At 44.0% G+C, this 48,971-nt stretch carries 45 protein-coding genes, 1 tRNA gene and 3 pseudogenes; 5 read left to right on the top strand and 44 right to left on the bottom strand.

All coding sequences use genetic code 11. The annotated features are described in order from the left end of the window. Window positions 1–197 (top strand): IS3 family transposase (locus tag C6P11_RS05820; RefSeq protein ID WP_167849493.1); only part of this gene is annotated, 197 nt, incomplete at its 5' end. 63 nt (window positions 198–260) lie between these two features. Here the strand turns inward: C6P11_RS05820 and C6P11_RS05815 are convergent. From C6P11_RS05815 to C6P11_RS05795, 5 genes are all read right to left on the bottom strand, one after another. Continuing rightward, window positions 261–833, bottom strand: coding sequence for a TetR/AcrR family transcriptional regulator (locus C6P11_RS05815; RefSeq protein ID WP_135519462.1), 573 nt, complete (start codon window positions 831–833; stop codon window positions 261–263). A gap of 139 nt (window positions 834–972) precedes the next feature. Further along, window positions 973–1,296 carry a DMT family transporter gene (locus C6P11_RS05810; protein WP_135519460.1) on the bottom strand — a complete coding sequence of 108 codons (324 nt, stop codon included), beginning with the start codon at window positions 1,294–1,296 and terminating at the stop codon, window positions 973–975. Continuing rightward, window positions 1,296–1,622, bottom strand: coding sequence for a DMT family transporter (locus C6P11_RS05805; protein WP_135519458.1), 327 nt, complete (start codon window positions 1,620–1,622; stop codon window positions 1,296–1,298). Before C6P11_RS05805 ends, C6P11_RS05810 begins: the two co-directional genes overlap by 1 nt. A 72-nt stretch (window positions 1,623–1,694) precedes the next feature. Then, window positions 1,695–2,375, bottom strand: a complete 681-nt coding sequence (locus C6P11_RS05800) for an ABC transporter ATP-binding protein (RefSeq protein ID WP_135519456.1) — start codon at window positions 2,373–2,375, stop codon at window positions 1,695–1,697. A gap of 4 nt (window positions 2,376–2,379) precedes the next feature. Then, on the bottom strand, window positions 2,380–3,432 hold the full coding sequence (locus tag C6P11_RS05795; protein WP_135519453.1) for an ABC transporter permease: 1,053 nt from the start codon (window positions 3,430–3,432) through the stop codon (window positions 2,380–2,382). Window positions 3,433–3,762: 330 nt separating this feature from the next. On the opposite strand from C6P11_RS05795, the gene C6P11_RS05790 reads away from it, so the two are divergent. Next, window positions 3,763–3,942 (top strand): hypothetical protein, encoded by a 180-nt coding sequence (locus tag C6P11_RS05790; RefSeq protein WP_135519451.1) that lies wholly within the window; start codon window positions 3,763–3,765, stop codon window positions 3,940–3,942. Between the two features lie 16 nt (window positions 3,943–3,958). Here C6P11_RS05790 and C6P11_RS05785 read toward each other — a convergent pair whose 3' ends face one another. From C6P11_RS05785 to yjeM, 11 genes and pseudogenes are all read right to left on the bottom strand, one after another. Further along, on the bottom strand, window positions 3,959–4,402 hold the full coding sequence (locus C6P11_RS05785; protein WP_135519449.1) for a matrixin family metalloprotease: 444 nt from the start codon (window positions 4,400–4,402) through the stop codon (window positions 3,959–3,961). Window positions 4,403–4,564: 162 nt separating this feature from the next. Beyond that, complete coding sequence (locus tag C6P11_RS05780) at window positions 4,565–5,419, bottom strand: matrixin family metalloprotease (RefSeq protein ID WP_135519447.1); 855 nt, start codon at window positions 5,417–5,419, stop codon at window positions 4,565–4,567. 180 nt (window positions 5,420–5,599) lie between these two features. Then, window positions 5,600–6,790: an SAM-dependent methyltransferase gene (locus C6P11_RS05775; protein ID WP_135519445.1), complete on the bottom strand. Its 1,191-nt coding sequence runs from the start codon at window positions 6,788–6,790 to the stop codon at window positions 5,600–5,602. 101 nt (window positions 6,791–6,891) lie between these two features. Further along, window positions 6,892–8,994 carry an AAA family ATPase gene (locus C6P11_RS05770; protein ID WP_135519443.1) on the bottom strand — a complete coding sequence of 701 codons (2,103 nt, stop codon included), beginning with the start codon at window positions 8,992–8,994 and terminating at the stop codon, window positions 6,892–6,894. A gap of 258 nt (window positions 8,995–9,252) precedes the next feature. Continuing rightward, window positions 9,253–10,137, bottom strand: coding sequence for a YitT family protein (locus C6P11_RS05765; RefSeq protein ID WP_135519466.1), 885 nt, complete (start codon window positions 10,135–10,137; stop codon window positions 9,253–9,255). 128 nt (window positions 10,138–10,265) lie between these two features. Then, window positions 10,266–11,084, bottom strand: a pseudogene (locus C6P11_RS05760) (glucose 1-dehydrogenase). A gap of 118 nt (window positions 11,085–11,202) precedes the next feature. Further along, window positions 11,203–12,144: a membrane protein insertase YidC gene (gene yidC / locus C6P11_RS05755; protein ID WP_135519441.1), complete on the bottom strand. Its 942-nt coding sequence runs from the start codon at window positions 12,142–12,144 to the stop codon at window positions 11,203–11,205. A gap of 117 nt (window positions 12,145–12,261) precedes the next feature. Beyond that, window positions 12,262–12,333: transfer RNA gene (locus C6P11_RS05750), tRNA-Gly, on the bottom strand. Window positions 12,334–12,399: 66 nt separating this feature from the next. Further along, a complete protein-coding gene (locus C6P11_RS05745; RefSeq protein ID WP_135519439.1) occupies window positions 12,400–12,780 on the bottom strand; it encodes a hypothetical protein in 381 nt (126 codons plus the stop codon). Window positions 12,781–12,799: 19 nt separating this feature from the next. Beyond that, window positions 12,800–13,188 (bottom strand): annotated as a pseudogene (locus tag C6P11_RS05740) (tautomerase family protein). 95 nt (window positions 13,189–13,283) lie between these two features. Beyond that, the gene (yjeM, locus tag C6P11_RS05735) at window positions 13,284–14,768 is read right to left on the bottom strand and encodes a glutamate/gamma-aminobutyrate family transporter YjeM (protein WP_135519438.1); all 1,485 of its coding nucleotides are present in this window, start codon (window positions 14,766–14,768) and stop codon (window positions 13,284–13,286) included. A gap of 405 nt (window positions 14,769–15,173) precedes the next feature. On the opposite strand from yjeM, the gene C6P11_RS05730 reads away from it, so the two are divergent. Next, entirely contained in the window at window positions 15,174–15,455 is a 282-nt protein-coding gene (locus tag C6P11_RS05730; RefSeq protein WP_245299797.1) for a hypothetical protein, read from the top strand. A gap of 56 nt (window positions 15,456–15,511) precedes the next feature. Here C6P11_RS05730 and C6P11_RS05725 read toward each other — a convergent pair whose 3' ends face one another. The 28 genes and pseudogenes from C6P11_RS05725 to C6P11_RS05590 all read right to left on the bottom strand — a co-directional run bounded on the left by C6P11_RS05725 (window position 15,512) and on the right by C6P11_RS05590 (window position 46,562). Further along, window positions 15,512–16,513: a nucleoid-associated protein gene (locus C6P11_RS05725; RefSeq protein ID WP_135519436.1), complete on the bottom strand. Its 1,002-nt coding sequence runs from the start codon at window positions 16,511–16,513 to the stop codon at window positions 15,512–15,514. Between the two features lie 69 nt (window positions 16,514–16,582). After that, complete coding sequence (locus C6P11_RS05720) at window positions 16,583–18,052, bottom strand: sensor histidine kinase (RefSeq protein ID WP_135519434.1); 1,470 nt, start codon at window positions 18,050–18,052, stop codon at window positions 16,583–16,585. Between the two features lie 15 nt (window positions 18,053–18,067). Further along, window positions 18,068–18,757, bottom strand: coding sequence for a response regulator transcription factor (locus C6P11_RS05715; protein WP_135519432.1), 690 nt, complete (start codon window positions 18,755–18,757; stop codon window positions 18,068–18,070). A gap of 116 nt (window positions 18,758–18,873) precedes the next feature. Continuing rightward, the gene (locus C6P11_RS05710; protein ID WP_135519430.1) at window positions 18,874–19,647 is read right to left on the bottom strand and encodes a YibE/F family protein; all 774 of its coding nucleotides are present in this window, start codon (window positions 19,645–19,647) and stop codon (window positions 18,874–18,876) included. Then, window positions 19,644–20,762 (bottom strand): YibE/F family protein, encoded by a 1,119-nt coding sequence (locus C6P11_RS05705; protein WP_135519428.1) that lies wholly within the window; start codon window positions 20,760–20,762, stop codon window positions 19,644–19,646. The genes C6P11_RS05710 and C6P11_RS05705 overlap by 4 nt, the downstream gene beginning before the upstream one ends. Then, entirely contained in the window at window positions 20,762–21,742 is a 981-nt protein-coding gene (gene dnaI / locus C6P11_RS05700; RefSeq protein WP_135519426.1) for a primosomal protein DnaI, read from the bottom strand. Before dnaI ends, C6P11_RS05705 begins: the two co-directional genes overlap by 1 nt. 2 nt (window positions 21,743–21,744) lie before the next feature. Beyond that, entirely contained in the window at window positions 21,745–23,091 is a 1,347-nt protein-coding gene (locus tag C6P11_RS05695) for a DnaD domain protein (RefSeq protein WP_135519424.1), read from the bottom strand. Between the two features lie 18 nt (window positions 23,092–23,109). Beyond that, window positions 23,110–23,703, bottom strand: coding sequence for a dephospho-CoA kinase (gene coaE, locus C6P11_RS05690; protein WP_135519422.1), 594 nt, complete (start codon window positions 23,701–23,703; stop codon window positions 23,110–23,112). 4 nt (window positions 23,704–23,707) lie between these two features. Further along, window positions 23,708–24,541: a bifunctional DNA-formamidopyrimidine glycosylase/DNA-(apurinic or apyrimidinic site) lyase gene (gene mutM, locus C6P11_RS05685; protein ID WP_135519420.1), complete on the bottom strand. Its 834-nt coding sequence runs from the start codon at window positions 24,539–24,541 to the stop codon at window positions 23,708–23,710. Between the two features lie 156 nt (window positions 24,542–24,697). Continuing rightward, window positions 24,698–27,412, bottom strand: coding sequence for a DNA polymerase I (gene polA, locus C6P11_RS05680; RefSeq protein ID WP_135519418.1), 2,715 nt, complete (start codon window positions 27,410–27,412; stop codon window positions 24,698–24,700). Window positions 27,413–27,515: 103 nt separating this feature from the next. After that, on the bottom strand, window positions 27,516–28,241 hold the full coding sequence (locus C6P11_RS05675; protein WP_135519416.1) for a Bax inhibitor-1/YccA family protein: 726 nt from the start codon (window positions 28,239–28,241) through the stop codon (window positions 27,516–27,518). Between the two features lie 119 nt (window positions 28,242–28,360). Further along, window positions 28,361–29,701: a UDP-N-acetylmuramate--L-alanine ligase gene (gene murC, locus C6P11_RS05670; RefSeq protein WP_135519414.1), complete on the bottom strand. Its 1,341-nt coding sequence runs from the start codon at window positions 29,699–29,701 to the stop codon at window positions 28,361–28,363. Window positions 29,702–29,828: 127 nt separating this feature from the next. Further along, complete coding sequence (locus C6P11_RS05665) at window positions 29,829–30,239, bottom strand: hypothetical protein (RefSeq protein WP_135519412.1); 411 nt, start codon at window positions 30,237–30,239, stop codon at window positions 29,829–29,831. A gap of 15 nt (window positions 30,240–30,254) precedes the next feature. Then, on the bottom strand, window positions 30,255–30,893 hold the full coding sequence (gene ytpR, locus C6P11_RS05660; RefSeq protein WP_135519410.1) for a YtpR family tRNA-binding protein: 639 nt from the start codon (window positions 30,891–30,893) through the stop codon (window positions 30,255–30,257). 30 nt (window positions 30,894–30,923) lie between these two features. Next, window positions 30,924–31,997 (bottom strand): glutamyl aminopeptidase, encoded by a 1,074-nt coding sequence (gene pepA, locus C6P11_RS05655; protein ID WP_135519408.1) that lies wholly within the window; start codon window positions 31,995–31,997, stop codon window positions 30,924–30,926. A 20-nt stretch (window positions 31,998–32,017) separates the two neighbouring features. Next, a complete protein-coding gene (udk, locus tag C6P11_RS05650; RefSeq protein WP_135519406.1) occupies window positions 32,018–32,650 on the bottom strand; it encodes a uridine kinase in 633 nt (210 codons plus the stop codon). Between the two features lie 51 nt (window positions 32,651–32,701). Then, complete coding sequence (locus C6P11_RS05645; RefSeq protein WP_135519404.1) at window positions 32,702–34,072, bottom strand: sensor histidine kinase; 1,371 nt, start codon at window positions 34,070–34,072, stop codon at window positions 32,702–32,704. 11 nt (window positions 34,073–34,083) lie between these two features. Continuing rightward, window positions 34,084–34,794, bottom strand: coding sequence for a response regulator transcription factor (locus C6P11_RS05640; protein WP_135519402.1), 711 nt, complete (start codon window positions 34,792–34,794; stop codon window positions 34,084–34,086). A gap of 230 nt (window positions 34,795–35,024) precedes the next feature. Next, window positions 35,025–36,167, bottom strand: a pseudogene (locus C6P11_RS05635) (MFS transporter). A gap of 121 nt (window positions 36,168–36,288) precedes the next feature. Next, entirely contained in the window at window positions 36,289–37,242 is a 954-nt protein-coding gene (locus C6P11_RS05630; protein ID WP_135519400.1) for a DMT family transporter, read from the bottom strand. A gap of 230 nt (window positions 37,243–37,472) precedes the next feature. Next, window positions 37,473–38,369 (bottom strand): WxL protein host-binding domain-containing protein, encoded by an 897-nt coding sequence (locus C6P11_RS05625; RefSeq protein ID WP_135519398.1) that lies wholly within the window; start codon window positions 38,367–38,369, stop codon window positions 37,473–37,475. 113 nt (window positions 38,370–38,482) lie between these two features. Then, the gene (locus C6P11_RS05620) at window positions 38,483–39,451 is read right to left on the bottom strand and encodes a WxL protein peptidoglycan domain-containing protein (RefSeq protein WP_167849538.1); all 969 of its coding nucleotides are present in this window, start codon (window positions 39,449–39,451) and stop codon (window positions 38,483–38,485) included. A gap of 71 nt (window positions 39,452–39,522) precedes the next feature. Next, a complete protein-coding gene (rpoD, locus tag C6P11_RS05615; protein ID WP_003609359.1) occupies window positions 39,523–40,656 on the bottom strand; it encodes an RNA polymerase sigma factor RpoD in 1,134 nt (377 codons plus the stop codon). A 14-nt stretch (window positions 40,657–40,670) separates the two neighbouring features. Next, window positions 40,671–42,578 carry a DNA primase gene (gene dnaG, locus C6P11_RS05610; protein WP_135519394.1) on the bottom strand — a complete coding sequence of 636 codons (1,908 nt, stop codon included), beginning with the start codon at window positions 42,576–42,578 and terminating at the stop codon, window positions 40,671–40,673. Between the two features lie 620 nt (window positions 42,579–43,198). Next, window positions 43,199–43,999 (bottom strand): hypothetical protein, encoded by an 801-nt coding sequence (locus C6P11_RS05605; protein ID WP_135519392.1) that lies wholly within the window; start codon window positions 43,997–43,999, stop codon window positions 43,199–43,201. 274 nt (window positions 44,000–44,273) lie between these two features. Further along, window positions 44,274–44,672, bottom strand: coding sequence for a hypothetical protein (locus C6P11_RS05600; protein ID WP_135519390.1), 399 nt, complete (start codon window positions 44,670–44,672; stop codon window positions 44,274–44,276). Window positions 44,673–44,680: 8 nt separating this feature from the next. Then, on the bottom strand, window positions 44,681–45,052 hold the full coding sequence (locus C6P11_RS05595) for a 6-carboxytetrahydropterin synthase (RefSeq protein WP_245299795.1): 372 nt from the start codon (window positions 45,050–45,052) through the stop codon (window positions 44,681–44,683). Then, entirely contained in the window at window positions 45,045–46,562 is a 1,518-nt protein-coding gene (locus tag C6P11_RS05590; RefSeq protein ID WP_135519387.1) for a TIGR03766 family XrtG-associated glycosyltransferase, read from the bottom strand. Before C6P11_RS05590 ends, C6P11_RS05595 begins: the two co-directional genes overlap by 8 nt. 776 nt (window positions 46,563–47,338) lie before the next feature. On the opposite strand from C6P11_RS05590, the gene C6P11_RS05580 reads away from it, so the two are divergent. Both C6P11_RS05580 and C6P11_RS05575 read left to right on the top strand, forming a co-directional pair. Next, window positions 47,339–48,538, top strand: coding sequence for an IS110 family transposase (locus tag C6P11_RS05580; RefSeq protein ID WP_135519384.1), 1,200 nt, complete (start codon window positions 47,339–47,341; stop codon window positions 48,536–48,538). 290 nt (window positions 48,539–48,828) lie between these two features. Beyond that, window positions 48,829–48,971: helix-turn-helix domain-containing protein (locus tag C6P11_RS05575; protein WP_135518151.1), on the top strand; the 143-nt coding region annotated here is incomplete at its 3' end.

Raw genomic sequence — 48,971 nt, 5'->3', positions numbered from 1 at the left:
CGACCGCTCTAGACAATGCGGTTATGGAAAGTTTCTTTAATAAGTTGAAAGTCGAAATCGGCCCATTGAACAATTATTCATCAGCAAAAGAGTTGATTGATGCAATTAACAATTGGATACTGTATTACAACAACACACGAATTCAAGCAAAATTAAACGGCCACTCACCGGTAGAATACCGACAAATGGCCGCTTAATCAGCTAAAATATTTTACTTTAACTTTTTGGGTACACCGCATAATCTATCTGAGGTGTCTCATTTACTTAAACAACGCACGGGTTGCGAGTTGAATAAGTATATTAAGTTCATCTTCACTAACGCTAAGATTATTGCGTAGGCGTGACTGCATGAGCCATTGCATCGGCTGTAAAGCTTGTGCCACGATGATATCAACATTGGCTGTCGTTAACAGTTGTTGTTGGTACGCTTGCTTAATAACAGTCAACATGGCTGGACTGAGCAATGAACCTTCACCCTGCATCTCATCTGGCAAAAATTCTGGATTAGCAACCATTGTTGCCATGAAAGCAACTTGCTTCGGGTGTTTCTCGAAATTAGCTGCATAATCACGCATCAAAGTTGCAAACTGATCCTGTGGTGTCAGCGTCTGATCTGGCATTGGTAATTGTGTGATTAAATTGTCTTGGACCTTGCCAAATAGTTGGCCCAATAAATCGGCCTTGTTTTCATAATAAATATAGGTCGTCGCAACCGATACACCGGCGCGTTTCGCTAGTTTATTAATGCTTAAATTTGCAATTCCTGATTCTTCCACTAAATCAAACGTTGCGTTTTCTAAAGCTTGAATCTTATTCTCATCTCGTGTTCGCATACATTATTCCCTATTAATTGCTAAAGTCGTTACTCCCCAGTAAATCGATACTCAGCAAAATCTTTTCTATTCTCTAATCGTAACGGTTATGACGTAAATGAGCAACTACAAAAAAAGAGGGTTGCCCCTCTTCCTGTCGCTATCCTTTACCTGTGGTCAGCTTTAGACCAACCGCACCGACGATAATCATCGTGATAAATAAGATGCGCTTCCAATCTTTTGATTCTTTATATAAATACATGCCGACGATTGTACCACCGGCAGACCCGATACCTGTCCAGATTGCGTAACCAGTTCCCATCGGAATCTGGCGTAAAGCGAGACCAAGCAGACCAATACTTAATGCACCACCAATGGCCATACCAGCGGCAGCCCACCAAGCTTTGCGTCGTTGCCATTCATTAATCATGATAACGCCAGAAACTTCCATTAAGCCGGCGAGAACAAGAAATACCCATGCCATTATGTGCGTTCCTCCGTTATCAACTTAAGACCAATCACACCACCTAATAAGATAGCTAAGAACAGTAGTTCCGGTAAGTCTAACTTGTCACCAAATACCAACCATCCCGTCAAAACAGTTGCAGCGGAACCAAGCCCAACGAATACGGCATATACGGTACCAACTGGCAATTTGTCGACGGCTGTCATGAATAAAAGGAATGATAACCCTAAGGCAATGAGGGTTAGTCCCCATTCCCACCATTGATTAGCGTGTTTTAGACCGACGACCCAGCCATCTTCAAACCCAATGGCTAGCACAATTTTTAACCAAGGATTCCTCAACATACGAGGTCCTCCCTTACTTTAATTCTGTTTAACTATTCCAGTATACCCAAAAGGTGTTAGAAAGTGTGCTAATCAGTCCGTATTAGATAGTTTTCCGTCGACAATTTTGTAGACATTATCGGCAAATTCACGTAGTCGATCATCGTGCGTGACGATGACGACTGCTTTTTGCTCATCATGCGCAATATTAGCGAAAAGTTGCCCAACTTCTTTGACACGAGCCGTATCTAATGCGGCAGTTGGCTCGTCGGCTAAAACGATTGCCGGGTTTGTATACAACGCACGAGCAATGGCTACTCGTTGCTGTTGGCCACCGGATAGTTCACCGGGGTATTTGTTTAAGAGTTTTTTGATGCCCAGCGTATCGATGATTTTGTCAAAATCAGCTGCGCTAAGGTTGTTGTCGGGTTTTACTTGCTTAACCAGCTTAAATTGGTCCGCGACTGTTAAATATGGTACGAGATTATATGCCTGTAAGACAAAGCCAATTTGTTCCAACCGTGTTCTTTCGGCTTCTTTGGTACTTAAATCACTAATATCGCGCCCATTCAATCGAACTGAACCTTCTGTCGGCGTCTGTAAGCCACCTAAAATCGTCAGCAAGGTACTTTTACCAGACCCTGAAGGTCCAATAATGAGTGACACCTGGCCGGCTTTAAATGATAAACTGACGTCTTCTAATGCTGTGACTAAATTGGTTTTCTGACCAAATTGTTTGGTGACATGTTCAAGAGATAGTTTTTCTTCACGCATTGTCCTAACCTCCAATCACTGATACGGGATCAATCTTGCTAATCACACGAATTGGAATAATCGCACCTAGTAGGCCGGTTACCATCAATCCGGCTGCAATAAGTCCCATTAATCCCCAATCAAATGCCATTGGGACACTATCCGGAATGCCAAATTCTGTTAATGCTGACAATACAGCACCGACGATGATGCCAGTCGCCATAATAAAGAACGTTTCAAACAATGTATTTTGAGCCAAGAAACGATTTGGAATTCCTTGGGCACGTAGAACGGCCAAGTTAGGCAATTTTTGAACCGTTAGAATATAGAGGAAGATGGTAATCACAATCAAGGAAATGACAATCAGGAAACCGATCATTAGGCCAAACGTCGCTTTTTGTGGCGTATAACCTGGCAGTTTATTGATAAAGGCCTGATATGAATACGTCTTCAGGGTGTTATCGTCGACCGATTGAGACGTTTTTGAGGCAACCACGCTACCTGGGAATTGATCTGAAACACCCTTAATGGCACGCCACTCCGCTAACTCACCATAAATAACAGGTGCAGTGTTATACGTGGCATTTTTGACATAACCCACAATTTTATATTTCGTGTCAGATAGGCCGATTGAAACCTTGTCCCCGATACCAAAATTATCCTTATTAACTGAGTCAGCGACTACCACTTCATTGGCTGCCTTTGGTAAATGCCCCTTAGTTAGTTGCAACTCTTTAGCAATGTACTCATCATTGTTCATCCCCACGAATTGGGCGGATTCCCGCTTGCCGTCAATTTTCATATTCACCGGTGTAATGCCCAGCGTCGCGGTGTTACGGTTGCTTAATTGACTCACCTGTTTCGCCGTGAGCAATGACTGTCCTGCATTACCGTTAGCATCCTTGGTCATCACAAATGACTTAGACTGCCAACTGTCCACGGCAGCGGTGTTGGCTGTTGCTAGTCCAAGTGCCAGGGCACTTAAAATAAAAATCAGATAACTGATCAAGACGACGACCGTCAGAATCAACCCGTACCGTAGTTTTTCTTTTTTAATCTCTCTAATCGCTAAAAACATGCGTCCCTCCTGTACTTGTTGTCGCTTACTATACTTACACTACACAAGTATACAAATGTGGATTGACTAATATATCAGCAAAAGAAAAAGACTTCCCACTTGTACAAATGGAAAGTCTGATATCTAGCTTAATCGATATGTGCGCGTGAATAACGGGCCATTGCTGTAAAGAGACCGGCCACGGCACCAACAACAATCATGGCACCCTCGACAATGTGCTTGGTTGTGTTATGCGCCACCGTTGACATCTTGGCATCAAATGTCTTTGGTTGATCTGGCGTCGTCTCGATTGTTGCAAGTTGTTGCGATTGCGTACTTGCATCGTCACGAGTGGCACGAGCTGTTCGACTTGTCGTTGTTTGTGATGACTCAGCTGCTGATGACGCGACACTTGATTCGGGTTGGCTGACTGATGATGCGCTTGCAGCATTACTTGCAGCTGCCGTTGAACTGGCGGCTTGGCTTGTTTGTGGCGCATCGAATGCCGGATTATCAATTTCACGGCCATGACTAGCTAAATCAGCCTTTAATGCCTCAACATTGACGGCGCCATCAATGTTGAGGCTGGATCATGATCCAACCCCAATGAGTGGCCTAACTCGTGCGTAATCACCGTCTGCAAATCAGATCCCTGCTCAGTGATACGTTGCTGATAAATGTCCGTTTCACCAGTTGGTGCAAAGGTCAACGCCAAATTAGGCGTGTTGTCACCGTCTGGCACAGGGACGTCCTTGATTGTAACTGAAGCGGCACTGGGGTCACTTGTGACACCGACCACGGTAGTCCCAGCTAGATTATTCCAGTACGCCGCTGCGTTGGCTACCTGATTTGGGTAGTCTGGCGAATAAGCCACAACCATGTTGCTACTGTTTAAATTACTGGTTGCCCATGTAACCGCATGAGCTGATGGTGTGTCTGCTAGCAGTGTAGCAGCAACTGCCACACCAAGCAGTCCCTTTGAAAAATTCATGATTCATATCCCTACTGTTTTATAACTTACAATCTAAATTACGCCTTACGTTTTGTAAGTTAAAGCCAATAGTTTTATGTAAGCGTTTTTGTTAACAAACTGAAAAGTCAATGAAAAAAACTCCCCGATTTTGTTATCAGGGAGTCTTATAAGAAAATGTCACTAATTGGTTGCTAAGGCGCTTGAAACTTTGTGAAGAACCACCTTCACTTCTTGCTTCAAACGACCGCCTTGATTACTTGTTTTCGTTGGTTTGGGCAATGATTCGACACTGACGGTAGCTGCGGATGGCTTGACAAAAGTCGCATCACGCGTGACAGTTGCTGATCCTGCGATTTGACTGGCAGCCGTTTCAGCGACTTCTGTGGCCGTTGTCTCAGGTTGCTTTTGTTCAGAAGCGGACGTCGTTTCAGTTGACGAACTCTTTTCACTAACTGATGTCTCAGACGAAGTAGGGCTTGTTTGGCTAGATGACACCGATGCTGTCTTAGTTGCCTCGTAGGCGGGATTATCCAATTGACGGCCATGGCTCGCCAAGTCAGCCTTCAAAGCTTGATAATCATGTGCTTGACCACCTAATTGACCACCAGCCGGAGCCATCAACGTTGATCCGGCATCGTGATCCAAGCCCAACGAGTGGCCTAGTTCGTGGGTAATGACTGTTTGCAAATCAACCCCTTGCGTCGCCACGCGTGATGGATAAATATCAGTAATCCCATTTGGCGCGTACGTTAGCGCCACGTTTGGATCAGCGTAGCCAGCGGGGGTGTCCTTCTTTTCAATCGTGACGGTTGCGTCAGCTTGATTATTCGTTACGGCAATAACTGTTGTTCCCGCAAGGCTGTTCCAATACGCTGCTGCTGCTGCAGTTTGCGCGGGATAATCGGCTGAATACGCGACAACCGTGTCTGACGCGTTTAGATTGCTGTATGCCCATGTGGCTGCGTTAGCAATGGTTGCATTGGCTAAAACTAGCGTTGCCAATACAACACTGGCTAATCCTTTAATAAACTTCATAATTTTTCACTCACCTTGTGTCTCTAATTTGGCGTCTGCGGTCGCCTTTTCGATCTCTCGCTTGACTAGCATAAAGGTTACGAAAGGTAAGCGAAACGAAATGGTTTTAAGAAAGCGTTTTCGTTACACAACTGTAAAAAAAGCGCCTGCCACAAAATTATGGCAAGCGCTGATAATGATTTAATTTTCACGAGCTGTCATGTAGGCGCGACTCATTGGCAAGCCTTGACCGGCTGCCCCCTTTGTCATCAGGAATTGAATCACATCAATGTTACCTGATTCAAATGAAGCTGCACTACCTTGGAGATACAAATCCCAAGCGCGCGCAAAGGCTTCACCACGATTTGCAACCGTTTCATCGTAAACCGCGTGGTAATTCTCAGTCCAAGTTTCCAACGTCTTTTGGTAGTGACGACGTAATGGTTCGATATCGTCCAATTGCATACCAGCTTCCATAATGTGCGTCACATTCTCAGCGATGTTTGGAATGTAACCGCCTGGGAAGATGTACTTTTGAATAAATGGATCGACACCGGCGCCGTAGTGCTGGCCAGTAATGCCGTGAATCAACGCACGACCATTTGGTACGAGATAGTTAGCGACATCCTTAAAGTACTCACCGAGGTTTTCCTTACCGACGTGCTCGAACATCCCAACTGAGGTGATGTAATCAAAAGTCATATCCGCATCACGGTAATCGCGTAACATGACATGGACCTTATCTTGTAGGCCTAGTTCTTGAATACGTTGGTTCGTAAAGGCGTATTGTTCTTCTGACAACGTTACTCCGTATGTTTCAAGGCCGTATTCTTGGGCGGCTGTGATAATCAAAGTTCCCCAGCCAGAACCGATATCCAATAGCTTCTTGCCTGGTTCACTGTGCAACTTGTCTAAGATATGGTGAACCTTGGCCATCTGAGCCTCTTCCAATGTCATATCATCCTTTGGCCAGTATGCCGCAGAATAAGTCATTGATGGGTCCAACCACTCCTTATAGAAGTCGTTACCGATATCATAGTGACTGTGAATGTCTTCTTTAGATTCGTTCTTATCGTGGCCGTGGAGCATCTTCGTCAATGTGCCCTTGAACCCACTTTGATCGGTCAAAAAACTACCAGATTGGCGGTAAGCGGAAGCAATCAATTCTTGGATGCTACCTTCGATTTCAATGCCACGATTCATGTACGCCTCAGCGAGTGTCAATGTTGGCATCTTAGCTAAGGACTTCATGTTTGGTTTCTCGTTTAACTTGATGTGAATCTCTGGCAAACCGGCACCGTAGTTTTCAGACTTGCCATCCCAATACGTCACCATAACGGGTACATCAAAAGCTTTAGATAAAAGCTTGCTAAATACTTGTTTCTCTAACATGTTATCCACCCTATCTCAATATTCTTACATAATAAAGTTTACACCCATTTTAAACGCCGGTAAAAATAGCTGTCTACAGGCCCTTTTAGCGACTTAAATTTTTACAATTCTGAAATAACAATCTTGTTGTCAACGAGGTCAGCTTGCAAGTTCTTAGCGTCCAAGTGATCCAAGTAGAAGTCGGTCACATTGTCACGAATTTGTTGTTCGATGACACGACGCAATGGACGTGCTCCCATGGCCTCATCGTAACCTTCGTCAATCAACCAAGCCTTGGCTTCAGGCGTAACCGTCAAGACAATATCCTTCTTGGCCAATGTATCGTTAACATCATTCAACATCAAGTCGACAATTTGGTTCAAGTCTTCCTTCGTCAAGTGTGAGAACTCTACAATAGCGTTGAAACGGTTCAAGAATTCTGGACGGAAGTATGGTGCCAATTTCTCCATCAATTCCTTATCCTTGGCATCGTCACCCATCAAAGCTTCGTTTCCAAAGCCGGCGTTTGATGTGGCAATCACAACGGTGTTCTTGAAGTTAACCGTGTTTCCTTGTCCATCAGTCAAACGACCGTCGTCCATCACTTGCAACAACAACGTCAAAACTTGTGGGTTAGCCTTTTCAATCTCATCTAGCAAGACGATAGCATATGGTTGACGACGAACACGCTCAGTCAACGTGTTGCTGTTGTCATCGTATCCAACGTATCCAGCAGTTGCACCAATCAACTTAGAAACGGCCGTCAAATCTGAGTACTCTGACATGTCCAAACGGATAACGTGGTCCTTTGAACCAAACATATCCAAAGCTAATTGCTTTGCCAACTCAGTCTTACCTGTTCCAGTAGGTCCAACGAACAAGAAGCTACCAATTGGACGGTTTCCTTCATCGAAGCCGGCACGGTTACGACGGATAGCACGTGATACGGCTTCAACGGCATCGTCTTGACCGATAACCTTACCGCGCAAACGCTCGTTAATACCCTTCAAACGTTCAATGTCTGAAGCACCCATTTGTGCAACCGGCACACCAGTCAAACGCTCAACTGACTCAGCCACGTCGTTAACCGTAGCCGTTACCTTCTTAGCTTCACCAGCGTCGTCGATTTGCTTTTGCAATTCGTCAATCTTAACCTTGTGTTGTGCAGCTGACTCGTAATCTTCCTTATCAGCAGCTAGTTGTTGTGCCTCACGTTCACGCTTGATTTGCTCTTCCAATGACACCACGTCAGTGACGGGGTTCTTAGCAGCCAAGTGAGCAGCCGTCATATCCAACAAGTCGATGGCCTTATCAGGCAAAGAACGTTGTGGAATGTATTGAATTGAGTAATCAACCGCTGCCTTCAAAACATTGTCAGGCAATTCAACGTTGTGGTGTTGGGCATACAAGTCACGCAAACCAAGCAAGATGTTGAAAGCATCCTCTGGTGAAGGTGCGTTAACTGTGACTTCGTTGAAACGACGTGCCAAAGCAGCGTTCTTCAAAATCGTGTTACGGTACTCATCTTGTGTCGTTGCACCGATAACGGTGAACTCCCCACGACTCAAAGCCGGCTTCAAAATATCAGCCAAGCCCTTTGAACCTGAATCACCACCCATCGCACCTGTACCTAGGATTTGGTGAATCTCATCGAAGAAGATAACCACGTTACCGGCTTCCTTGACTTCCTTAATCAAGTTTTGCACGTTCTCTTCGAATGAACCACGGTATTGTGTACCAGCCTCGATGCTTGAAAGATCAATTGAGACAACTTCCTTGTTGCGAATTGAAGCAGGCACATCACCAGCAACAATTGCTTGTGCCAACCCTTCAACAACCGCAGTCTTACCAACTCCAGCGTCTCCAACAAGGACTGGGTTGTTCTTGGTACGACGGCTCAAGATTTCAGCCGTTTCTTGAATTTCCTTGTTACGACCGATAACTGGATCCAACAAACCTTCACGGGCCTCTTGCGTCAAGTTACGGCCAAGCTTTGCTAGAATGCCATCCTTCTTTGGTGCTTGCCCGTTTGGCTCGACTTCTGGTAAGTCTTGGTTAGCACTGTTAGGTAGTTGACCAGTACGACGGTATTCTGCGAATTCTTCAGGCGTTACCTCACGCCCGTTGATCAAATAACGAGAATTCTCTGAGTTGAAACCACCCATGCGTCCCATCATTTGGTTAAAGATATCATCCATGTTGTTAAAATCATTAAAGTTTGCCATTTTATTTACAATCCCCCCAATATTCAATTGTTAAACTCGGCTGTAATGAGGAGGCCCCCACGGCCATCCCTCAACTTTGTAAACTAATTGTACAACTATTACAAAACCATTGCAAGCATTTTCTAGCACTCTCTTTGTTAGAGCGCTAATTATTTTGGGTGTGCGCTGTAAAACCGCGTCATATAGGCATTTTAGCCACAAAAGTAAATTAAAAAAGCTGGTATTAACGTCGTTAAATCGTTAATACCAGCTTTTATTTTAAAACTTAAAGAATGATTTCTTCGGACGAGCAAACGAGAATCCTTCACCTAATGTTTCTTGTGTATCCATGACTGTCACGAATGCACGTGGGTCAATATCATCAATAATCTTTCGCACGACGTTCATTTCTGACGGATCAACCACTGCGTAGACAACGCGTTGTTCATTGTGCGTAAAGCCACCTTCAGCGTGAAGCAACGACGTTCCACGTTCCAAATCTTGCATAATCGCATGCGAAATCTCTTCCGGCTTTGATGTGAAGATTAAGAATGCACGAGCTGCATAAGATCCCTTTTGGGTGAAGTTAACCATTTGTGCGAACACGAAGGCTGCGATAACGGTGTACATCATTTGAACGACGTCAATGTAAACCAATGAAGCTGTCAAAACCACGACATCAAGTGCGAATAACGTGCGTCCCATGGGGATGTTTAGCTTCTGTTCTAAGATTCGCGCAATGACGTCCGTTCCACCAGTTGTCCCACCATAGCGATAAATTAACCCCGAACCTAATCCACCAAACAATCCTGCTAGCAAAGCCGAAATCAGCAAATCATGCTGCAAGTCTAAATCGAATGGTATTAGTTGCCATAGCCACAACCAAAATGACAGACTGAAAATCCCATATAATGTGTAAATCAATGCGCGCTTTCCGAGCATCCGCAATCCAATTAAGAGCAATGGAATGTTCAAAAATAGCGTTGATAACGCAGGATTAATATTTAGCAACGCTTTAAAGATCAACGTAATACCTGTTACACCACCTTCGGCCAGGTGATTGGGAATATTCACGTTAACCAGCCCCCACGCATACATAGCCGTTCCAACTGTAAAAATTGCGAAGTCACGTAGTCGCACTTTTTCAATTAGACGCTCTGGCATAATGTTTTCTGCCATACGAATTGCCCCCAGTCCTAAAAGCTTAATATGTAAATCATATCACAAATTACAGTATGCCAGTCATTAAAAAAAGACATGTCCAAATTGAACATGTCTGATAGTACCAATATTTAACCGCGACCGCCTTGGAACTCGTTGTAAAGCGTGATTCCACCGTCGATATACAATGTCGTACCTGTAATGTATGAGGCTTCGTTAGAAATCAGCCACACAGCTGCGTTAGCGACATCAACTGGGTCACCGACCTTCTTCATTGGGATCATGCCCTCTGTGTCGGCACGAACCGCTGGATCAGCAAAACGTTGTGCGTTAATTGGCGTTTCCAAAGCCCCTGGTGAAATGGCGTTGATACGAATGCCACGTTCAGCATACTCAAGCGCCGTTGTCTTCGTAAACATCAAGACACCAGCCTTTGCCGTTGCGTATGAAGCATATATAGGCCAAGGAATAATGTCGTGGATTGATGAGGTGTTTAGAATGTTTCCCTTTTTGTTGTGCTTCAAGAAGTGCTGCACCGCAATCTTGGTTCCCAAAAAGACACCATCCAAGTCAACGTGAAGGACACGTTGCCAATCTTCATAAGATGTTTCGTGTGTCTCTGATTGAATTTCAAAGCCAGCGTTGTTAACCCAAACATCGATATCGCCAAAAGCTTCAATCGCTTTGTCGTAAATCGCCTGCACACCAGCTTCTGTTCCAACGTCAGCACGAATCCCCACTGCGCGTCCGCCTGATTATTCAATCAGATAAATCAAACCATCAATCACCTTTTCGTCAGCGTTGATATAGTTAATCACCACGTTCATCGCTTCAGATCCCATGTGACGTGCAATCGCTTCACCAATACCAGAAGAACTACCAGTTACAACCGCTGTTTTCCCACGCAAATCAGGATAACGGGTTGAGTCTTTTGTATGATTAATTGTCATGCGTTCCACCCTCCGTACATATATTGTACATTAATGCACATGATAAAACATGAAAATTCTATTTTCGAGACATGAAAAAACCAGTGACCCAAAAATGGTCACTGGTTTTTAAACCTAATTAACGCTTTTGCTTACCCGCGTTACGACCACCCTTTGATTTAGGGCGTGTGTTTTCGCTGGCGTCATCTGTAATATCCTTACGTGCTTGTGCATCTTGTTGTGCTTGCGCAGCCTTCATCGCTTGTGCAAATGGACCAGTTGGTTCTGATTGCAACTTACCAGACAAGGCATCGTCAACAACATCCTTAACTTCGAATGTGTCCGCAACGTGTTGACGCAAACGTGGACGCCATACGATGATGATCAACGTTTGAATGATCATAACCAAGGCACCAACGAAGAAGTACAATGCGATACCACCGTTGGTTACCCAAGTCATGAACAACATCATAATTGGCATAATCATCATCATTGATTGCATTTGCTTCTTTTGCTCAGCCGGTACACCTACCATTGACAAGTAAGCTTGCAAACCATAAACAACCGCTGTTGCAATGGCCAATACAGGTGATTGGTGTGCCAACTTGATACCGAAGAAGCTGGCGTTGACCAAATCTGGTGAGTTCTTAATAGCTGCGTACAACCCCATGAACACAGGCCATTGTATGATCAAAACCGTAAAGTTCATGCCACCTAGCAATGATACACCGTTCTCACGGTAGACAGCCATCATCGCTTGAGAAGCAAGCATCTTTTCTTCTTGCGTTTGGGCGTTCTTTTGCGCTTCTTGAATCTTTGTCATTTGTGGTTGCAACAAACGCATCTTTTCTTGTTGAATCGTTGCAGCACGTTGTTGGTGCACCATAAATGGCAACAAAACCAAACGCACAACGAACGTCAAGATGATGATTGACCAACCAACTGCATTGGCACCACCAATCCAGTTTTCAGACATGTGCATGAAATTAGTCAATGGGCCTTCAAGGAAGTAACCGTGCCCCGTCACAAACAAAATGACCAACAGAATCAACAAAATTGGCGTTAAGCCTTTAATCTTCATGGAAATAACATCCTTATCTATCTCTTTTTTTAACGTTTCTATTATAGCACACGGTTTTTCTTTGCGAACTTACTTTACAAAAAAACAACCATCAAAAACTTGATGGTTGTTTTAGTAAGCGGACGACGGGAATCGAACCCGCATTCCCAGCTTGGAAGGCTGGAGCACTAGCCATTGTACTACATCCGCATATTTAACTACGTTGCCTAAACAGCATAGTTAATAATACAGGTAAAACGTTGTAACGTCAACCCCTTATTTCATCATTAAACTGACAAAACGATACTTTTCTGCGCGGTTATCGCTTAAAAATGTATTCAAATCCTTGAAATCAACGAATATCTGCGTAATGTAGTTGTCTTTACGACTTGCCGGCATGACGCCGTACCATTGGAGATCAGTCATCTTGTCATAACGAGTATTGTCCATAAAAATACCGGTCACTGGGACAACGGAAAATGAAAAATCAGGGTATTGCGTTGCTGTTCGATGAGCAATGCCTTCCGCGTCAGATTCGGTTGTCGCAGCCGTTAATAACGTATCGACATCTTCGCCGACCATGCGAACGGCATACCAACTATGCTCGTCACTCGTTAACTCATCAATAGGTTGATAGTCTTCTTCATCTGGCAACATCAGGTTTACTCCTTTCTGATTACAACTTACCAGTCAAGAACTGTGCTTCACCGTAACCAAAGCTCCAATCCTCATCGGTATTAACAACTAGGTTAATCATCACATCTTCTTTACGAAGACCAGTCTTATCGTGCAACTCCGAAACCAGGTTGTTATAGAAGTTAACCTTTTGTTCCGTTGTGCGCGGACGAGTCACCAAACTGAAAACAAGTACCTTATCCGTGCGTTCGATTCCTAGACCAGTGTCCAAAATTTGCATCTCGTAAGGTTCGTGTTGCGTCACGATTTGGTAACGATCACCATCTGGTGCGCCAAATGCGGCGAGCATCACTTCATATGAAATGTCCAAATTTGCTTGATTTCTTCAGGCGTACGCCCCTTAATCATATCGATATTCATCTTTGGCATATTACTTGCCTCCTTAGTTGTAATATAGGTTACTCCCGCGTTTGAATTTGAGCAAGAAAAAACGTGCCTTTGCAGACACGTTTTTTAAATCATTATTATAACTTACCGTGCTTCTTCTCACCCAACGTGAACAATACCCACGCTAGCACACCGAAGAAGATTGGACCGACAACCGTCCAAATACCGCTGAACCAATCTCCCGTTTGGAATGGAGAGATAATCGTCAACAAGATTGAAACAATCGTCAAAGCTTCAACAAGGATTGTGATAATCCAAGTAATTGTTGGGTTCTTGTAGAAGACGAATGGACGCTCAACGTCGTTCAAACGCTTAAACAATGGGAACGCAGCAACCAAGAAGACGTAAGGCAACGTTGATGATACGTTACCCATGTTCGTCAAAACAAGGTATAGTTGCTCAGCACTCTTACCACCAAATGAAATCAAGATAACCAAAATGGAGACCAAGATGCCTTGTGACCAAACGGCAACAGCAGGCACGTCATGTTCATTCAAAGCAATGAACTTCTTTGGCCAAACTTCCTTTGGTGATCCCAAAATGAATGACTTCAATGGTGCATATGTCAAAACAAAGAATGATCCAACATAAGCAAAGAACATTGAAATACCAGCGAAGCGGGCGAAAATTGAACCCAAAATCAAACCAGCGCTGTGAGTCATGCCAAAGGCATCACCCAATTGCACCCCAAGGTTGTTCATCAACACATACGTGATGTTTCCAAGGTTAGCTGACTTATCAGCTGACAATGATGTCCAGTTTGTTGACGCCCCCCAAAGCAAAATTGAGATAGCGTAACCCAAACCAATAATGGTTGTGGCAATCAAAGCGGCCTTTGGATACGTCTTTTCAGCGTTATCAACGTCTTCCATGATACCGCCCATTTGTTCCAAACCAGCGTAAGCAAAGATAGCATACAACGCGAATGAAATCATTTGACCAATCGTTTGATAATCAGGGCTGCCTGAGATAAAGAATGATCGCAACTTCAATGGCTCAGCGAAGTGACCACCATGGCCAATCAACACCGCGATTGAAGCCAACAATAAAATGACGTTCAACGCCATAACGAACATACCACCCAAAGCAGAAATTCGTGAGATTGACTTAACACCACGGGTTACAAAGTATGCAACAACCAAGATGAACAAAACGGCCAAAACACCAACCGTTTGACCACCGTTCAAACCGAACAATGACCATGTTGTTGTCATATCTTTACCGAAAATCAAAGTTGAGAGCGGAATCCACACCTTTTGTGAAACGGAAATCATCCAAATCACCCATGATGCCAATCCGATGAAAGTTGCAATAAAAGCAACCTTCTTACCCAATGAACGCTCCATCCATGAGTAAATACCACCCTTAGCGTCCTTGAATGATGCACCGAATTCGGCATACATCATTGAAGTTGGTAGGAAGAACAACAAGGCACCCAAAACATACCAAATAATTGCTGCATAACCCATACGCTCAAAGGCCACAGGCCCATTGGCGAAACCAAAAATGGTGGTAAACATCATCATGATTAACGCGCCAAGGCCGATTTTCTTCTTATCCATAAGAATAACCCCTTGAAAAATTCATATTTAATTTACGAAAATATCATAAATATACATGCAATTAGTTTACGCTTGTTTAAGGCGCGTGGCAATTCAATGACCTAAATCAAACTGTTTTCTAACCTGATTAAAACCTAATTCTCACATTATCACCAATGAAACATTAAGATGACATCAAAAGCCTTATAAAGACTTGACTGTTTTTTTATATGTGTGAAAATAGAAGCATTAGTAAAAGATTGAATTGAGGGAATTTCATGGCTGTCACGGTTTATTCATTTTCTCACCGCACCTCAGCGTTGAATGCGTTGAAGTCAGTCGAGAGCTTTTTCGAACGTAACAACTTAGACTACGAGCTAGTACAGTTGAAGGACTCATCATCCCTCCCCTGTTTCAGTGCCAACGATGCGTGCAATTTGCGCAGCTGAGGATCCTGAAGCAACCATTTTCAAGAATCCACGCGGTATGTCAATTGACGATTGGACAATCAATGATGTCATTGCAAGTCCAATCAAGTCTTTGAAGTCACCTCTAACAGTTGAGACCAACGAAGCTGGCGAGGTTGTCCATGTTATGACTGGTATTAATGAAGATATGTTGGGATTGTTTATTCCACGCGATCGTCGTAAGAACGAATTGCAAGCTCTTTTGCAACGTTCTGCTGAGTTGGACGAAGAAGAAAATTAATTCAAAGAAAAAGACGAGTTCGTATAAAGCGAACTCGTCTTTTTTCGTATCCATGATTAAGAATTAAACTTATTGACGATTGACTCAATGTCTTTAATCACAAGTGACATCGTGCCATCTGGATTATTCACAAATTCAACCTTACTACGGTCTTGGTAAATATCCATCGGAATCGCGATCTCGATACCAGAGTCCAACTTAAAACGTTGGAGCCGGTATTTCTTCTCCACACGCTCAACGTTAGGCACGTCGATTTCAGTATCAAGCTCCTTGTCCGCAATCACTTCGTTATACGCCTGTTTGGCTGAAATATTACCTTTGAAAACAGCTTCTGCAATGTCAGCAGTATTGATTTGACCACCATCTGAGACTGACTCAAAAATGGCACTTTGCGTTGCTGCCATCGCTTCGTGTTCAGGCACGTCAAATTTCTCAGCAACGGTCTTAACCGCGCGCTTAATTGTCTTGATATTATCCTTGGTAGACTCTTCTGGCTTAATCTCCAAGAAACGCTCTGAGAAGTAATTGATGCGGTGTCCATCAATTAAATATTGCTTCTCGACTAGCATATAAGCGCCAGTCATCAAATTAACAATGATCCCCTCATCTGCCTTTTGATTTGCACCTGGCAACACAGCTTGATTCAAAACCAAGTTGTTCACCAATTGATCATCGCGATAATCCACAATGTGCGCATAGCGTGGCGCAAAGTTTAGCTTGATCAAGCCAAAGAAGTCATCTGTTCCCTCTGCAAACTCAAAGCTTAACAAATCCCCAGCTGGCACCGCATCACTAGCAGCGATTGTGTCAAACAATTTCTCGGTTAGTTGGGTTGTCTTCTCAGCAAACGATAACCCATTATTGTCGTCGATGGTCTGGGCCAAGTAATCTTCACCCGTTAACGTGCCGGGCTTAAAGTCGCCGGTTTGAAACTTCATAATAATCTTCTCTAGATAATCATGGAGTCCTGGTTGGGTCAAATCAATTTCAGCTTGAGATGCAATTAGATTGCCTGCATCTTTATCCAAAATGTGCAAAATAACGTGTTTTAAAATCATAATCTTTATCTCTCGTTTTATATATTAAAAAAGCTGTGGCCAACTGAATTGGCCACAGCTTTTAGTGTACTATTTTTCTGGCTTAATAGGCAATGTAATTCGGAAGATTGATCCTTGTCCAATGGCGGATTCTAGTTCAATCTTACCGCCATAACCCTCGACTAGCTTTTGGGCAATACTCAAACCGAGACCATTACCACCTTGCTTACGAGAACGTGCCTTATCAACGCGATAGAAGCGGTCGAAGACACGCGCAGCATCTTCTGGAGAAATACCTTCACCAAAGTCTTGCACGGCCAATTGTACGAAGTTACCAGAACGTGACGCAGCAAAATGAATCTCCTTGCGGTCTTGGCTGTACTTCACGGCGTTGTCCGACAAGATAATTAAAATTTGCTCCAAGTGATCACGATTCATATTAACAATCGTTGGTCCCTTCAAGTCATCATCCAAGCCAAATGTGAAGTCTGGGTGAATCATCTTGAAGTTCGTGTAAATGGCATTAATCATGTCCTTTACGTCCGTATCACCATCACGGAATGTCAATTCGACTTGATCAGCACGCGTCAAATCAAGCATTTCAGAAACTAGCCCTTCCATACGACGCATTTCTTGTAATGATGCCTCAATTGACTCAGCCAATATCTTAGGATCATCCTTACCCCAACGATTCAATAACTCCATGTGGCCCTTAACAATAGCCACTGGCGTACGCAATTCGTGCGAAACATCTTCAACGAATTGGTGTTGTTGCAAAATGAAACGTTGCATACGATCCAGCATGTCGTTCAACAAATCTGACAAGTCCGTTAATTCATCAGGACGACGGTCTTCATGTTGGACACGAGCTTGTGATTGTGGGTCGGCTTGCATTTCGTCAACAACCTTTTTGATGTTGTTGACTGGACGAAGTAGGTAATCTGATAGCCAGTAGCCCCACAATGCCAACAAGAACAAGCCCAGACCAATCAAAATCATGATGATCAGGTACACACGGTTAAAAGTTTTATGATAAGACGTCAGATGATTTTCAATCACGACATAACCAATCAGGTGGTTATTCGAGTTGCGCAATTCCTGACGACCGACCAACACAGAACTCCCATTAACACGTTCCGTTTTCACACTCAGATCGGAAACACGTTGGAATGACACACCAGCACCACCAATCGGATAAACCTGGCGACCATTTGTGTTATAAACCATCACAGTGTAATCCTGACGCGTGATTTGTTGCATAACCGGGTCGTTAACAACCTTGTTCAGGTCATTTGACTTTGGTCGCAACATGGCATCAACATCAGCTGGTGATAACTTCTTTTCATCTAGATTTTGCAGACGCGTTGTGACGACCTGTAGTGACGTCGCCACTTGTTGACGCTCGGTTTTCAGCATTTGTGATGAAAAAGCCTGCACAACAAACCAAGCAAAGATTATAAATATTAAAAAAACACCGGCTGCAGAACCAAGTGCCCACTTCCATTTAAGTGAGAGTCCCTGGCGCTGCGGTGTTTCAGTGATAATGGATGCATTGTCCATTAGTCGCCCCCAAAATTACTGACGCATAACGTATCCAGTACCGCGAACGGTTTGGATGTATGATGCGCGTGAGTCTGGTTGATCAATCTTATTACGCAAGTAACGAATATAAACATCGACAACATTGGTTTCGATTTGTGAGTCGTAACCCCAAACCTTCTTCAATAGTTCCTCACGAGATTGGACAACGTTAATGTTTTCCATCAAGATTAACAACAATTCGTACTCACGCTTCGTCAAATTAATGATTTCATTACCACGGTGGGCAATGCGGTTTTCCTTTTCAACCGTCAAGTCACGGTAACGGACAACACTTTGGTGCGTGCTGTGCTCTTCGGTTTCGATATTAATACGACGCAACAAAGCACGGACACGGGCCAACAATTCTTCAATGGCAAATGGCTTTACCACGTAATCATCAGCCCCGTAATCTAGCCCTGAAACACGATCAATAACTGAATCACGAGCCGTCATCATGATGATTGGCGTGTTCTTAACTTCACGCAAACGACGTGCCACTTCCAACCCACTTAGTTCTGGCAACATCAAGTCCAACAAAATCAAATCGTAATCGTTGTCCAATGCAGCTTGTAATCCACCACGACCGTTGTCTTCTACGTGCGTTTCATAACCTTCGTGTTGCAACTCTAGTTCAACAAAACGCGCCAAATTTACTTCATCTTCAATAACAAGGACACTACTCATGTGCGATACCTCATCTTACTTTCTACAGGATACGGTCACTCCCCTGAAGTCATGACATATTAAAATTAGCATAACATGGTTTTCTAATAATTCCTAGTCTTTTGCCATTATGACGGCTATTTGGACTCTGAAGGTGTATTAGATTTCCGGTTATGTTGATAAACAAAAATTGCTAATGTGATTGGCAGCACCAAAATGACACCTAAAATGGCATACAACAAGGATAGCATTGATGACGTGAATAATTTCGCATTCATGATTTCGCCAATCGTGTAATGTAACTTACCAAACCAAATCGCCAAGCTCAAAAAGTCGGCCATAAAGCCAAACAAGACGGTATTAACAGCCGTTCCGATAATTTGTTGACCTAGCTTTTGACCGGCACCAATTAACTGGCTGGTCTTCATATCCGGTTGATCATGACGCAATTCACCTACGCCAGCGGCAATCGCAATCGCTGCTTCGGCAATCGCGCCAAGTGTGGCAAGCAAAGCAGCCACAATCCCTAGTGTGACGAAATTAACATTAATGCCTAATGATAATCCTTCGAGTTCTTCTGAGTTTTCTTCAGCAAATCCTTGCGCCATTGCCAGGTGCTCTGCCGGCAGAATTAGCAGAATTAAAGCGATCATGACAATAAAACTTGCAATCAAGGCGATTGACGTTGTTTCTTCATCAGCACCAGCGCTCAGGATGGTAATTGTTAACAAAAAGGCACCACCCACAAGCAAAACAGCCATGGCGTTGAATTGGAAGTTAATCAGCACAATCATGACGATCATAATACCGAAATTAACCCACAAACTGGCAAAAGCACCAATGCCCTTACCACCACCAATCGCGACCATTAAGACAAGCAAAATAACGGCTAAAATCATGGTTACTGTCATCTTGGCACCTCCGTCTTAATGCGGGTGAACTTACGAACCAGCAACACCCACATGATGCCGGCCGGAACCGTCAGCACAATCCCAATCGCACTAATCAATGTTTGAACGAGTCCTAGTGACATATTCATCATGTACGTAAATCCCCAATCATTACCGTTACGCAAGTACAAAACGGCCATTGGAATTTGCTCCGCAATGAAAATCAAAAACAATGTATTACTCAAAGCACCGAAAATTTCTTGGCCAACGTGACGACCAGACTGAATAATTTCACGAATCGTAATATTAGGACGCTCACGTTCCAAACTAAACAACGTCGCAATCATATCAGTTGCTTCATCCATAACGGCACCCAAAACGCCAACCAAGGTCATTGCCATGAACAATGGCTGTGGAAGCTGCGTAATAAACGACATGAGTTCAAAGTGTAACCCGTGATTGTTAGTCATCTTAAAGACAATCGACGCAATTATCATCGCCAATGCCGTCGCTGTCAGAACAGTGGCGAACACGACCCAAGTTTGTCGTTGGCGGAATCCCATCACTAAGCCAAGCGTAATTGCCGAGGCTAACACACTAAATAGCATGAATAAACCAAGAATATTACCGTTGGTCGTGTGTAAATCTAATGAAACTGTGCCAATAAAGAGTACAACATTCACAGCCAGAGAAATGACAGTCAGACGGCCAGCGTGACCCATCGAAATAATCAAAATACCAAGGACCGCAATCATAATCGGCACCCAAACAGTATCGCGTTTCATGGTTTGCACAGTCCAAGTTTGATGATCCGCGCGATTCAAGAAAATTTGATTACCAACCTTAAATGGTTGTTCAATCGCCATTGCGGCGTCTGATGTGTTCTTCACCGTGATGGTTTTACCGGCTTGGCTGGTGTTCAACAATTTGACACGTAAAGACTGCGTGGCCTCTTTCACATCATTATTATACTGATCAGTCAATCGGTTAGTTTGTAGCACCTTAACCTGCGTCACCTGGCCCAGTGGCGTACGATACCAACTGGCATTGTGGCGCAAAACAACCACGCTTGCTACGACCAGTAAAATCAATACAAGCCAAGACCACCAACGTTTCTTTTCTGTGTACTGCTTCATTAATCAAATACCCGACGATTGTCGCCAGCCATTTGAATTTCTTTGGCCAAGAAATGAATACGTTGCATTAGACGTTCCGCCTTAACTGGCTCAGCGCCACTCTTGGTAACCGTGAAATGCTCCTTTTCTAGCTGGTCCATTGAGAAGTTTGACGTGAAGAACGTTGGTAACTCATTTTGCATACGATATTCGAGGATAACACCCAAAATATCATCACGAATCCAAGCCGTAATTGACTCAGCCCCGATATCATCAAGCACCAAAATGGGCACACGCTTAATGGCATTAATCTTATCTTGTGGGTTTTCCTTTGAATCGATTGACCCACGCATTTCGACAGCAAAGCTTGGGAAGTGTACCAACGTTACCGGAATGCCTTCTTGCGCCAGCTCATTAGCCATTGCGCCCATCAAATGGGTCTTACCAATACCGTATGAACCGTGAATATACAAGCCACGGTGATAAGCCTTCGGGTCAGCAATATACTCGCTGACAAAATTAATAACCGCTGTTAAAGCGGCTAAACGATCGCGGTCATCCTCAGAAAAGTCGTCTAAACGTGCGCGTTCGATTAACTTTGGCATCCCAATTGATTGCACCAGGTTAGCTTGCATCTGCAAACGTTGCGCAGCCAAAGTGGCTTCGTCTGGTTGATAAACAATCACAATGCGATTTTCGGCCACTTCCAGCATTGGCTTATAACCACGGTGAACGACTGGCTTGCCAGCCGCGGCATTTTTAACTTGTGTGTAGAATTCATACAAGACTGCAAAATCGCGGTTTACAATATCACGGGTTAACACATCTTTATTTTGATCGAAGAATGCCTTGATGCCGGGTTCAGCAAAAACCTCTTTTTGAATTGCTGCATAACGCGCATGTAAGTTCTTCTTATTCATGAATTGATCGAGCGCTTGCCCAACATCCATGGGATTATCCGAATCAGTTTGACGATTCAGACGAAATGTTTCGTCAGCCATAGTTAATTCTCCTTGTTAGTCTGTTGTCGACGAGCGCGGAGTTGCGCCAGTTGATCCTTCGCAGCCTGGGCTGCCTCTTCAGAAACAGTTGAAGCTGTTTGATTTTCCCAGTCGGGACGCGTTTCCTTAACCTGTGTTGGGCGTTGCCACTGACGACCATTCGATCGGCCAGCAACTTTCTTTTCCTGCTTCGTTTGACGCGACTTGGCACGACGTTGCAAGTATTCGAGCGCACCGACGGCGGTTGTGACCTTTGCTTGCGCCCAATCGTTAACAATCGTTTGCAACAAAGCCTTGTTGAGGGTCGCCTTTTTTTCAACAACCGTTAATTCATAAAGCATGACATTCAACACTTCTGGGGCTACTTTATCTAGCTGTGCAATGTCTTCTAACGCCTTAATTTCTGCATCCGTTACAAACCCACCACTCACTTCACGCAAGTTTTTCAAGAATACAAGTGGTGCCGTATTCTTGGCCGATTGAATAATGGCCTCGGCTGGGCTCTTAACGTCTGTATTCTGCGTCGCTTCAACTGGCTTGTTGGCAACCACTTCAGTGTGATGACGTTGTTCAGATTGATAACTCTTCTTAAGCGTCGATCGAATAGCATCCATGTCAATGCCATTGTCAGGTGTAATAGTCGCTTGAATGACGCGGACCAAATCAACATCGCCCAGGCCATACAAGTTTTTAACGATGGTCAAGTCCGCTTCATGCTTGCGAATGGCTGACGCAGAGACGCCAAATGTGCGTAGCATGTCAGCCAGCAAAGCAACGTCAACTGGTTTAGCCGACTGGTGAAGTTCCTTTTGCCAGTCACTCTTCGCGTCATCATTGCTCAATGGTGCTTCTGGTAACTTTTCAAATGACACATTACCCATCATGTCAAAGAAGGTCGTCGAGACGTTCACACCTGGAATCGTTGCGTCCTTTGGCTTAATATCGTCTACCAATTGTTGGAAAAGTTCATCGCCCAAATAATGCGCAAGCAAACTAGACAACATCGTATCCGCCAAAAAGGCCTTCATGGTCATTGGTGGGAAAAGACGATACACCCATTGCGATCCGAAACTCGTGTCTTGGCGATAGGTCTTAATCAGGCCCATGCCTTCTAGGTTTTGACGAGCTGACAGAAAATCGTGTTGGCTGATTGCTAATTGATCGAGTAAGTCGACGTGTAGATTCTGAGCGTCAGGTGTTTCACCCATCATCGCCCATGCTAAATACAGCGTAAATGCATCACGCCCAATAATGGGCAAGTAAACCTTAGTTAGTGACTGAACAGCCCCAAGGTTAATTGGTTCGTCATACATCAGCCGATAATGCTGACGAATTGAAAACTCAGCCATGTCGGCCTCCTTGTTAATTTAGTGTGGTAATTGCGCCAACACGGCATCAACTTGTTCGTAGGTTTCAGCGATCGTCCCGGAATTGTCGATGACATAGTCGGCTAATTGTTCTTTCTCAGCCATTGGCATTTGAGAATTCATGCGCTTGCGGGCGTCTTCAGCCGATAATTGGTTGCGATCCATCAGACGTTCTTGTTGTACATCAGCCGGAACCGTAACAACCATAACTGCATCAGCTCCGGCTGCGTTCTTGCCTTCTAATAACAACGGAATGTCCAAAACAATTAACGGTACGCCCGCCTTTGCATACGCATCAGCCTGTGCCCGCATACTTGCTTGGACACGGGGGTGTGTAAATTGGTTTAGTTTTGCTAATTTCTCTGGGTTACCAAAGACAACAGCTCCCAACGCTTTGCGGTTAAGCGATCCGTCAGGTAACAGCATCTCATCCCCAAATTCCGCCACAACATCCGCTAAGGCCGGTTGCCCTGGTTCAACAACTTCGCGAGCCACGACGTCAGCATCAAGCACCGGAATCCCCAGTTCTTTAAAGTGATTAGATACGGTTGACTTACCGGTAGCAATACCCCCAGTTAATCCCAATTTAAACATGTTTTTACTCCTTTTCTACTTGGCAAACAGGGCAATAAGTTGTCCCACGTTGTGCAACTTTCATCTTCTCAAGTGGGTGTCCACAACGAAGACACGGTTCGCCAACACGTCCGTACACTTGCAACTCATTTTGGAATTCACCTGCTTCACCAAAGGCCGTCGTAAAACTGTGCACGGTTGTACCGTGGTGCTCAGTGGCGCGCGCAATTTCATGAATGATATTCTCACGCAAGCGGGCTAGTTCGTCTTCGGTTAGCTTGTTCGCGGCTGTTAACGGGTGAATCTGTGATTGCCACAGCGTTTCATCGACGTAAATATTACCTAACCCCGCAATATGGCTTTGATCAAGCAAAAACGGCTTGACGTGCATACGTGACTTGCCAAATTCACTAATCATATAAGCCAACGACAAATCCTGCTCAGTTGGCTCTGGACCAATTTTAGCCAGTCCAGCAACTTGTAGCGCTTCAGCATCTGGTACAAGGTTCATACGACCGAACTTACGCGTATCTCGGTAAAATAAATCAATTCCCTCATCAAGATGGAATGTCACTAGGTCGTGCTTACCAGGCTCGGTACCCGCTGGCACGGTATAGTAGGCACCTTCCATACGCAAATGCGACACCATGGTTAAGCCGCCAGAAAAACGGAACAGCAGATATTTACCTCGACGATCCACTTTATCGATTGTACGGCCAACTAATTCGGCATCGAATTCTTCTGGTGCCATACCGCCGATTGTTTTTTCCCAGCGTACCTCTGTACCCAGTACTTTACGTCCTACTACTAGTCGTGTAAGGCCACGACGAACCGTTTCAACTTCAGGAAGCTCTGGCATGATTCCCGCCTTTCCGACCGTATATTTTACAGACGGTCATGTGTCATTTATCTTATTTAGTTTACCATTTTTAACAGGCGACGGTTAGATATAAAATACAATCTTATCGACATAAAAGACCCAGCAAAATGAATTGTTGGGTCTTCAAAATATCTATTACTTTGCGTCGTACCAGCTCTTACCTTCGTGACTGGCAACTGATAGTGGCACATCCAACTTAACAGCTGAATCCATAATGCGTGGCACGAGTTCATGCAACGCTTCAATTTCGCTGGCTGGTGCCTCAAAAATCAATTCGTCGTGTACCTGAAGTAGCATCTTTGCTTGCAAACCTGCATCCGCAATCGCTTGTTGCATGTTAATCATCGCAATTTTGATGATGTCAGCGGCTGAACCTTGAATTGGTGAATTCATCGCTGTGCGCTCCGCAAAGCTACGGGCGTTAAAGTTCTTCGCCTTAATATCAGGCAAGTAACGACGACGGTGCGCAATCGTTTCCACATAGCCCTTTTCACGCGCTGACGCAATAATGTCTTCTGACCATTGCTTAACACCTGGGTATTGTTCAAAGTACGTGTCGATGATTTGCTTGGCTTGCTTTCGTGACACACCAATGTTCTTGGCCAAACCAAAGTCAGAGATACCATACACAATACCGAAGTTTACGGCCTTTGCTTGACGACGGATATTGCCATCAACCGTTTCTTCCGGCGCTAGACCAAAGATACGGCGCGCTGTGGCCGCGTGAATGTCCTCGCCGTTGATAAACGCTTCTTGCAAGTGCTTATCGCCAGTGATGTGCGCCAAAACACGCAATTCAATTTGTGAGTAGTCGGCACTGAAAATCATCCAGTCTTCTTGTCGTGGAATGAAGGCCTTGCGAATGCGGCGACCTTCTTCAATGCGTACGGGAATGTTTTGCAAGTTTGGCTCAACTGATGACAAACGACCAGTCTGCGTCAATGTTTGCAAGTAACGTGTGTGCACCTTTGAATCAGAACCGTGAATCACACGCAACAGTCCTTCGACGTACGTTGATTGAATCTTCGCAATTTGGCGGTATTCCAAAATTGACGCAACTAGAGGGACATCCCCCATTTGCTCCAAAACTTCAACACTGGTTGAGTAACCAGTCTTAGTCTTCTTAATTGGCGTGTAACCCATTTCCTCAAACAAGATAACCCCTAATTGCTTAGGAGATTGAATATTGAATTCGTGACCTGCTTGTTGGTAGATTGTTTGTTCCAGTTCTGATAAGCGTTCCGTCAACTTGCTGCGCATTTCGAGCAACGTGTTGGCATCTACTGTAATACCGGTTGCCTCCATGTCAGCTAGCACATACGTCAATGGCAATTCGATTTCTTCGTACAAATTCGTTTGTTCGTGGTCGGCTAGTTTCTTGATCAGTGGCGTCTTCAAGTATTGAATAGCCATCGCCTTGCGACCAAGGTGCTCAAACAGATCTTCATCGGCTTCAGGAATGGCAAACTTGGCCCCCTTGCCGTAAACCTCTTCGTCAGTACGAACCGCATAGTAGCCGTTTTCGTGGGCTAATGCGCCTAAATTGTTGTTATTGTCGTTCGTGTCTAGCAAGTACGCAACCAACAACAAATCGAAATCAACCGCTGGGAATGTCACACCAAGACGTCGCAATGCCACGATAGTCTCCTTGGCGTTAAAGACATTCTTCTTAATCGCTGGGTCTTGCAACATCTTGTTCACGGGAGTGCCTTGTACCAGCAACTCAATGTCACGACTCACAAAGTAACCGTGCTCATTATTACCAATTGCAAACCCGACTGGTGCGGCCGTGTGGTAATTATCACCATCTAGTTCAAGATAAAAACTAACCTCATCACCAAGCTGTTCAATGTGCGTCAAGTTCGCGGCGGTCAACTCACGAACTTCCAAAGGCGTATTGCTCAAATCATGAACTGGTTCACCGTTTTCATCAGCCTCATTGTGCAGTGGCGCTGGGATGGTGTGTCCTTGATTAGCCAACTTCACCAATTGTGCCTTGAAATCCAAATGTTGATAGAACGGAATAATGGCGTCGTAATCTGGCCCTTGATAAGCCAAATCAGTCAACGTGTAATCAACCGGTGCATTCGTGCGAATCGTGGCCAAGTCACGTGACAACAACGCATCTTCCTTACCAGCAACTAGCTTTTCCTTTTGCTTAGAAGCCTTCATTTCATCAATGCGCTCATACATCTCAGGAATGGTGTGGTATTCCTTCATCAACTTGATCGCTGTCTTAGGACCGATGCCAGCAACACCAGGATAGTTATCACTCGTGTCGCCCTGGAGTCCCTTAACTTCAACGATTTGCGCTGCAGTCAAACCGTCGTAGACTTCTGCAACCATCGCTGGTGTGTAGTGATCCATTTCGGTGATACCCTTCTTAGTCACCCAAACAGACACATCGTCGGTCACCATTTGCGTCATATCCCGGTCTCCCGTCACAATTGTTACCGCGTAACCGGCGGCTTCTCCCATACGAGCAGTGGTTCCGATAATATCATCAGCTTCATAGCCCGGTAGCTCGTATGACTTGATTCCGTGCAATTCAACCATCTTACGCAGTGGTTCGAATTGTTCAACCAATTCTTGTGGCGTCTTGTCTCGGTTTCCCTTATAGTTATCAAACTTTCCTGTACGGAACGTCGCCTTGCCGGCATCCCAAGCAACCAATGCCAAATCAGGATTAAATGGATCAACAATCCCGTCCAATAGGTTGTTAAAGCCTACCAAAGCATTTGTGTGTAGTCCCTCGTGATTTACAAAACGGTCAACTTGGTTAATCAGCGCATAAAATGCACGAAAAGCCAGTGAGTTACCATCGATCAATAGTAATGTTGGTTTTGCCATGTTTATCTCATTTCCGGGTGACGTGTCACCCACCGTAGTCATATCTTTAGTGTAACAGAAAAGCGCCTCGCAAGTAACGAGACGCTTTAATATTTTTATGAGTTTAATCGCGTGATCCACCGAATGCAGTGAGCAATTGAATCATGTAGATGAACAAGTTAATGAAGTCCATGTATAGTGACAACGCACCTGAAACGGCCATTCCTTGTTCCATGTCTGCATCACCAGCAAATTGCATGTACATTGCCTTCAAACGGTTCATGTCGTATGCCGTAAACAATGCAAAGACAATCACACCAACAACTGACAAGAACATGTACACAATGCTGTTAAAGAAGAACAAGTTGATGATGCCTCCGATAATCAAGGCAATCAATGAACCAAACAAGATAGATGACATTGACGCCATTGACTTCTTAGTCGTGACACCATACAAAGCCATACCAGCAAACAAGAATGCCGTCGTCAAGAATGCCGTTGCTAACGTCCCAATTGGCGTTACCATACCGATGACCGTAAACATCAATCCGTTCAACACGGCGAACCCCATCAACATACCAAATGCTTGTGCCGGGTTTTGGTAAACGCGCTTACCAAACAAGTAAACGAAGCCAAACACAACGCCAATCATGATGATTGATGAAATTGGGCTGCTGAAGATCGTTGCAATTTGGCGCGCAAACATTGTAATGCCCAAGTATGCCGTAACTGCAGTTACCAACAATGCCAAGGCCATGTATGTGTAGACCTTCTTAAAGAAACTGTTCAAGCCTTGCACATCTGGGTTAACCAGACGTGGCTCTTGTTGTTCAAATCCAAAATTATCCATATTATTAATACCTCTTTCGTTGTCCGAAGACAATGTTTTGGTTAACTACCCCAATGTGTATATTATAACAAAAACCTTAACTGAAACTCTATGGTTCAGTTAAGGTTTTTAATCGTTTTTTACTGTAGGTTTGATTGCGTGTTCGCTAGAATCTTCTCAAACGCAAACTCCGTGTTTTGCAAATCACCAGCACCCATGAAGATAAAGACACCTTCTTCGTGGTCCAACAATGGTGCGACGTCAGTTGGTGATACAATGCCACCAAACTTTGAAATATTAGCACCCAAATCTGATGATGAAATATCACCAGCAGCTTCACGTGCTGAAGCAAAGATTTCTGTCAAATACACCTTGTCAGCCAATTCAAGTGACTTTGCAAAATCATCTTGGTATGCGATGGTACGTGAGAACGTGTGTGGTTGGAAGACAGCCACCAATTCACGTCCAGGGTACTTTTGACGCGCCGCATCCAAGGTTGCCGTGATTTCTGATGGGTGGTGTGCGTAGTCATCAATGATGGTTACGGGGCCGATTTGCTTTTCAGTAAAGCGGCGCTTAACACCCTTAAAAGACAACAACTCCTTGCGCACAAGATCGCCGTCAATCTTTTCGAAGTATGCAACAGCGATAACAGCCAAAGAGTTTAGCACACCGTGTTGACCGAACAAAGGCACCTCAAAGTTACCCAAAAATTCATCGTGGTAGTAGACATCGAAGCTAGAACCAGTCGTTGAACGCTTAATATCAGTCGCATAGAAATCATCTGTTTCAGGGTTTGTACCGTAGAAGTAAACTGGTACATCCACCTTCATTTGACGAAGTTGTGGATCGTCACCCCAAGCAAAAATACCCTTCTTGACGTTGTTTCCGAATTCTTCGAAGGCACTGCGAACGTCATCAACACCCGTGTAGTAATCAGGGTGATCGAAGTCGATGTTGGTCATGATTGCGTAGTCAGGTGTGTAATCCTTAAAGTGGCGACGGTATTCGTCAGCTTCAAAAATAAAGAAGCGGGCGTCAGGAACACCCTTACCTGTACCATCTCCAATCAAGTATGACGTTGGTGCGATACCAGCCAACACGTGGGCCAACAAACCAGTCGTTGACGTCTTACCGTGGGCACCGGCAACACCGATTGACGTGTATTGCTTGATTAGGCTTTCAACCATGTCAGGGTACGTTACAACGTTCACTTGATCACCCATTGCCAAAGCTGCGGCAACTTCCACTTGATCATCAGTAAAGGCGTTTCCACGAATAATCGTCATACCTGGCTTGATGTTTGCGGCGTCGAATGAATACATTGGAATACCTGCTGCAGCCAAGGGCTTTTGCGTGAAAGTATATTCGTCAATGTCAGAACCTGCGACTTGTAGGCCTTGATCGTGAAGAATCAAAGCCAGCGCACTCATACCTGAGCCCTTAATTCCAATAAAGTAGTACAACGTATCTTTGTCCATTTTCATTCGTCCAATCTGTTTGTAAGTATCATCTATTATACACGTAAAACCGTTCACAGACAAAAACTCAGCGGAAAAAGAAAGAAGCCTTAACCATGAATAAACACGGTTAAGGCTTCAATGTCAGTTAGTCTTCAAAATACGATGTTTCGCTCTTGGCAGCCACGCTTGCTTCTTCAGATAAAATATCGTCCAAACTCAAACCTAGCCCCGTTTTAACATGCGTGTTGGCATGTTTTTCATGAGGGACTGCTGGTGCTTCACTGGCCACAACCGTTGCAACTGGCTTATCAGGAACCGTCACCGTTTCCACTTGCGGTTGCAACGTTTCCACGATAACTGGTTCAGCCGGTTGCGATACGGCTGGCATTTCAACCTCTTCGGGTTCGGCTGCCGGCTCGGCAAGTACATCAACGGCGTCCTCGGACGAATCCGCCCACATGACATAGGCCGTCTTAGCCAACATCAAGTGTGCGACTTGCTCATCGTAGTTTTCCATAAGACGTTCATAAAAGACAATGGGACGACGATCAGCCATGCTGTTACCCCCGTCTTATTGGAACAACGCTTGTGCTTCGGCTGAGTTTGCGTCGAATGGTGTACCAACTTCCGCAAAGTCATCTGGCAAAATTAAGGCACCTGGTACTTGTGGTGCATTTGGCAAACGCAACTCACGACCAGACGTAATCATACCGTTTGAGGCAACGCCACGCAAAGCACCTGGCCAGATAATCAAACCTGAAGGCATCATCGCCCCAACCTTAGCAACAACAACCTTAATGCCTTGGCGCATGTTTGGTGAACCTGAAACGATTTGCACGCGTTCATCATTGTCCACTACCGTCGTCGTCACTTGCAAGTGATCTGAATCTGGGTGCGGCTCTGCTGACTCAACATATCCGACAACAAACTTAGGCGTCGTATCAGCTACCAATACATCTTCGAATCCTGCGGCTGCAAGTACTTCGTTCAACTTGGCAACTTGTTCTTCAGTCAAAATAACTTGACCGTTAACATCTGACAAATCAAGGATTTGTGAAGCGTTCAAAAAATTCAATCCCAAAAGGGCGTTGTCCTTATCAGCAAGGCGTACAACATCTCCCTTTTGCGTTGCGGTGTGCTCGGCTGCTGGGGCAGTCAACACAACCAAAACATCACCCATTCCGGCTGGGTTGTAGCTGGCAATCAACATCTTGTCAGTCTCCGTTTCTTTTTTTATTTATTAATCACCGTAAATAATGTCATTTACAGTTGTCTTATCAAGCTTTTGTGCAAGGGTCTCAACCAGTGCTTGAGCAGCTTCAAAGTCTGAAACTGACCAAACCGTCTGGTGTGTGTGAATATAACGTGAAGCAACACCCAATGCAACCGATGGCACACCAGACAATTGTGATTGTGCACCGTGCGCATCAGTGCCACCCTTAGCCACGAAGTATTGCAACGGAATACCCGCATCATGTGCAGTATCCAACACAAATTCCTTCAAGCGTAATGGCATGATGACACCTGGATCATAAACACGCAATAAGGCACCGTGGTCCATTTGACCTTGACCCTGTTCTGATTGGGTGTCGTCGGCCGCAGATGAGTCCAGCGCAAAGAAAATATCAGGTCGCAATTGGTTAACGGCTGGGCCGACCCCACGCAAACCAACTTCTTCTTGGACATTTGCCCCCATCATCAACGTATTAGGCAACGAAACACCTTGCAAATTCTCAAGGGCATTCAAAATCGTCACCAAGCCAAAACGGTTGTCCCAACTCTTTGACACAACACGCTTGCCGTTTGCCAACATTTCTGTTTTAACAGCTGGCACAATGAAATCACCTGGGTGAACACCGAATGAGGCTGCTTCATCGGCTGAAGTAAACCCACCATCAAACAAAATGTCTTGAATCTTCGGTGCACCATTCACACCACCTTCACGCAAAAAGTGTGGTGATACCGCTGAAGACACAACAGGGTATTGGTTATCGCGAGTAAAGAGTGTAAAACGTTGTGCTGAGACCGTGTATGGGTTCCAACCACCAACTGGGTCGACCACCAACATACCACGTGGTGTAATTTGCGTCACGATGAAACCAACTTCATCCATATGCGCACCAATCATAATACGTGGGGCTTCAGCATCATCGTTATGACGAATACCATAGATACCACCCAGGCCGTTCTGAACAACTTCATCAACAAGTGGCGTCAAATCCTCGCGAAAGGCCTTACGAACAGCGTGTTCTTGACCTGAGGTTCCCTGCAACTCAGTATACTTTACAATACGATTCCAAATACGTTCTTCCATGTTGTATCACACTTTCTTTTTTACTTGTGCAAATCTAGAATGGCGCGGATTTGCGCTTCCAACATGCCAATACCAACAACGTTTGCGCCACCTTCAGGCAAAATAATGTCAGCGTATCGCTTCGTTGGTTCAACGAATTGGTGATACATTGGCTTAACCGTTGCCAAGTATTGGTTTACAACTGATTCTGTCGTACGACCACGTTCAACGATGTCACGTTGCATGCGACGGATGAAACGCAAATCGTCATCTGTGTCAACGTAGACCTTAATGTCTAACATGTCACGCAATTCAGGTTCAGTGAATAGCAAAACACCTTCCACGATGATAACGTCTGATGCTTCAACTGTGACTGTCTTATCAGAACGCGTGTGGGCAGCATAGTCATACGTTGGTTGTTCAATTGATTCGCGTTGCAACAATTGCTTCAATTGGGCAATCAACAAATCGTTATCTAATGAATCCGGGTGATCGTAGTTCGTCGCAACGCGTTGCGTCATACTCTTTTCACTTTGATCCTTGTAATAAGCGTCTTGTGGGATCATAACCACAGATTCACCCTTCAAGCGCTCGATGATTTCACGGCTAACCGTTGTCTTACCTGAACCTGAGCCACCAGTAACTCCGATAACAACTGGACGTGAATTAGACATAGTACAATCCTCTTTCTTCAATTCAATTCAATTCAATTCTTTAAATATAACTTATTGTAGGGGCAGTGTCACTGTAATGGTTGTCCCAACACCAACCTGGCTATCCAAATCAATTGTTCCCTTAGCTTGGTTAACTAAGTCATTGACAATGGCAAGACCAAGACCGGTACCAGGGATTGCTTGATTACGTGACTTATCAATTCGATAAAAGCGTTCGAAAATGCGATTTTGCTGCTCACTTGGAATTCCGAGGCCAGTATCCTTAACGGCAACCACAAATTCAGAAGCCGTGACCATGGCGGACACTTTAACCAATCCATCCTGACGATTGTACTTAACAGCGTTAACAATCAAGTTCGTCAGAATTTGGCGAAGCACGGTTGCGTCTTGCGTCACCGTAAAGGATGGTGCAACCTCATTCTGCAGCGTTAAGTGTTGCTTTTCGGCACTCTCGGCTTGTGACTTAAAGATGTCATTAACCATATCAGACAATTTGATTGGCGTTGCATTTTCCTGGCGTTCAGGCACCTTAGCAATTGTCAAAATATCTTCCGTCAACTCCAATAAACGGTTCGTTTCCGATTGGATAATGGTCAAGAACTCCTGACGTGCGTCTGGATCGTCCTGTGCACCGCCCAGCAACGTTTCCGTAAAGCCGGCAATGGCCGTTAACGGTGTACGCAATTCATGTGAAGCATTTGCGATAAAGGCACTTTGCATATCCTGCATCTGCGTAACCTCAGTCATATCGTAAAGCAAAACCAATAATTCGTGGTGACGTTCGCGTGTTTCATAGTAAACCAACGAAACGTCGACGATGTGGGCATCCAACTTCACCAGCTCACGAACATGCGTTTGTCGTTTTAATGATTGTTCGAACAACGATAATAGGCGGTGATTTTTAATAACATCATCATACTGTCGTCCCACAACGTTCTGCGTCAAACCCAGTAATGTTTGCGCTTGTGGATTAGTCTGAATAATCGTTCGTTCAGGTGTAATACGCAAGGCGCCAAGTGGCATGTTAGCCATCAGAGCAGCCAATGTACTTCCTTGTTGTTGTAGCAATTTAATGCGGTTACGATTTAATCGTTGCACATCATTAATCGCTTCAGCCAACGGTGCTAATGAATCGTCCGGACGCATCAAGATGTGCCCCGCGCGCGTATTATCTGTTTGTAAATCCCGCAATTTATCAATAAAAATCGCCATGTGTTGATCACGACGTTGTTGTTGCAAGTCCAACACCAATGTCGCAACGCCAGCCAAAATCATCGACAACAACAATAACAAATGCGCTTTTGGCATTCGCGTTTCATCACCTGTTAACGCAGCTACCAGGAAAAGTCCCCAGATGAGTACGAAGAACAAGGCCCAGAAAACGACAAAACGTTTCGCGTTATGCATTAACTCTGATTGCATGTATGTCCTCCTTATTCAGCTGTCGGTTGATTGTCGAAACGGTAGCCAAAACCACGAACCGTCTTCAGATGGACAGGGTGCTTCGGATCATTCTCAATCTTATCGCGCAAGTGTGAAAGGTGTATGTCAACCATTCGCGTATCTGGACCAGTATACTCATAGCCCCAAACACCGTGCAGAATCGTTTCACGACTCAAAACACGTCCTTCACGTTCAGCCATATAAGCTAACAATTCATATTCCTTCGGGGTCAGTTTAATAATCTCACCGTCACGTTGCACAACCATCTTGTCAAAGTCGATCATAATATTGCCGAATTGCTTCGTCTTATTCTCGTTTTTACTCTCGGGTGTCGTCACGTCAAAGCGACGTAACACGGCTCGTACACGCGCAATCACTTCACGCGGACTAAATGGTTTCGTCACGTAATCATCAGCACCAATTTCCAACCCTAAAATTTTGTCAACTTCCTCATCCAAAGCAGTCAACATGATAATGGGAATACGGTTCTTTTCGGCGCGTAATTCGCGAGTGACTTCAACACCACTTTTGCCCGGCAGCATCACATCCAACAGCATAATATCAATTGGTTGTTCAGCCAGTGTTGCAATGGCACTTGGACCATCGGTCGCACTGACAACATCAAAACCTGATTTTTTCAGATTGTATGTCAGCAATGTCACCAAAGAAGGTTCATCATCAACAACTAAAACTGTCGTCATCACGGTAACTCCTGTGTTTAATATTACTTCTAGTGTACCACGACTTTGCCGGCTGCTGACCGGCAATTCCAACTTTTCATCATAACTAAGCGAGCATTCATTTAATTAAGTCTGCAAAATAAAAAGGCATTACTGCCCTTTTACTTTATGAGGCTATGATTGTGCCAGCTTCAAAGCGTGTTTACGACTAATGGCCTTAATAACAAACATGCCGGCTAACATCATCGCACCTAGGAGAAACACGGTCCACTCCCCCATTCGGAAACACCATACCCAAATGCAATTGTGATAATTGGCGCGAATAAATCCGTCGCAAAAAATGAAATACCGAAAACACGTCCCAAGTATTCTGGGGCACTATCTTGTTGCCGCACTGTATTGATCTTAATAACAAATGACGCACGCGCAAAGCCGTTTAAGATGACTAGCACGATGAATACCCACAACGTTTGAACAAACGTGCCTAATATGAATGCAACGCCCAACACGTAAAAGTCCCAGTATAGCGTTTTCAATGAATTTAGATGTGGCAAGCGGGCGAATAGTAAACCAGCTACGATTCCGGCTACCGCAGCCAGCGTTAAAGCAGTCGAATAATCAGTCGCAGTTCCGTGATAACTGTGTTGAATCAAGAATGGCATCGCGATGATAAAGCCCTCAAAAAAGAAGTTACTCCACATCGTTAGCAACATCGACTCGAACAACCGTGGCTGAGAGACGACATAACGATAACCGCCAATCAAGCTTTGCCAAAACGATTCTGACTGGATGCTTTCGTGTTTTGGCGTTGGTTGATACTTAATGGCTAGGTTCAATCCGACTGTAATTAACAACATCACACCAAAGATTTGTAGAAATGACTGTAGGTCAATTCACTTCAAGTGCAATAGCAGTCCACCAACTAGCGGTCCGAAGGCTTGCCCAGTTGAGAAAGCAGCGGATGCCCAAGCGTTAAATCGGGCTAAAGCACTTGTCTTAATAACGTCTGGCAAAATCGCACGAGCGGCCGGATACGCGAATGAGACGTCGACATTTAAGATAAACGTCAACGCAAACAACAACCACAGCTGCGGATGGTCGGGATTAATCACCATCGACAATGTCAACGTCCCAATCGCTCCGAATAAATTGGCACCCAGCAATACCCATTTACGATTAAACCGGTCCAATACTGATCCGACATACACATCATTCAATAGATAAACCAGGAACCCAAATCCGCTCAACCATCCCAATACTTGTGCATTACCGTAACTTGAAACCAAGAACCAATTCAAACCAAATCGGTAAACACCATCACCAAAAACTGATGCAAAATTTGAAGCAAGTAATGGAAAACTAAACTTCTCTAATTTTGATTCTCTTTCTTGCATAGTTACCCCTCTCTGAAAAACATAATGTGCTTAGTGTATCAAACTCTGTCCGCCTCGTCACTGCTGATTTGTAAACAAAAAACCAGAACCGACAATGTGGCTCTGGTTAAAAATGTTTTGATTATAGGAACTTGATGAAGACCACACCAGCGGCCATCACAACAACTCCCAAGATTTGAATACGTGACACGCTAATCTTAGCTGAACGCCACCAGCCGAATTGTTGAACCAACATAGATCCAACGATTTGACCAATCAATCCCATCGTAATCGTCAATCCCGCACCAATTTGAGGTACTGACAAAACGCTGGCAAAGACGAACAAACCACCAAGAATACCGCCGAGCCAGTTCCAGCTCTTAGCTTGCTTCAATTCTGACATCTTTGGCAAACGCTTGTCCACAATCAATGCAACAATCGTGATCAAAATAAAGCCAACAAAGAATGAAATGAATGATCCTTGGGCAGGTGCATGTAGCAAGGCACCCAAGCGACCGTTGATGGCTTGTTGCATAGCTGAGAATGCACCAGCAATAATAGCCCATACACGCCAACCTAGCAATTCAGTGTGTGTTTCCTTAGCTTGGATCGCCTTATCCATTGCTTCAACATCCTTGTTCAAGACGTTTGGCAAAACAACCGCGACGACCACACCAGCAATCAAAACAATCACACCGATAACACGTAGCGCCGTCAAAGGAATTGGTTGTGATCCAAACCAGCCAAATGTATCAATAAGCGTACCCATCAAAATTTGACCAAGGATTGGCAAAACAACTGTTTGGATTGCGCCCAAGCGTGGGAATAGCAAAACGTTTGATGTCAAATAAATGGCACCCAGCACACCACCCAACCAAATCCATGCTGGATTTGATTGAATGAAAGTCATTGTTGGAAATACTTGATGTGACTTAACGGCACTAACAATTGCCAAAAAGACAGAACCAACCAAAAATGAGATTGCTGCTGAGATAAATGGTGAGCCCACCACCTTCTTCATATCAGCGTTAATTGGGTTTTGGTTCGCAAGCATGAAACCAGCAAACAATGACAAACCTAGAAATACAAAATTCACTGTTCTTCTCCTAAAAAATAAAATCGTTATTAATGAATGCTTTATTATTGTAAGCCTTTAAAGATGTAATGCAAGCATTTTGAGCAATCTATTTTGTGAAAAAATGTGTTTTTGTAGATTTAAAAAGCCTATTTATAGCCATTCTGAATATTATGTTGTTGATTTTTCTTCACAAGCTTGTGAAATAAAAAAGGGATTAGCCAGTGACTAATCCCTTTTTAGATAATCTATTAATCATCCTTACGCTTCAAATCTTCACGCGGTCCATTGTGCTTGCGACGGCGCTTTGGCAATAGGTAACGACCTGCCAAGAACACAACCACAAAGACGACGATTGGCCAGATCAGTAGCTTCCACCAATTGGCTGGATTCTTCCAATCATCAGCTGCACTAACTTGTTGGCCGGCCAATTGCGCAACTTGTGCGGCAGTGACCTTTAACGTGCGTGTTTCGGTTGTTTTAACATCACCTGAGGCGACAGTAACATGAACCTTGTATGTGCCAACCTTAATTGACTTAATGTTCTTCTTAATGTCGAATGTAAAACTTGATTGTGGCGCGATATCAACATTACCGTCTTTTTCGTAAACCACCTTATCATTCTTATCTGTCACGCTCGTTGTAACAGTTGCATCCTTAACCAACGTGTTCGCCTTATTGCTCAACGTCACGCCTAATACACGATCAGACGACAAATCACTTAGACTTGCCTTGCCTACTTTTAGAACTGGCTTAACTGGCGTTGTGTCGTTTTGTAGGATAACCGGAATCTCAGATGCCGTATTTGATGTCGTTGATCGTACAAATGAGACACCACCCACTAGTTGTCCTGTCACATTTTGGCTACCCGTAACGTAATTAACCTTACCGTTATCACGCGTCATTGCCGTACCACCAGTCAGACGCAAGGTCATTTCTGAATCGGTGTTATTCTTGATATAGAACGTCACTTGTTCTTTTTGACCAGGCGCCAATTTCAAATCAATTGATGACAAGTTATTCTTGTCGATTTGAGACGCTGGAATATCCGCTGTAATATCATATGCGGGTAACGTGTCAGCTGAAACCGGCTTTGATACGCCAATCAAAGCGAGCGCTAACCCGACCGCATAAACTGCATGTCGCAATTCATAACCAATATAACCCCTATTTTCACTTATTATAATAATTTTTCCTGTAAAATGCACGTAACTACGCTTTAGTAGGAATATCTTACCGTATAGTTTTGAATAAAGATGTCTTATTTAACTAAGAATCGCATGTTTTTAAACCACATGACGGCTAAAACAATCGCCGCGATAGCCAACAAACTAAACGCGTACAGTAACGCTTCCATAAACGGCACCTTTTGGGGCTCTTGTGTTACTGGTGCAGTTGTTTTAGGTAAGTTGATTTGCTTTTGCCAAGTTTGGTTCATACCGCTCCAATTTGCGACCACCTGAACACGATATTTACCACCAGGCAAGTTTTTAACATTATTTTTAACCCAATATGTCATTGTCGAGTTAGGCGCTAGCTGCGCATTACGTCGCGTCTCTTCTATCACCGTCTTCTTTGTTGCCACATTGATAATTTTTGTCGTAAACGTTGCGCCGTTGATAAACGATCCTGAAGTATTGGCGACTGCGACTGCAAAACCAGTTTGCTTGTTGACCTTTTCGTATGAAACCGCGTGAAGTTCAGCTGTCGTCGCCGGGAGATTACGTGTGTTTCGTGCCAACACAGCGACCGTTGTTTCAACAGCATCTGCGTTTTTCGAAGCCGGCAACGAGAAAGTCACACCACCTGCAATAATCCCGTCAACCGGCGTATTCGGCATCGAAATGGTACCTGTTACTTTTGCGTCTGCCTTTGGCGCCACTTGAATCGTTTGTTGGTCTAAATGAATCAGGTTTTCCATTTGTGGCCCAACATTGCCGATGACGTTCTTGTCGTTATACAGCACCTGTCCCAATGGTGAAGTTGACGCTGAACCAGTCTCGACGTTCAAAGACAACGCGTCATTTGAATTGTTCTTAATATCAAATGAAACCGATTCGACCTGGTTTGGGTTAAGCAACAAATCAAGGTAATTCTTATTTTGACTATCTAATTGCGTTTTGGGAATTGCTGGCGTCACCGTGTATGGCGGATTATCATCTGCGAAAACACCATGCATGACCGTGAACGTTAATATCAACGTCGCCAATCCAAAGAGTATTTTTTTCATTGTCTGCTCCATGCTCTGACAAAAAAGAAAGGGCGAGGTGCAATGCCCTCGCCCTTTTCATTTCGCCTTAATTAATCCAAGAAATCACGCAATTGCTTTGAACGTGATGGGTGGCGCAACTTACGAAGTGCCTTGGCTTCGATTTGACGGATACGCTCACGAGTAACCCCAAATACCTTACCAACTTCTTCCAAAGTACGCGTACGACCATCTTCCAAACCGAAACGCAAACGCAAAACGTTCTCTTCACGGTCAGTCAACGTGTCCAAAACTGATTCCAATTGTTCCTTAAGCATTTGGTAAGCAGCTGAATCAGCAGGTGAAATAGCTTCATTATCTTCAATGAAGTCTCCCAAGTGTGAATCATCCTCTTCACCAATTGGTGTTTCCAATGAAACTGGCTCTTGTGCAATCTTCAAAATATCACGGACCTTGTCAGTCACGATGTCCATTTCGGCACCGATTTCTTCAGGCGTAGGTTCGCGACCCAAATCTTGCAACAAGTTACGTTGAATACGAATCAACTTGTTGATCGTTTCAACCATGTGCACAGGAATACGGATTGTACGAGCTTGGTCGGCGATTGCACGAGTAATCGCTTGACGAATCCACCAAGTTGCATAAGTTGAGAACTTGAATCCCTTGCGGTAATCAAACTTCTCAACAGCCTTCATCAATCCCATGTTTCCTTCTTGAATCAAGTCCAAGAATTGCATACCACGACCAACGTAACGCTTAGCGATAGAAACAACCAAACGCAAGTTAGCTTCAGCCAATTCTTGCTTAGCAGTTTCATCACCTTGCTCAATACGCTCGGCCAAAGCAACTTCTTCATCACCAGTCAACAATGACACACGTCCGATTTCCTTTAGGTACATACGAACAGGGTCATTAATCTTCATGCCAGTAGGTGCATCAGCAGCTTGCTTCAATTCCTTTTCTGACAACTTGGTCTTCTTGTTTTCAAGCGCACGTGCGGTTGGCTCGCCGTTTTCATCAACGACAGAGATACCAGCTGATTCAATCTTCTCGTATAGTTCATCGATTTGATCAGCGTTCAAACGCATTGGCTTTACCAAAGCATCTTGGAGAGCATTTTCTTTAATTTCCTTGTCGGCCTTGAACTCCTTGATGATGTTCTTAACTGCCTTATCAAATTCAGCTTGATCGAACTTTGCTGAAATTGGTGCTTGCTTTTCTGCCATAGCGGCCTCCTTAATTACTTGTGGGTCTGTTGTTCACGTAATGCGGCCATGTACTCAACACTAAGTTGGGCAACCAGCGCGTCATTGTGCATTTGATTAGCTTCTTTAATCTGACGCTGTAACCTATTAATTCTATCAGATAATGGTGCATCATGGCTAATAAATTGAATATACATGCCAACTTGACTACGATCAGCGAATAATTCGTCATCAAAGTCATCGAGCGTTGCCAAAATACGGGTCAATTCCGGCTTTTGAACAAAGTCCATGAGGCCTGCCATATCAACAATCGGCTCATTACCGTGTGTCTCACGGTAGCCGGTAGCCAACATTAATAGCGTCTCATATGGTACGTCAACAAACGTAAAGTCTGGCGTACCCGTTACCTGTAGCCAAACATCGTTATCACGTAGCATCCATGCCAACAACATGCGTTCAGCTTTTTCTACACGTGAAATTGTACGTGGCGTTGGCGCCGGAATAGGTGCCGGTGCATCTGCCTGCCAATCACCATTTGGCGCGACCGGATAATTTGGTTCTGGTCGGCGATACCCTGATTGACGATTATTGTTCGACCTTGGATTTGAACGATTTGCCTGTTGTTGCAACAACAATGGGCGAAGCTGATCTTGCAAGGCTTCCATCCCAATGTTGAATTCCTCAGAAATTTCGCGCAAATAAGTCTCGCGCATAACTGGTTCTGGGACTGTCGCAATAACTGCCAGTACATCACTCACATAAGCAAATAATTCTGTTTGATTATTGAGGTTACGATCCGTCTTCAAGTAACGAATGTTAAATGCAACGGGATCTTCAGTGTTGTGTGACAACACATTTAGAAATGCACTCACATCATTCGAACGCAAGAATTCATCCGGGTCTTGGTTATCCGGAATGTGGATAACATTAGCCGAGATGTGACCATTTTGCGCAACAAGGTCCAAAGCTCGCTTCGTCGCCTTTTGACCAGCAGCGTCAGAATCATAACTGATCGAAACATTGTCAGCCATACGTGACAAAACTTGAACTTGTTCTGGTGTCAAAGATGTTCCCATTGAGGCAACACCGTTTTGAATACCGGCTTGGAACGCCGCAATAACGTCCATGAAGCCTTCAAACACAACGGCGTGCTTCTGCTTACGAATCGCACCCTTGGCAAGGTCCAAATTAAACAACTCTTGCGACTTGTTAAATAAAGGACTCTCCGGCGAATTCATATACTTTGCTTGCGAATCATCATTTGACAGCCGACGGCCAGAGAACGCAATCGGGTGCCCAGCACTATCACGAATCGTGAAAAGGACACGATTCGTAAAACGATCGTGCAACGTTCCATCATCCCATTCGATGAATAGTTCTGATGATCGTAGTAATTGATAATCTACTTGTTGTTCTTGGAAATAGTTAATCAATACATCGTTTTCAGGTGCAAACCCGAGCATAAATGCATCAATTGTCCCATCATCCAAGCCTCGATCGTGTAGGTAATCAAGGGCACCCTCACCTGCCTCAGTATTAACAAGCAAGTGGTGGTACAACTTTGTCGCATCTGCGTATAGCTCACGCAGCGCCTTGATTTGTGGATCAACCACTTCCGTTGCTTCATCAGATGTATAAGATGCATCTAAGTCAACACCCGCAAATGGGGCAACCTTTGCCACAGCTTGTGGGAAAGTTGCATTATCGATATCCATGATAAAGCTAAAGACGTTACCACCACGACCGCAAGAGAAGCAGTGGTAAATTTGTTTATCTTCATTAACTGAGAAAGACGGTGTACGTTCATCGTGGAACGGGCAAAGCCCAAACAGATTACGTCCCTGTTTCTTCAGATGTACATATGGCGAAATGACATCAACGATATTAACACGTTGTCGAATTTCTTCGACTAACTGTTCTGGAATACGTGTTGCGATTGTCATCACCCCCAACTCTAAAAATGACCATTTCCAGCTCTTATAATTATACGCTTGAATGCACAATATGCAAGCGAGTTTGTCAACCCCCATTGACTAGCTGTAACCCTTGATAAATCAAGGGTTCAATTTTCACTTAAAAATATTATGTAAACTAAAATCTGATTGCATACTTGCACACTCCATGCCTCCTTATATGCCTAGAAATGGCATGTGTTTTTTATTATGAACAGTACACAATAAAAAAGGGGCACATGGCCTATGTGGTCACATGTCCCCCTTTTCATTTGGGTGCTATTCTAGTTTTTTCTTTGTAGCCTTGAACAATAACCAGCTAGCTACTAGTCCTGTGACGACGTTCATCGCTATTGAAAAGAATTGCGCGGTTTGCTCCGAAAGTGTTCCTGGGAAGAATTTTATCGGGTAATCAGTTTCCCAAAACGTCAGGGCACACGTACCTGCAATGAAAATGATATAAAATAATTGGTTACCCAAATTCGAGATTTTATACTTATGAGTAATACCTTTAAAGGAAAGCCGACGCCCGTTTTGAATGTGAAATCGGTTAAGATCCTGATTTATACTACCGACGAATGTTGCCAAAAGTAAAATGGCCAATAATTTCATCACGGGGTTCGGGAAAAGCCAATCACGAAGCCGGCCCCCAAAATGAATTGGCGTTTTTTATGCGTCAGCTTAGTCTGCATTATTCCGCCAAACTCAAAACCAAAAATATACAAACCGTACGTGACGAAAGTCGCATTTTCTGAGCCAATCAATGACGCAAGTATCAGCGGCATAAATAGCAGTATATACGCCATTATAAGGCCCCTTAACACGGTTGCAAAAAACAATTCAGAATGCTTAAGCCGCCCAAACTCTAATACGGCCAAGAAACTGACAACGATAGACAAAGTCAGCAGCATCCCGATGACCAACTTTTCTTCAAATACCGCTTGGCTATTATTTAACATTGGTGATGCAAGGCTAACACGGGCGATGAAGTCTAACAACACGACAGCCAGAACTAGACCTATGGCCTTACCGTCTGTAGCCAAATTATTGACAGCAGTCTTTGGCACAACAAACAACGCTGCGAAGTATAGCAGGCCCAGCAGAATACTGCTAACGTCCATCGGAAATGCAATTTGCAGTATAACAAGAGTAACAATGATAACCAGCAAATCAATTAATAAAGTTGCTGGCTTTACCGGGCGAAACAACTTTTCAGACTTGTACGTTAGAAAAAGAGGCCAAATAGTTGCCGATGAATAACCTAATAAAACGGCAACAAGTATAGCCAACACCTTCGTATCTGACTTAATAAATGGCATAAACATAAATCCGATACAAGCGGTAGAAACACTACTTCTTAAGTTCATAAACGGACCGGTCGCAATTTGATCCGGCAATAGCCAAACGGCCACAGACCTAACCCCATACACAAGTAATAGCATTAGAAAATATGTTCCGGATTCAGAATTTGTGTAATTTTGTAACACCATTTCGTACGGTAGAATGATAGTAATATTTGCCAGAAAATATAGTATGGCATAAATGAACGTATACATACAAAGCCCCCTAGCTCTCAAATTCAGTACATTGTATGTTGTTATAATGCTTTTAAAAAATGTATCATTTTCTATTCGTCAAAAAATAAAAAAGAGCAAGTCAACGATTTCTCGTTAACTTGCTAATAAGTTATTTCTGAATCCACGTTTTATCATGCAAAACCCAATCACCGTTTTCCTGATAGCGATAAAAGCCTAACACAACCTTGCAATGTTTTTGTTCCCAGGTTAACGTCTGTTGGGTAATCTTTTCATCATGACCAAAATCGATTGATTTATCTGATTGTCGATCTGCTTTGCCATGTCTTGATAATAGATAGTCATACTGTTGGTCTGTTTCATCATCCCAATCAAGTGTTTGCAAATTTTCAAATTCTTTTCTAGTCCATGACTGTTTAGATACCGAAGACACCTTTTGTGCATGGGTGTTATTTGAAAAGCCACCACCAACATAGATTGTTTCAATTGTCAGTGAAAACACCAAGATAACACCGACAATGGACGTAAAAAGTACCAATGCATTTTTCATAACTTGCCTCAGTCTCGATTTGTTAAGACATACGTTCGAGTTGGGCCTTCACTCACTGCCAACTCTTCTAATTTAACAGCCGACCCAATCAATTCAGGATGCGTTTGTAAACGATCAAACAGCTCCGTCGCAAAGTTTTCCAAAGACGGATTAATCTTATCAAACGGGGCAATGTCATTCAGTACCTGTCCATCGTACGTTGATAGAAACGTGTTGATTTTTGTTTCGTACTCATAAAATGGGACTTTCTCCTCCATATCACATGCAAAATCACTCACGATTTCCCAAGTGTGCGGATGTGTCTCGCCATCGCGACCGTTCCATCGAATGAAGTGATAGGCATTAATATAAAATTTCAATCGATAATGTGCCTCAATCATGCGCATACTCCTTTCCGAAGAATATCCACCAGCATCGTTTTCCAAACCGGTTGAACAGTTGCCAAACATAACCAGCTTGATATGCTGCTAAAATCAAAAATGCTGGCAAAAACTGTATGAGGTATCGACTACGACCACCTTCAAATAACAAGAGGTACATAAAACCACCTAAAATGGCTAACCAACATAAACGAGACCAATCATCTTGCTTCCGTAGTCCTATTGCAATGGTCACCAATATTAGCAGCCACCACATTTGGGTGATGAATTGCAAATCCTTTAAGTGTTTACCGTCTGTGGTCACCCAATTGCTCAACCACTTAGGCTCATTTGGATGACCATTTTTAAAGAAATGACCTTCTTTTAACCAAGCAAACGTACCATCTGCGGTATTATTGCCTTGCTTTTTCACTAAGAAAGCCAAATAGCCAATGACACCCTTCTCGCGTAATCTTTTAATCAGTTGTTGCTTTGAGTAATCAACCTTATCAGAACGTTTTGGTAATTCAGCCATCTTAAGAGCGTCTGCCTCGTTATAGCCACCATCCCCAGAAACTCCCATGCTCATGAAGTGAATCGGTGGAATGGTAAGACCTTTGTTGATTCTAATAACAGTTTGCGCATCAATCACCTGCTGACCAACAGTATAGGCGCCTAGACCGCTAACTGTAATTGTCACAATCACTAAACAAGCAGTTTTCAGACGCTTCCCTAACGCGACCTTGTCTGATGTGATAACTGATCTAATCAGCACAAGGCACAGCGCAATTAACGGAATAATGGCCGAGGGCTTGATGAAATAAGTGGCCACTGCGCAAGCCGCTAGTGACGCAGACAAAATGAGCGTTTGCCACCATGCTTGCGCTTTTTGCAGGCAAGCCATCAGCAAAAATAACAGTGCAACCAATGGCAGAACCGCCGTATCTGAGTACGGCACAACAATCCATGGGAAAACAAGCATAAATAATGTCTCAATCCAGAGAAGTCGCCCGACATTCTCACGACGCACAATGCACATCGTCACCAGGTTGACAAGCAACGCAACATCGACACAAATCAGACTAACGTAATCAAAAAATAACCAGCTGATTGTGTGGCTGATGTTACTTAACCAGTCATACACAAGCAATAATGGCAAGTTGTTGGTATTTTGACTAAAATACCCAATTAAATCAATGTCTTCCGGATGTTGTAACGCTTCATGTATGGCGCCTGCATCAAAACCGATGGCAGGATGAAAGAGTGTCACAAAAGTGAACTGCCACATTATCGCAATGATAAACCCACCACTTAACAAAGCCATTCGGTGCGTGTAACACCACGGCAACAATGTCGTCTGTGTGATGAGATAGCTGCCAACTAAGACCAGTACCCCGACGACGCCAGCAAACGTCACGCCATCGCGCTGTAAGTTAACTGAAGCACCCGCAAAATAGAGTGTCAGCCCAAACAAAATAATAAACAGGCCCATGACGCAAGTATCGATTACGTCCATAATGCGATGATTCATTTTGATTCCTCACTTTTGATTATGTGTTTCGTATCGCGCCGAATAGTCTCTCTGATGGCGGATAGTTCATCACGAATCCCACGGCCTTGCCACTTACGCGACTTTGATCGATTTAGCAAGGCTAGCAATAGCACCCATGACAACAGAAACTTATAGGCCGGCAGTAATAACGTGACGTACCAGGTCTTAACGTAACAAGCGAACGCTTCAGGAAACGGCCTTAGGTACACCTGAGCAAGCAAAAAATAGATTGCTCCTGCGAAAACATACATCAGGTACATCGCAATATAAATCAACGCCAACATTGCAGGCGAAAACCCATTTACGACTAAGACCATAGGTGCGAATAACCAGATAAGCCGTGGAAATAGCAATGTGTGGTCAATTAACAGACGTCGAACCATAAAGTTTGTCGTAAGGTGTTTGAAAGATAACAAATGTTTTGGTTCAAACATGTGCACCACTTCCATCTCTCCCAATTGCCAACGTTGTCGCTGACGGTACAGGGCGTTAAAGTCTTCGATTGGTTCAACGTAGAAAAACTACTAAGCTTAGGGGCGTACATGAAACTCGACGGAGTTCATGTACGCCTCTATTACTTTATAGTGGTAGTGAAGCAAAAGCCGTGGCTTTTTTTGGCCCTTGAGGCCGCGCACAAAAATGGCTGCTTCACTGGTTTTAGCAAATTCGCTCAAAGTAGTTTGGTTCTAGAAACCGTGTTTTGAAAACTTGGATACTAAGATCAACGTGAAGAGCTTCAAGAAAGGTAGCGTATCATGCGTACAATTATTGGTTTGGATGTCTCGAAGGCATCCGCAAAGTTATCCGTGGCAGTTGATGGAAAAACAGCATATGACGGCGAAATCACTCTCGATGCCATTGGATTCCATAGCTTAAAGTCAATTATTCAATCTTACGGTGGCGCGGAGGTTGTCTTCGAAGCAACCGGCGTCTACTCACGTCGACTAGAAAAATATCTAATTGACAACAGCATTCTGTATCACGTGCTTAATCCGTTGGTAGCTAAGAAGCGGCTAGATGATGGTTCACGCATGCGCAAGAACGACGTTCGTGACGCACGCGGACTCGCCATAACAGAATTCACAAAGGAACTAGTTCCCTACGTGCCACAATTCTCAGATCCGCTATATCGTGAGCTGTCAGACATGAGTCGTTACTACGACCAACAAACTGAAGATATAAAACGTGAGAAAAACCGCGTCCATAAATTGATGCAGTTGGCATTTCCTAATTTCACGGATGAAATTGATGTAGACAACATTTCAAGTTTAGAAGTTCTCCGTTTATTCCCACACCCTGACATGATTAAGGAGCATACAGTAACAGAAATTACGGATATCATTCTCAGCTTAGGCCTGCGTGGTATCGGCCAAGGTCGCGCCCGAACACTGGCGGAAAGGTTATGGCGTGCCCATGGAGTTTCTTATCCAGCAGTCGAGCCATCATCATTCGTAGTTAAACAACTCCAACAACAGGTAACAAATATTATCGAAATGACAGCGGAACGAGAAGTCGTCATTTCTAACATGATTAATTTAGCGAAGAAGTTACCTGAATTCGACATCTTATTAAGCATTCCTAGCATCGCTGAGAACACCGCAGTTCGCCTAATCGGTGAACTCGGAGATGTCCGACGATTCGAAAAGCGTTCACAACTGAATAGTTTTATCGGTTTGGATTTGACCGAGATTCAATCCGGTGATTATGTCGCACAGCGTCACATCACGAAGCATGGCAATCCACACGCTCGCAAGCTTTTATATTGGACTGTCGTAAACATGGTTAGTTCCACTGCGCAGCCAAACCACATCAGGGATAGATACGAAAAGAAACGAGCAACAGCAACTCGAAAGAAGCCATTACTCGTTTCCTCTATGGATCGCCTCATCAAAACAATCCACTACCTAATAAACACCAACCAATTTTACTCATACGAACTCGCCCGTTCATTGTAAAATTCTTGGGTCATCATTAGCTTAACAGCCTTGAAAAAATTTTTATACCCTCAAGGCTTATTTAAGTGTCTCAAAAAAATGAAATCAGGATTTGAAAATGAAAATCGTTCTAGTAAATTGAATAAATCAAAACAACTAGAACGATTAAAATAGCTGTATATCAGCATCTGTGTTGACAAAGCGCTTGAATTTACAATTCAAGTGCAACACTAAGCTAAATAAAAACTGACTCATAATGAACCAGCGTAAAATGTAGTTTGTCTAGAACATACAGAACGCGAGGAAACATTATGAGTCATTATCATCAGCTTACCGCATTTGATCGCGGACGTATAGAAGTTTTACTCAGAGAAGGGTTGTCAATGCGTAGCATTGCAAAAGAAATTGGTAGAAGCGCTTCGACAATCTCTCGTGAGATTGCCCGCTGTGTTGG

The organism is Weissella confusa (genome assembly GCF_004766315.1).
Lineage (GTDB): Bacteria > Bacillota > Bacilli > Lactobacillales > Lactobacillaceae > Weissella > Weissella confusa_A.
This window is presented reverse-complemented; position numbering and strand designations above follow the sequence as displayed.

Excerpts from the sequence above, each read along its gene's own strand:
- C6P11_RS05815 (WP_135519462.1), bottom strand. The coding sequence starts at position 833 with ATGCGAACACGAGATGAGAATAAGATTCAAGCTTTAGAAAACGCAACG.
- C6P11_RS05810 (WP_135519460.1), bottom strand. The coding sequence starts at position 1,296 with ATGGCATGGGTATTTCTTGTTCTCGCCGGCTTAATGGAAGTTTCTGGC.
- C6P11_RS05805 (WP_135519458.1), bottom strand. The coding sequence starts at position 1,622 with ATGTTGAGGAATCCTTGGTTAAAAATTGTGCTAGCCATTGGGTTTGAA.
- C6P11_RS05800 (WP_135519456.1), bottom strand. The coding sequence starts at position 2,375 with ATGCGTGAAGAAAAACTATCTCTTGAACATGTCACCAAACAATTTGGT.
- C6P11_RS05795 (WP_135519453.1), bottom strand. The coding sequence starts at position 3,432 with ATGTTTTTAGCGATTAGAGAGATTAAAAAAGAAAAACTACGGTACGGG.
- C6P11_RS05785 (WP_135519449.1), bottom strand. The coding sequence starts at position 4,402 with ATGAATTTTTCAAAGGGACTGCTTGGTGTGGCAGTTGCTGCTACACTG.
- C6P11_RS05780 (WP_135519447.1), bottom strand. The coding sequence starts at position 5,419 with ATGAAGTTTATTAAAGGATTAGCCAGTGTTGTATTGGCAACGCTAGTT.
- C6P11_RS05775 (WP_135519445.1), bottom strand. The coding sequence starts at position 6,790 with ATGTTAGAGAAACAAGTATTTAGCAAGCTTTTATCTAAAGCTTTTGAT.
- C6P11_RS05770 (WP_135519443.1), bottom strand. The coding sequence starts at position 8,994 with ATGGCAAACTTTAATGATTTTAACAACATGGATGATATCTTTAACCAA.
- C6P11_RS05765 (WP_135519466.1), bottom strand. The coding sequence starts at position 10,137 with ATGCCAGAGCGTCTAATTGAAAAAGTGCGACTACGTGACTTCGCAATT.
- yidC (WP_135519441.1), bottom strand. The coding sequence starts at position 12,144 with ATGAAGATTAAAGGCTTAACGCCAATTTTGTTGATTCTGTTGGTCATT.
- C6P11_RS05745 (WP_135519439.1), bottom strand. The coding sequence starts at position 12,780 with ATGTTGCCAGATGAAGAAGACTATCAACCTATTGATGAGTTAACGAGT.
- yjeM (WP_135519438.1), bottom strand. The coding sequence starts at position 14,768 with ATGGATAAGAAGAAAATCGGCCTTGGCGCGTTAATCATGATGATGTTT.
- C6P11_RS05730 (WP_245299797.1), top strand. The coding sequence starts at position 15,174 with ATGCGTGCAATTTGCGCAGCTGAGGATCCTGAAGCAACCATTTTCAAG.
- C6P11_RS05725 (WP_135519436.1), bottom strand. The coding sequence starts at position 16,513 with ATGATTTTAAAACACGTTATTTTGCACATTTTGGATAAAGATGCAGGC.
- C6P11_RS05720 (WP_135519434.1), bottom strand. The coding sequence starts at position 18,052 with ATGGACAATGCATCCATTATCACTGAAACACCGCAGCGCCAGGGACTC.
- C6P11_RS05715 (WP_135519432.1), bottom strand. The coding sequence starts at position 18,757 with ATGAGTAGTGTCCTTGTTATTGAAGATGAAGTAAATTTGGCGCGTTTT.
- C6P11_RS05710 (WP_135519430.1), bottom strand. The coding sequence starts at position 19,647 with ATGACAGTAACCATGATTTTAGCCGTTATTTTGCTTGTCTTAATGGTC.
- C6P11_RS05705 (WP_135519428.1), bottom strand. The coding sequence starts at position 20,762 with ATGAAGCAGTACACAGAAAAGAAACGTTGGTGGTCTTGGCTTGTATTG.
- dnaI (WP_135519426.1), bottom strand. The coding sequence starts at position 21,742 with ATGGCTGACGAAACATTTCGTCTGAATCGTCAAACTGATTCGGATAAT.
- C6P11_RS05695 (WP_135519424.1), bottom strand. The coding sequence starts at position 23,091 with ATGGCTGAGTTTTCAATTCGTCAGCATTATCGGCTGATGTATGACGAA.
- coaE (WP_135519422.1), bottom strand. The coding sequence starts at position 23,703 with ATGTTTAAATTGGGATTAACTGGGGGTATTGCTACCGGTAAGTCAACC.
- mutM (WP_135519420.1), bottom strand. The coding sequence starts at position 24,541 with ATGCCAGAGCTTCCTGAAGTTGAAACGGTTCGTCGTGGCCTTACACGA.
- polA (WP_135519418.1), bottom strand. The coding sequence starts at position 27,412 with ATGGCAAAACCAACATTACTATTGATCGATGGTAACTCACTGGCTTTT.
- C6P11_RS05675 (WP_135519416.1), bottom strand. The coding sequence starts at position 28,241 with ATGGATAATTTTGGATTTGAACAACAAGAGCCACGTCTGGTTAACCCA.
- murC (WP_135519414.1), bottom strand. The coding sequence starts at position 29,701 with ATGGACAAAGATACGTTGTACTACTTTATTGGAATTAAGGGCTCAGGT.
- C6P11_RS05665 (WP_135519412.1), bottom strand. The coding sequence starts at position 30,239 with ATGGCTGATCGTCGTCCCATTGTCTTTTATGAACGTCTTATGGAAAAC.
- ytpR (WP_135519410.1), bottom strand. The coding sequence starts at position 30,893 with ATGTTGATTGCCAGCTACAACCCAGCCGGAATGGGTGATGTTTTGGTT.
- pepA (WP_135519408.1), bottom strand. The coding sequence starts at position 31,997 with ATGGAAGAACGTATTTGGAATCGTATTGTAAAGTATACTGAGTTGCAG.
- udk (WP_135519406.1), bottom strand. The coding sequence starts at position 32,650 with ATGTCTAATTCACGTCCAGTTGTTATCGGAGTTACTGGTGGCTCAGGT.
- C6P11_RS05645 (WP_135519404.1), bottom strand. The coding sequence starts at position 34,072 with ATGCAATCAGAGTTAATGCATAACGCGAAACGTTTTGTCGTTTTCTGG.
- C6P11_RS05640 (WP_135519402.1), bottom strand. The coding sequence starts at position 34,794 with ATGACGACAGTTTTAGTTGTTGATGATGAACCTTCTTTGGTGACATTG.
- C6P11_RS05620 (WP_167849538.1), bottom strand. The coding sequence starts at position 39,451 with ATGAAAAAAATACTCTTTGGATTGGCGACGTTGATATTAACGTTCACG.
- rpoD (WP_003609359.1), bottom strand. The coding sequence starts at position 40,656 with ATGGCAGAAAAGCAAGCACCAATTTCAGCAAAGTTCGATCAAGCTGAA.
- dnaG (WP_135519394.1), bottom strand. The coding sequence starts at position 42,578 with ATGACAATCGCAACACGTATTCCAGAACAGTTAGTCGAAGAAATTCGA.
- C6P11_RS05600 (WP_135519390.1), bottom strand. The coding sequence starts at position 44,672 with ATGAAAAATGCATTGGTACTTTTTACGTCCATTGTCGGTGTTATCTTG.
- C6P11_RS05595 (WP_245299795.1), bottom strand. The coding sequence starts at position 45,052 with ATGATTGAGGCACATTATCGATTGAAATTTTATATTAATGCCTATCAC.
- C6P11_RS05590 (WP_135519387.1), bottom strand. The coding sequence starts at position 46,562 with ATGAATCATCGCATTATGGACGTAATCGATACTTGCGTCATGGGCCTG.
- C6P11_RS05580 (WP_135519384.1), top strand. The coding sequence starts at position 47,339 with ATGCGTACAATTATTGGTTTGGATGTCTCGAAGGCATCCGCAAAGTTA.